Origin of the sequence: Bacillus sp. SRB_331 (assembly GCF_003264175.1) — a bacterium.
GTDB classification, from domain to species: Bacteria; Bacillota; Bacilli; order Bacillales; family Bacillaceae_G; genus Bacillus_A; species Bacillus_A mycoides.
On the sequence record NZ_NADV01000030.1, the window covers coordinates 115,343 to 173,013 of the forward strand.

A 57,671-nucleotide genomic window follows, 5' to 3' on the forward strand; every position below is an offset into this window, starting at 1 on the left:
GAGAATATACGTTTACATGCAGATCAAAAGGAAAATCCGATTGTTGAAGTATATGTGAAGAAGTAAAGAGTGCGCTAATTATAGCGTGCTCTTTATTTCTTGTATTGAAAAGAAAATCAAACTTTAATGGTGGAATTTATAGCGGGAAAAGTATGAAATCTATGTGTTATTTCAGATATATAATAAGGAAAAAATTCGAAATAAAATATGGGAGTAGTTCATTTTTGTTTACATAATGTAATTGCTGTGAACTGTTGTCCTAAAATACAAGTCATATATCTTGTTTCCTCTCATAAATTTAAACATAGGAATTTGTCTACAAAGGTGGCGAAGCCTCATCATGAAAATTCGAATTTGTGCCACGTTCATGCTGTTTCTATTTATATGTTTACCTTTTTCAGTTTTTGCAAAAGGAGAGGAGGCAAAGGAAAGGGTCGTTTCACTTGTATATGATGATTCGGGCAGCATGAGAAATAACGATCGCTGGAAGTATGCCAATTACGCCTTGCAAAGTTTAGTTGCGCTATTAGATGAGAAAGATAAATTTTCTTACGTTCCAATGAGTAAGCCGGATGCTCCATTAAACATTTCATTAACAAAGGATCAAAGGCAAACAGAAATTGAGGGGATTGGGGCGTGGAAAACATATTTAAATACTCCATTTAGCGCAGTAGAAACGGCGATGCAATCTATAAAAAAGGAAGCAGATATAGATGGGAAACGTGAATTTTGGCTTATTGTATTAACTGACGGGGCATTTAATGATTTGGAGAAAGATAAGATTGGCGGAAAAGAACAAATTACACAGAAGTTAGCGCAGTTTAAGAAAGAAATGGATTCGAAAAAGATCTCTTTACATCCAGTCTTAATCACGATGGAAGAGGATTTAGGGCAGCAAGAGAAGCTGCAGTTAAATACGTTTAAAGAGATTTGGAAAAAAGAAATGAATGGAGTTGTCATGCCGTCTAGCGGTGAGGATGGTATTGTACAAAGTGTGAATCAAGTGGCAGCATTAGTTGCAAATCGTGATCCATTTTCTTCTGTTGAGTCGATTGTCAAAACGAAAATAGTAGGGAAAAAAGTAGAGATTACAACACCGTTTCCATTAAAGCGTATGACGCTTGTACGACAATCACCTTCTTTGTCTAATTATAAAGTTATGCAACTTTCCAAACCGTTACAATTGCAGTCTTCTTTTTCTATACATGCACCAGGAGAAGCTAAATTATTCGGAAATATAGTGCATGTAAGTACAGCGAACCAGGAAGTGATTAAGCCAGGGACATATACGATAGAAGTGGATCAGGACATTGAGAAAGAGGGATTACAAGTACTTGTTGAACCAGCGCTTAATTATACTGTTTCTACGTACGACAAAGATGATAAAGATAGAAAAAATGTTGAGAAAATGTATGAAGGTGTGACAGCTGTTATTGAAGCGAAACCTACTGAATTACCAATTCAAACTTCTTATTTCGAAGCAGAAGTAGAAATAGATGGAAAGCAGTATCCGATGAAGTGGGATGATAAAAGACATGTGTTTTATTACGAGACACAGGTTGGTAAAGCGTTAGTACGCGGGAAAGTCCATATGAATATAAAGGGATTTTATAGACAGACGAAAGAATTCAAGATTGAACCAGCTGAAAAACCAAAATTAACACTTCAAGCTGTTACGAAAGATTATGAAGAAAAGGTAACAAATTTAGAAAATAGTAAACCATTTATTTTACAGCCCCAGTTAAATGGTAAACCGATGACAGAAGAGGCTGTAAAGAAACTATTAAAATCTACTGGTGTCACATCGAATCAATCGATCAACTATGAATTAAAACAGCATGGTAGTCAAGTTTATGTTTATCCTCGCCCTTATTACTCCGACACATTCAATTTTACAGATACCGGCACCGTAGAGGCTACCATCACGATCAATGATTCAACATTACAAGAAGTAAAGGAAAAGATCGTACTGCACATTGAAAATGCGCCGTTTTTTGAGAAGTATGCGCTCATTTTTAAATTTGTAATTCCTATCACTTTATTACTTTTAATAGTAGGAATTATTATTTTAGGATGGATTGTTCGTCCGAGATTTCATAGGAAAGCATTACTATATTACGAATGGGATCAAGAAGTAGCGAAAGATTGGCTTTATCAATCTGAACCAGAGTTACTTAAAAATAAATGGTGGAAGCACTATTTTGGCATTCCATTCCGAGCAGAAAGAAAGACTGTGCAATCTGTAACATTAATAGCGAAAAAAGGATCGAAATCTATATTTGTAGCGAAAGAATCGCAAGTGGTTGGGATGATTATTGATGGGATGTTTATAACAGAGGAAGAGGTAGGAATGGAGCATAAGACGTTGTATCCAAATGAACTTTTAGTAATTGATAGAGGATATGGTAAGGAGATTTACCGGTACGAATGTGAATAGTAGATAGGGTGTAAGAGGGGCGGAGGAGGCCCGGCTCTCTTTATTCTTCTTTTCAAACAAGCAAGAATAGGAAGGTGGTTCACATGACATTACAAGTTCCAACAATTTTAATTGGCTTAGGTGGAATCGGTAGTACTGTCACACATCAAATATATGAAAGATTACCTGAGGAGCGTCGTAAAAAGGTAGCGATGCATGTATTTGATACAGATGTGAATACATTGAGTAAATTTGATCATATTCGGAAGTTTAAGACGCAAACGAGCTCGAGTAAAACACCGAGAGAGTATATTGCGGGAGATCCAACGATTCCAGAGTGGTTTCCGATGGACCCGACTATACTTGATAAACCGTTAACAGAAGGGGCTGGACAGTTACGCGTCATTTCACGGTTAGCGTTACGTGCAGCGATGAAAGAAGATAAACTCACATCGTTTTGGCAAGAAATCGAGAAGATTTTTCCAGTTACAAGTGATCAGACGGAATATGGTGTACGTGTCATTATTGTAACATCACTAGCCGGCGGAACAGGCTCAGGGATGTTTTTACAAATCGCATTATATTTGCGTGAGATGCTCCGGAAGAAATTGCAGCATCATAACATTTTAATTCGCGGTGCGTTTTTAATGCCAGATGTTTTAGTTAAGACGAGAACGGTTAGTGCGAAAGAGTTTGAAACTGTGCAAGCGAATGGTTATGCATCGTTAAAAGAGTTGCACGCTATTACGCTTGGGTCGACTGGTGAATTATCAAAACGAGGCGGCGTAACGATTGAATTAGAATATCGTCCTGATCAAGTGGATGAGGACGGAAGAACAAATCATACGATAAAGCAGCATCATTTACCGTACAATTATTGCTTCTTATATGATTATGAAAATTTACATGGGCACCATTTGCACAATTTATCGGATTATATGGAGCAAATGGCAAATACGATTTATTTACAGTTATTCAGTCCAATGTCTGCAAATCATTTTGCGCAAGAAGATAATCAAATTCAGCAATTGGCAGAATCGAGTGGGAAAGGGAGATATTGCGGAGCAGGAACGGCGAAGCTCATTTATCCGTATGAGCACGTTTTGAAATACTGTGCTTTAAAATGGGCGGTGCAAGGTTTAGATGAATCTTGGCTTCATTTAGATCAACTGTTTCAAGAGAAGAAGCAAAGATATGATCAAGATGTAAAGCGCGGTATGCAGCGTGAAAAGCCTGAGCGCGGGAAAAGTTATTTAGAAGACTTAGAGCATCTTGCTACTCGGCCAGAACAAGCTCATATTTTTTATAGACAAATGTACCATGAAACACGTGAAGGGGCAGAGGGTGGTAAGCTCGGTGTTGCAAAATCAAAATTGTTTTTAGATGCTGTAGAGAGTTACGTACACCGTACAGTGCAAAAAGATGAGGAATTAAACCGCCTGCAGCATGAGTGCAAAATATCGGCTGCGAAGCTTAAAATGATGGAACAAATGAAGGGGGAAGTAGCGAGAGTTGATCATGCGGTTCGTTTATATGCTTATGCCATTCCGAGCCGTGTACATGAGCATGTTACTACCCTTTTATATGACATGATCGAATCAGACCGCTTTACACCGAGTGGCTCAGAAGGACAGTCTTATCAATTAAATACATGGTTTTTAAAGAAAACGGATCCAGTTCATCCAGTTGCAGCACGTTTTATGCTGTATGAAATTCGTAAGCAGTTAGTAGAGAAGATGAATCGACTACATGAAAATAATGAACAAAAGCGTAATTTAATTCAAAACTACGATAAGAAATTTAATGTGAGTAATATTGATGGAACTGTAACGGCTGTTCGCCGCGTTGAAATTGCGCAGCAACAAGGCTGGTTTGGAAAAATGATTAATAATCAGCAGCGTTTGTTTAAAAAAGAATTTGAAGATATTGTAACGCAGTACGTACACAAATTAAGTGAGTATCGTAAAGAAATGTTGTTAGAACTCGTGTATCAATCGCTATACCAAGCAGTTGATAAAATGATTCAATATTGGGAAAGATTCTTTGATAATTTATACGAAACACGTGAAAATTTATTGTTTGAAATCCAAAAGCGAAGCAAGGAATTTGAGGGGAAAACGAACCCGACGAATGTATACGTATTAGCTGAAGAGAAATTGCAAGAAAAGATTTGGCAAGATATGCAGCAACATTTAAATTTAGGTGTATTACCGAAAGATATATCGTCCGAAATTTATATGAGCTTGTACGGGGAATATTGTCGTGATGCGAAAGCCGAAGAAATTCAGTCGAAAAAGGTGGAAGACTTCTATCGTGAACATATATTGAGTTATTGTTATGACGAACTTCAAGTGCGCTATCGTGACAAATTAGAGCTTAATATCGTTGAAGCATTGCGAAAAGAAGCAGATTTCAAGAAGCGTGATCGTGATGAATACGTTCGTGAAAAAATTGAAGATCTTTTCCATTTAGCAAGTCCGTTCGTTCCGAAAGTTTCTCATCATAGAGAATTACAATATTGGGGCGTACATCCATCTTTAAAACAAGAATTGCAAGAAGAGTTATTGCAAGAAATGTTTAAAGAAAAAGATACGGTAAACGAGGCGTTTTCACCATTTGAAGTGATTTGTTATCGTGCTCATTACGGATTATCGCTACAAGATTTTCCTAAGCTTTCATCTGGACATATTGCGAATGGTTTTATGAACGATAAAGGTGATTATTTTCAATCGTATTATCGCCGCGTGAACAAATTAAATAGTAAAAAATCTAGTTTGACGCCGCATTTAGATAAATATTGGCACTTACCAGCCTTTATGCCAGACTTGAATGCAACGCAAACGAAGTTAGATTACGACAAATGTAATCGTGCTCTTCTATACGCGTATATGTATCGCTGGATTAGCTTAGTTGCTGTTGATGGACAATTCGTGTATCAATATAATGGTGTTGGCCGTAGCTTTTTAATTCAGTCGATGGGGAAAAATATTTCAAGTGAAAGTTATAAGTTGCACAGAGCATTGCTTCATAATCCGTTTATTTATGAAAACATCTTGTCACGATTTGAAGAAGAACAAGAAAAGGCAATGATACAAGGTGGACATTTATATACACATGCATTTGTATTAGGCGCTCAAGATATAAGATGGCTCCGTAAAGAGCATGTTCATAATATTTTAGATATGATTTTAATGTATGACCGTGAGGCAAAATATGACCCGACGTTAGAAGAAACATCTGACGATTTGTTAAGGCTATTCCTTGATGAAATTGAGCTGTATTTCCAAAACTATTACGGAACAGGTGCAGATATGGTTGCGAAGAAAGAGAAAGAGATGTTTATGAAACAATTGTGGGATCGTTCGTATGCGAAAGGGTATGTGGACCCAAATAGTGCGCCTTATAAAAAATGGCAAAATATATTACATGTTCCCGATGAAGAAGAAGTGCCAAAAACGAATGTATAATGAGTGAAAAGGGAATCCTTAAGAATGACAATACAACTTTAGAAATGAGGGATTCCGATGCCATTTTTAGGAAGTGTATATCAAATATTTGGATTATATCCAGAAATTTATTATGGAATGATTTCAGCGGAAATCGCTGAACAACAAATGGAAGAACAGAAAGAACAAGAAAATCAAGAGACTGAATTATAAAACCATGCAGGCTACTCGCCTGCGTGGTTTTTTCGTGTTACAATAAAGCGAATTTTTTAAGGGAGAGAATAAGATGAAATGGATATATTTTATTATTATTAACGTTATAGCATTTAGTATGATGGGGCTTGATAAGCGAAAAGCAAAGAAAAAGCAGTGGAGAACGCCAGAAAGTACGTTGTTTTTATCAGCTGCAGCTGGAGGAGCGGTTGGAGCTTGGATTGGTATGTATATGTTTCATCATAAGACACATAAAAGTAAATTTGTCTTCGGTATTCCAGTGCTCGTTATTATAACAGTAGGAGTGTTTTTATACATATAAAGGATTTGCAAGAGGAATGTCGAAAGAAATGCAGATTGAATATTGGTAAAGTAAGCATGTGAGACTTTATAATGAAGAAAAAAAGAGAAGAGGAGAAAAAGGAAGATGGGGAGTCAAACAGCAGAGCAAAAGCAGGGGATTATATATGCAGCAGGTGCGTATACGATGTGGGGAGTCCTTCCGATTTATTGGAAATGGGTGGAGGAAGTACCGGCAGATGAAATATTAGCGCATCGCATCGTTTGGGCATTTGTTTTTATGTTGTTAGTTTTAGGAGTAACGAAGAGGTTTCGTCAGTTTGGTGGGGAGTTAGTGGCCCTTTTTAAACGACCTAAATTATTAATGTCATTAACAATTGCTTCGGTACTTATTAGTGGAAACTGGTTTGTATACATATGGGCCGTAAATCATAACCATGTAATCGAAGCAAGTCTTGGGTATTATATTAATCCACTTATAAGTATTTTACTTGGTACAGTTGTTTTAAAAGAGAAGCTTAATTTTTGGCAATATGTTGCGGTTGGTTTAGCTGGATTGGGCGTTGTTATTTTAACGATACGTTTCGGATCAATTCCATGGGTTTCTCTTTCACTTGCTTTTTCATTTGGATTATATGGATTAACAAAAAAATTATTAAATTATGATGCAACAATTGGGCTTACGATGGAAACGATGTTAGTGACGCCATTTGCACTTATATATTTGTTTATGACAGGAGTTCATGGCTTTGGTTCGTTCGGTTCTATTTCGGCAATATCAACGTTTCTTTTAATAGGGGCAGGTATTGTTACAGCGTTACCACTCTTTTATTTTGCTAAAGGAGCACAACTTATTCCGCTCTATATGATAGGATTTTTACAATACATCGCGCCGACTATTAGTTTAATTTTAGGTGTGTTCGTTTTTGGTGAACATTTCACATCTACTCATATGATTGCGTTTTTCTGTATATGGATTGCTTTATTTGTCTTTTCAATGGCGAAAACAAAGTTTCTACTACAGAAGCAACCAAAATTTATTAAAAATAAATCAGCAAAAGTATCATAATGCGTAGTATTTTCTACGCATTTTTCTTTATACTTATATTATATAGAAATTCCATTATAGTCAGTGAGGAGCTGAAAAACATGGAAACAATTTTACATAATGATCCACTTATAGCAGCTATAATTTCTTGGTTTTTAGCACAGTTAACGAAAGTCGTTTTTAAATTAATAAAAACAGGCGAGTTTGATTTTGCTAAGTTCTTTGCTTCAGGTGGAATGCCAAGTTCGCATGCTTCGACTGTTACTGCACTTGCTACAGGTGTCGGAGTGGTGGAAGGTGTGGAGAGTCCAATATTTGCGGTTGCCGCTATTTTTGCCATTATTGTTATGTACGATGCTTCAGGAGTAAGGCTTGCGGTAAGTAAGCAAGCGAAAATATTGAATGATTTTTTTCATGGTAGACAAACAGAATATAAAAAGTTAAATGAGCTCGTTGGACATACACCGTATCAAGTTGTTGTTGGTGCACTATTAGGAATTGTTGTCGGGGTTGGGTATTGTTTGTAAGCAGAATGTGTGTAATGCACGTTCTGCTTTTCTTTGTTTTCATACATATTTAGATGAGTTTTCGAATATCGTATACGGACTTAGAAAGGGTGGGTGAGCGGTGTGCTACTATATGACAAAGTGCATGAGGAGATAGAGCGGAGAACGACTGCACTTCAAACGATGCAAAAGCAAGACGGAACGTGGCAATTTTGTTTTGAAGGAGCTTTGCTAACGGATTGTCACATGATTTTTTTACTCAAATTATTAGGGCGAAATGACGAAATAGAACCGTTTGTGAAAAGGTTAGTATCTCTTCAAACAAATGAAGGGACTTGGAAATTATACGAAGATGAAAAGGGAGGGAATTTATCCGCGACGATTCAAGCATATGCTGCTTTACTTGCTTCGGAAAAATATTCGAAAGAAGATATGAATATGAGGCGAGCTGAAATGTTTATTAAGGAACACGGGGGAGTTTCTCGTGCTCATTTTATGACGAAATTTTTATTAGCGATTCATGGAGAATATGAATTTCCTGCGCTTTTTCACTTTCCAACGCCAATCTTATTTTTACAAGATGACTCCCCCCTCAGTATATTTGGGCTAAGCAGCTCAGCGCGTATACATTTAATTCCGATGATGATTTGTATGAATAAGAGATTCCGTGTAGAGAAAAAGTTATTGCCAAATTTAAATCATATTGCAGGCGGGGGTGGGCAATGGTTTCGAGAGGAGCGGTCTCCGCTGTTTCAATCGTTTTTAGGTGATGTGAAAAAGGTAATATCTTATCCATTATCGTTACATCATAAAGGATACGAAGAAGTAGAGCGCTTTATGAAGGAGCGTATAGATGAAAATGGAACATTATATAGTTACGCCAGTGCTACGTTTTATATGATTTATGCTTTGCTTGCATTAGGGCACTCTATTCAGTCTCCAATTATTGAGAAAGCTGTGACAGGATTAAAATCTTATATATGGAAGATGGACAGAGGAAGTCATTTGCAAAATTCTCCTTCTACCGTATGGGATACCGCTTTACTTAGCTATTCATTGCAAGAAGCTAAAGTTACAAGTGAAAATAAGATGATTCAAAGGGCGACGGAGTATTTATTGCAAAAACAACAAACTAAAAAGGTAGATTGGAGCGTACATGCATCATCACTTGTAGCTGGCGGTTGGGGATTTTCAGATGTTAATACGACGATCCCTGATATAGACGATACTACAGCTGCCCTTAGAGCGTTAGCGCGAAGTAGAGGGAATGATAGAGTAGATGATGCGTGGGGAAGAGGTGTGGAATGGGTAAAAGGATTGCAAAACAATGATGGAGGCTGGGGAGCTTTTGAACGAGGGGTAACGAGCAAGTTACTATCGAATTTGCCGATTGAAAATGCGAGTGATATGATAACCGATCCGTCCACACCAGATATTACAGGTAGGGTGTTAGAATTATTCGGAACGTATGCACCGAATGAATTGCTTGAAGAGCAAAAAAAGAAAGCTATCAAATGGTTAATGGATGTACAGGAACAGAATGGATCATGGTATGGAAAATGGGGGATATGTTATATATATGGGACATGGGCAACGATGACAGGCTTACGTGCATTAGGAGTGCCTTCTACTCATCCATCGTTGAAAAAAGCAGCTTCATGGCTCGAACATTTGCAGCATGAAGACGGAGGGTGGGGAGAATCCTGTCAAAGTAGTGTAGAGAAAAAATTTATTTCTTTACCTTTTAGTACGCCGTCACAAACAGCGTGGGCACTTGATGCACTCATTTCTTACTACGATCAAGAAACACCGATTATTCGAAAAGGAATTACATATTTGCTCGCGCAGTCTACTATGAATGAAAAATATCCTACTGGTACAGGGTTACCGGGGGGCTTTTATATTCGCTATCATAGTTATGGGCATATATATCCGTTACTTGCTTTAGCGCACTACGTAAAGAAATATAGAAAATAAACCGAGAGATACTCTCGGTTTATTTTGATGGGTAGTAGGTCCCTGTTGAAAAGAATAAGGAACGTTGTAGTTCCTTATTTTTCTGTTGATTGGCGTTTTTGACGTGCATCAGCGGCATTTGCACGTGCGTTTGCTTCTAAGTCATTGTGGTCAGCGAGTTCGCGAGCGAACTCAACATCAATGCCATCGGCAGCTTTGTTTCGATTTACATTCTTTTTTTTCATTCGACACAATCTCCTTGTGTTTTATGCGGCGTTGCAAAGTTAGTTTGACACAAATAGACTTTTTTATACAAAGAGGATTTGGAAAGCATAGAGCCGAAATATACAATATAACTAATAGAAATGGGGGATAGAGATGGAATTGTTGAATGGGAAAACAGCTGTTGTAACGGGTGCTGCACAGGGGATTGGAAAAGAAATTGCACGAGTTTTTGCAAAACTAGGGGCCAAAGTATTAATTAGTGATGTAAATGAAGAGAAGCTACAAGAAACGACACGTGAATTATCAGATGAAGGGTATGATGTGAGTTTATATCGATGTGATGTGAGTAATCAAAATGAAGCGAAGTCGTTAATTGAATATGCGGTGCAAAAATTTGGTACATTACATATTTTAGTGAATAACGCTGGGATTACAAAAGATGCAATGTTACATAAGATGGAGAAGTCTGCTTGGGAACAAGTATTACAAGTGAACTTAACTGGCGTTTTTTATTGTATGCAGCCAGCACTTCTTTATATGAGACAACAACAGTATGGACGGATTATTAATATTTCTTCTATTAGTAGGGAAGGAAACATTGGACAAGCAAATTATGCGGCTACAAAAGCAGGGGTTGTAGGCTTAACAAAAACAGCAGCGAAAGAGGTTGGAAGTTTTGGTATTACGTGTAATGCGATTTGTCCAGGGTTTATGGATACTGATATGACAAAAACAATACCGGATAAAGTAAAAGAGAAAATGGTTGGAGCGATTCCAGTTGGAAGAATTGGAACGCCGGAAGATATTGCAAACGCTGCTGCCTTTTTAGCATCAGAGTATGCGTCTTACATTACAGGAGAGGTATTAAATGTGAGCGGTGGGTTGCAAGTGTAAATGAATACATAATGAAAAGAACCTGACCGAGTAGGTCAGGTTCTTTCTCGTTAATTTAAGTTAATCCAAACGCTCTTCACTTCTGTATAGTTGTTCAGCGCGTAAGATCCCATTTCGCGGCCAAGACCGGATTGTTTAAATCCTCCAAATGGAGATGCTGCATCAAAGACGTTATAACAGTTTACCCATACAGTACCAGCACGTACTTTACTTGCAACATAGTGTGCTGTTTTAACATTTTCTGTCCACACACCAGCCGCTAAGCCGAATTGTGATTTATTTGCACGTTCAATTACTTCATCAATATCGTTAAAAGGTATTGCAGAAATAACTGGACCGAAAATTTCTTCTTTTGCGATCGTCATTTCGTCATTTACGTCAGCGAATACTGTAGGAGAAACGAAGTAGCCTTGATCGAATGGATTATTTCCTCCGCAAAGTACTTCAGCGCCTTCTTCAATCCCTTTTTCAATGTAGCTCATTACACGTTTTTGTTGTTCTTCGGAAACGAGAGGACCGATTGTTGTTTCAGGGTTAAGACCGACACCTTGATTTAGTTTTTTAGAATAGAGGACGAGATCAGCCATGACATTATCATACATTTTCTTTGGAATAAATAAGCGTGATCCAGCAGAGCATACTTGTCCTTGGTTAAACATAACACCAGAAAGTGCACCAGGAATCGCGCGAGATAAGTCGGCGTCTGGTAAAATAATGTTCGGTGATTTACCGCCAAGCTCTAAAGTAACACGTTTCAATGATTCAGATGCTTGTCGCATAATTTGTTTACCGACTGGAGTAGAACCAGTAAATGCAATTTTATCAACGAGTGGATGATTAACAAGTGCTTGTCCAGCTGATTCACCGAATCCAGGAACGATATTAATAACACCTTTCGGGAATCCAGCTTCTTCAATTAATTCAGCTAAGTATAGAGCGGATAGTGGAGTTTGTTCTGCAGGTTTTAAAACGATTGTACATCCTGTAGCAAGCGCAGCTCCCATTTTCCACATTGCCATAAGAAGTGGGAAGTTCCAAGGGATAATTTGACCGACGACACCAACAGCTTCATGGCGTGTATAGTTAAAGTAATCACCGGAAACAGGAATTGTTTGACCAACAATTTTCGTCGCCCAGCCAGCATAATAGCGCATATGCTCAATTGCAAGTGGTATGTCTGCCGCCATTGTTTCACGGATTGGCTTTCCGTTATCTAACGTTTCGAGCTGTGCCAGCTCTTCTTTATGTTCTTCCATTAAATCAGCGAGCTTGTACATAAGACGGCTGCGTTCAGCAGTGCTCATGCGTGACCAAGGACCTTCATCGAAAGCCATTCGAGCAGCTACCACAGCTTTATGAATGTCTTCGCGACCAGCTTCAGCAACGATAGCGAGTGTTTCACCAGTTGCTGGGTTAGGAGTTTTAAATGTTTTTCCGGAAGCGCTTTCAATGAACGATCCGTTCACATATAGTTTCTTTGTGCCCTGAAGAAATTTCTCTACCTTTTCATGAAGATTTACAGCTAGTTGACTCATTGTATAACCCCCTTGAAAATATAATTTAAACGCAGTACGAGACGGCGTTTATTCCGAAATCAAGGATGTGGGAACTAGATGAAAAGCCTCTACTTAAAATCATAAATAAAAAATACTGAAAATTCAAATTTCATTTTCGTTACAATTGTAAAAAATATGTAATGAAACATTGTATTCTATATAATTACAAAAAATCCTGCGCGTTTTTGTTTTCTAGTAGGAAAAACTAGAAAAACAGTGGTACAATTATACATCGTGAGAGGAGGGGGAAAATGAAGAATTATCATGATGATCCGCGCTTTCGAGTTGCCCATAGAGAAGCGTTAATTGGTCTTGGATTAGCTATTATTAATTTTATAATATGGTATGGATTTGCTTATGGGCTTGGAAGTAAGGATCCGAGTGAATATACATATGTATTAGGTTTTCCAGCATGGTTTTTTTATAGCTGTATCGTTGGATTTATCGTAATGGTTATTTTGCTTATTTTAGTTGTTCGTTTTTTATTTCAAGATATTTCACTCGATGAGGAAGAAAAAAGTGAGGAATGATAGATGAATTGGTATGTAATAATCCCAATGATAATTTCTTTTATCGTTGTGTTTTTAATTGGTGTATATGCATCAAGACGTGTACAAGCAACCGCTAATAATAAATTTTTACAAGAATATTTTCTTGGTGGGCGTGAACTTGGTGGCTTATTATTAGCTATGACGATGATTGCTACGTACGGTAGTGCAAGTAGCTTTATCGGCGGGCCTGGTATTGCTTACAATATGGGTCTTGGATGGGTGCTGTTATCAGCGATTCAAGTTGTAACAGGATATATCGTTTTAACGGTTATTGGTAAAAAGTTTGCTATTATCGCTAGAAAGATGGAAGCAATTACGCTTATTGATTATTTAAAGGGCAGATACAATAATAAAGCGGTAGTTGTTCTTTCTGCGTTATGTATTATAATCTTTTTGTTCTCAGCAACAGTAGCCCAGTGGGTTGGCGGCGGACGATTAATTGAGTCGCTAACAGGACTTTCCTACACAACGGCACTATTTTTATTTACATTTTCTGTACTTGTGTATGTGTTAATTGGTGGATTTCGTGCAGTCGCTTTATCAGATACGTTATTAGGAATCATTATGTTAGTCGGAACAACAATCATTTTAATTGCTACTGTCATTGCTGGTGGCGGAGTTGAAAAGATTATGCAGGAACTTATTCAAATTAATCCGAATCTAATAACACCGTTCGGAGCGGATGGAAGTTTAACGAAATCATATGTCACATCATTTTGGATTTTAATTGGAATTGGTGTCGTTGGATTACCGCAAATTAGTGTGCGTGCTATGTCTTATAAAAATTCAAAAGCTATGCACCAAGCATTAATCATTGGAACGGTTGTCGTCGGTACAATTATGATTGGTATGCATTTAACAGGTGTGTTTGCAAGAGTAGTCCTTCCAGGCATAACGGTACCAGATAAAGTAATGCCGCTACTCGCGATGGAAGTGTTGCCACCTTGGTTAGCTGGAGTTTTCTTAGCTGCACCAATGGCAGCGATAATGTCTACTGTGAACTCATTATTATTACTTGTAAGTTCGTCAATTATTAAAGATATATATGTGAACTACATAAATAAAGATGCCGCGGATAGTACGATAAAGAAAGGTAGCCTATTGATTACTGGTATCGTAGGATTACTCGTATATGCTGCCGCTATTAAGCCACCAGACTTTTTAATTTGGTTAAATTTATTTTCTTTCGGTGGTTTAGAAGCAGCGTTCATTTGGCCGATTGTGTTAGGTTTATATTGGAAAAAAGGAAATGCAACTGGAGCTCTCGCATCTATTTTAGTTGGAGTAGGTTCCTATATGTTTATTCACCTTTGCTACCCTAATCCATTCGGTATACATACAGTTGTTTTCCCGATTTGCTTTGCATTTATCTCTTATATAATTGGTAGTATGGTTACGATGAAAAAAGTAGCATAAAAATATAGAAAAACGTAGGAACTTCTAATATGAAGTTCCAACGTTTTTTGTTTATACAAAATTTATCTTTTTCATTCTGTATTCCGTCATGTATTCATAAAGTAATAACAATTGATGGGATGGAGTTGAGGTCTATGAAAAAAATATTATTTTTAGGAGACCCAGGAATTGATGACTCTTTAGCAATTATGTATGGATTATTGCATCCTGATATTGATATTGTTGGAGTCGTAACTGGATATGGGAATGTAACGCAGGAAAAGGCGACGAGTAATGCGGCGTATTTATTGCAAATGGCGGGCCGGGAAGATATACCTGTTATTAATGGAGCGAAAATTCCTTTATCTGGGGAGTTTGTAACATATTATCCGGAAATTCATGGGGTAGACGGTTTGGGACCTATTAAGCCTCCTAAAACTTTTTCTCCCAATATTAAACCTTTTTGTGCATTTTTCGATATCATTGAAAAATATAAAGGAGAACTAATCATTGTTGATGCCGGCAGATCAACAACATTAGCGACGGCATTTATTTTAGAAAAACCGATGATGAAGTATGTGAAAGAATATTATATAATGGGCGGTGCGTTCTTAATGCCTGGAAATGTTACACCAGTCGCAGAGGCGAATTTTCATGGTGATCCTATTGCGTCACAATTAGTTATGCAAAATGCAAAAAATGTGACAGTGGTGCCGCTTAACGTTACATCCGAAGCAATTATTACACCAGAGATGGTAAAATATATTACGAAAAACTCTAAAACAAGTTTTAATAAGTTAATCGAACCGATATTTACGTATTATTATAAAGCTTATAAAAAGTTAAATCCCAAAATAACAGGCAGTCCAGTACATGACGTTGTTACAATGATGGTAGCGGCAAATCCATCTCTTTTAGATTACGTGTATCGCCGTGTTGATGTCGATACGGTTGGAGTTGCAAAAGGAGAAAGTATCGCTGATTTTCGCCCGCAACCTGAAGCAAAAGCGTTGAAAAATTGGGTTAAAATTGGCTGGTCTTTACATTATAAAAAGTTTCTAGAGGATTTTGTGAAAATTATGACGTAGACATAATAGTAGCATACAAGTTAAAATAATGGAGATGATTGTTTAAATAATCATCTCCATTATTTTGTTTTTAAGAGATAAATAGAGAAGAGTTACACAATAGGAGAGGAATTTTACTTGAAAAAAACTATAGTATGCGCAGTGATTGTGGGTATTTTCGTTTTGCTAATATCAGGTAACTTTTTAGTGAAAAAAGTTTGGAGTTCAAATAATGATGATGCGGAATATATAGCATCCTTTATTGAAGAACATAAAGATGAAAAAAATAGCGCGCTTCTAGTAAAGAGAAATGATAAAGTTGTTTATTCTGTAAATCCAAATGTTGTATTGCCAGTTGCTAGTACGATGAAATTAATTGTGGCGCTTGAATATACGAAACAAGTTACCGAAGGGAAAATTGATCCGTCTAGTTTCGTCTCAATTAATGATGTGAATCGTTATTATGTACCAAATACAGATGGTGGTGCACAAGACAGGTGGCAAAATTATTTGCAAAAAACAGGGAAGATAACTGAAGGAGCGGTTTCTTTAGAAGAAGTTGCAAAAGGAATGGTTAAGTTCAGTTCAAATGCAAATACTGAATATTTAATGGAAGTGTTAGGGCTAGATAACATTAATCGAAATTTACAAAGCTTATCGCTCCCTGCACACCAACCACTATTTCCGATTGTTTCATCATTATATATTCCAGGATATTTGCATAAAGAATTACATGTTCCAAAATATAAAATAGAGAAAAAGTTAAAAGAAATGTCTCAAGAGCAATATCGTGAATATGCTATGATTATTCATGAACGCTTAAAAAAGAAGGGACCATTATTACAGAAGGAAATTCCTCTGTATTTAGAGGAACGTTACGACAAAATTTGGTCGGATAGATTGCCGGCTGCTTCCGCTAACGATTATATGGTACTGCTTCAAAAGGCAAATCATAAGGGTGGTCTTACAGAAGCTGAAGAAAAAGTGTGGGCGAATATCGTTGAAACAGATATGAGCGCAAAGAAATATCGTAAAACATTCAGGCATGCTGGACAAAAGAATGGTTATACACCATGGACGGTAACTAAAGCAGTTTATGCAATGGATAAACGCGGAAACTGTACAGAAATTGTTTTCTTAGCAAATAATTTAAATGAAGATGACAGTGCTGAAATACGTAAACACTTAGCAAATTTACATTTCCAAGTGTTACAAAGTGATAAGTATGATGCGACTTTTATTAAATAAACTCGGTGCTATAAGCACCGAGTTTATTTTTACGTACAAGCACTTTTTTGCCATCCCTGGGTATGATGGGTAGTAATACTTAGGTGAGAGGGGAAAAGGTGATGAAACAGAGTAAAGAAGAGTTTATAAAGAGTGAAGGCGCTGATTTCCCTGGGGAAACATATGTGGATTGTGTATTACAGCATGTATTTGATTTTCAACGCAATTATTTATTGAAAGATATGTTTCAAGTGCATAGGGCGCATATTATTATGTTAACTGAAGAAAAGTTGATGAAAAGAGAAGAAGCTAAAGTTATACTAACAGCACTTAAAAAGGTAGAGGCAATTCCCAAGGATAGATTATTATATACGGAGCAGCATGAAGATCTTTTTTTCTTAGTTGAACATTTGCTTTCTCAAGAAGCAAAGTGTGAATTTGTAAGTAATATGCATATCGGTAGAAGTAGAAATGATATGGGTGTAACGATGTATCGCATGAGTTTACGGCAATTTGTATTGCGGTTAATGGAACATCATTTATTGCTGCAAGAAAGTATGCTCGAGCTCGCCGGTGAACATATGGAAACAATTATGCCCGCGTATACACATACACAACCGGCGCAACCGACAACATTTGGTCATTATGTTTTGGCAATTTATGATACGATGCAACGAGACTTAGAAAGAATGAAAAAAGCGTATCATCTTTTAAATCATTCTCCAATGGGGGCAGCTGCGCTTTCTACAACAAGCTTCCCAATTAAGAGAAAACGAGTGGCACAGTTACTTGGGTTTATAAATGTAATTGAGAACTCATATGATGCTGTTGCTGGAGCAGATTATTTATTAGAAGTTAGCTCGTTACTTATGGTCATTATGACGAATACGAGTAGATGGATTCATGATTTTTTACTATTAGCGACGAAAGAATATGATGGGATTACTGTAGCGAAGCCATATGTGCAAATAAGTAGTATTATGCCGCAAAAACGAAATCCTGTTTCAATAGAACATGCTCGTGCTATTACGAGTAGTGCTTTAGGGGAAGCATTTACTGTATTTCAAATGATTCATAATACACCATTTGGCGATATTGTCGATACGGAGGATGACTTGCAGCCGTATTTATATAAAGGGATCGAAAAGGCGATTCGTGTTTTTTGTATGATGAACGCAGTTATTCGAACGATGAAAGTAGAAGAGGAAACGTTAAAAAGTCGTTCATATAAACACGCGATTACGATTACAGATTTCGCAGATGTTTTAACAAAAAACTATGAAATACCATTTCGGCATGCACATCATGCAGCAAGTGCGATTGCGAATATGTCATTGGAGCAGAAAAAGGAGTTACATGAATTAAATTTCAAAGACATAAATGTATACTTACAAGAAAATTTGAAAGTAAATTTATTAGAAGAAGAGTGGAAAGAAATTATATCACCAGAAGCTTTTATTCAAAAAAGAAATGTATATGGTGGACCGAGTAAAAAAGAGATGGAGCGTATGATTAAAAATCGAAAAGAGTCATTTCAAAAAGAAGAAGAGGTATTTGAAAAGGAAAAACAAAGAATTTTACAAGCTGAAAATGATTTGAATACGTTAGCTTCGGACATTATTAAATCGTAAAAGAAGGATTTAATGAATTAATCGCCAATACTTAATGAAACTATAAATAGAGAGAAGAGATTGTCGATGATTCAATTACATGTATATGAAGAGATTCTTAATTTTACAGAAGAGGTTACACCATTTTTAGAGAAGAATGAGCAGGAAAATAATCTCATATTAGGTGTATTACAAGTTGTTCAAGAACCGATATTTATAGGAGTAGCAAAACAAGAGGAAGAAATTGCAGCTGTATTTCTTCAAACAGAAGAAAAGAAACAAATAATTGTTGCTACGTCTGAGATTTCGGCAGTAGCTATTAAGGAACTTGCAAAAGAGTTAACGAAAGTATATCCACATATTCCTGGATTGATTGGTAATAAAAAAATCGTACAGAAATTAGCGGAAGAGATTGCAGTGTTAGAGAATAAGAAGACTAATGTTGCAATGGAGCAAGGTATATATGAATTAAAACAAGTAAAGAAAAAGTGGAACGGAGATGGAATCTTTCGAGAAGTAAGTAGTGATGAGCTAACATTAATAGAGCAGTGGATATATCAATTTTGCGAAGATGTGAAGCTTCCTACTACGAAAGAAGAAGCGAAACAAACTGCTCATACATTAATTACTAATCATCGTCTATTTGGTTTGGAAGTAGACGGGAAGATTGTTTCTGTAGCTGCAAAAACGAGACCGACTACAAACAATATAACAGTTAATTTCGTATATACACCGAAAGAAGCTCGGAAAAAAGGGTACGCATCTAGTTGTGTCGCTGCACTTAGTCAACGTATGTTAGATGAAGGCTACAAAACAACGACATTATATACGGACCTGGCAAATCCGACATCAAATAAAATTTATCAAGAAATTGGTTATGAGAAGATTATGGAGTCTGTACTTATATTTTTAGAGAAATAGAATGAAAAGGCACGCTATTATAGCGTGCCTCTTTGTTATTCATCAATTCGAATTACTTCACCCTGCGGGAAATTCTCAGTTTCTAGTAAGTTACGAATAGCTTTCGCAACATATTCAGGTGACAGCAGCTTTCCTTCTTCTTTTAATGCGGTGAATCGATCTAAGTTAATAAAGTCTTCCTTATTTGTTTCACGAATTTGTGCTTGCATATTTGTATCAACAACACCGGGTGCGAAAGCGACAGTTTTTACAGGATATTCTTTCTCCACTTCTTCAGTAGCTACGCACTGTGTAAACATATTTACACCGGCTTTCGTTGTACAATAAGCTCCCCATCCGAAATAAGGATTTTTTCCTGCTCCAGATGAAATATTTATAATGCGTTTTTCTACTTTCCAGTCTTTCGTATGTTTCATGAAAGTGGAAGTAAGAATCATTGGTGCGATTAAATTAATATGAACGTTCGTAATGAATTGTTCACTTTCTGACTTTTCAATAGGTTTCATTGGTGCAAGTGTTCCTGCATTATTAATTAAATGAATCGATGAGACATTGTCTTTTTGAATAGATGAAAAGACTTCGTTAAAATGAGTTTCTAAATTATGTACATCTTGAAGATCTATGGAATGGAAAATATAATTGCTGTCGTTTTGCTCTGCGAGTTTTGCAAGCTGTTTATTTTCTCTCCTAGAAATAGAGATAACGGTTGTATTTTCTTCTAACAATTGCACGGCGATTGCCTCACCTAAACCTTGTGAAGTTCCTGTTACGATAACGTAGCGCATAGTATAGTAAACTCCTCTCCATATATGTGGAATTTTGTTGGACAACGTACATTATATAGTTTGTCTACATTTTATAGTATAGAGCACTTTTTACTATAAATGAAATGAGATGATTGTGTGCCTTTTATGAATCGTTTTACAACAACAGTAACTGGTGCTGTCACGTTCACTGGGAACACGTTGGGACTAAGTCCTACATCACCTGCACCAAACAATAACTTCGGCACGATTGATATGTTTACAACGATAAATACATCGCTTCAAGTACCTGGATTCCCGGCAGGAACAACGAATGACTGGCCATTAAATTCTTCAAGTGCAATTTTGAACCTTCCAGCAGGGAGTAGTGTTTTATACGCAGAACTAGTATGGGCCGGCACATACCGGACCGATACAGAGGATGTTACAGCATTTTTAAATGATAATATTTCATTTACAACACCAGCAGGAACATTTTCTGTTGCACCAGATCCTGCAACTGCGCAGCAAGGTTCAGTTGGGAACCAGTTTTATTATGTTCGCTCTGCTAATGTAACGAATCTTGTTAATACAGGTGGGGCAGGCACATATACAACAGGTGCCGTGCCAGCTGCAAGAACTTCAGCTGATCCAACAATCAGTCGTTCAGCTGGCTGGACGCTTGAGGTAGTTTATCAAAATGCAAGTTTACCACTTCGGAATTTGTCAGTATATGCAGGTCAAGAAATTATCGATGCTTCATCCCCGCCAGTTGATGCTACTATTTCAGGGTTTGCTACTCCGGCAACAGGAGCTGTTACAGGAAGAGTGCTCGTAACTGCTCAAGAAGGTGATTCTAACATTGTTGGAGATCAGCTTCGCTTTGGACCGAATACAAATGCTACAGTCGCATTATTCGGTCCGAGAAACCCCGCGAATAATTTCTTTCAATCACAAATTTGTAATGATAGTGGCAATCTAGATACGAGCGGCACATTTGGAGATTTGAATCAGCCGTTAGGAATCGCTTTAGCGGTCCGAAGACAAGGGTGGGATATTACGAATGTAGATGCCTCATCTTCTTTAGTAAACAATCAAACGTCAGCAACTGTTCGCTTTGTCACAAATGGAGATGGATACGCTGCAGCTGGTTTTGGTGTTCAAATTGATGCGACAGGTCCAATCATTAATCCTGTTAAATCGGTTAATAGAACAGTTGCAGGGGTAGGGGATACTCTCACCTATACGATTACGGTCCCGAACACAGGAACAGGAAGTGCAGAAAACGTTGTATTACAAGATAGTATTCCGAACGGAACGACATTTGTAGCAGGTAGTGTAACGGTAGGTGGAGTAACACAACCGAGTGCGAATCCAGCGAATGGAATTAATTTAGGTACAATCCCAAATAACACGCAAAGAATTGTTACATTTCAAGTTCGAATAACATCGTTCCCGAACCCAAACCCTATTCCAAATCGTGCAATGGTGTCATACCAATTCCGTCCTTTTGTTGGAAGTCCTCCTATCACAAGTACAGCTTCTTCAAATACAGTACAGACGACGGTAAATCGCGCAAATATAAGTTTGCAAAAATCTGTAGATTTACAGACGGCAACACTTAATGATGTATTAACGTACACAGTTAATGTGACGAATAATGGGAATGTCGTTGCAAATAATGTGATTTTTGTTGATAGTATACCTGCTGGAACAACGTTTGTAACAAATAGTGTTACGGTAAATGGAGTAGCTCGACCAGGAGCGAATCCAGCAAGTAGTATTAATCTTGGAAGTATTAATGCTTCGCAAACGACTGTAGTACGCTTTCAAGTTCGAGTGACATCTAATCCTCTTGTAAATCCAATCCCGAACCGTGCAAGTGCAACGTTTAACTTTATTCCGGTTCCTGGTCAACAACCGGTTTCAGGCCAAGCGACAAGTAATACAGTATTTACTACAATAAATATAGCCGATATAAGAACGAGAAAAACAGTAGATAGAGCTTTTGCGACGGTTAACGACGTTCTTACGTATACCGTTACAATTGAAAATACAGGAAATGTACTGGCGACGAACGTTATTTTTCAAGATCCAACCCCAATTGGAACGACTTTTATACCAAATAGTGTAACTGTTGATGGAGTTTCGCAACCTGGGGCAAATCCAGCGACTGGGTTTACGGTAGCGAATATATCTCCAGGTGGAAGTAGAACGGTGACTTTTCAAGTACGAGTTACATCTACCCCATCAGGAGGCACGATTGCGAATCGCGGTAATGTAGCTGCTAATTTCGTCGTTATTCCGAATCAACCGCCAGTAACGATTAATAGGCAAACGAATACCGTTGTAACACAAGTTAATACAGGTGGTTTAAATGTAATAAAAGAAGTAAATACAGCTCAAGCGGCAGTAGGTGATACTTTAACATACACGATTACCGTCCAAAATACAGGTAACGTTCCGTTAACAAATGTATTTTTCCAAGACACTACTTCTTCAGCGGTTTCTTTCGTTGCAAACTCTGTAACAATTAATGGAACACCACAAAGTGGACTAAATCCAAATTCAGGATTTTCTCTTCCGAATATCCCTGCGGCTCAGACAGTTGCAGTTACATTTGAAGTATTAATTGAGCAGGATCCGCCAAATGAAGATATTTTAAATCAAGCAAATGTAACAGCAAGTTTTCAAGTGAATCCGAGCGAACCACCAGTAACAATTAATGTTCCTAGTAACATTGTTAACACAACTGTACAATCGGGGGATTTTGAAGTTGTGAAATCAGTCAATACGGATGTTGCAACGGTAGGGGATGTTTTAGTATATACAATCGAAATCATAAATGCAGGTAGTGTACCAGCGACAAATGTATTTTTCCAAGATTCAATTCCGCAAGGGACATTATTTATTGAAAACAGTGTATTAGTTAATGGTGTTTTACAAGAAGGAGCAGATCCAGAACTTGGATTTCCACTAAATAATTTGCCTACTGGCGCAAGTGTAATTGTTTCGTTTGAAGTATTAATTGATGAAATTCCCCAAGGAAATAATGTCGTAAATAATGCGAATGTAACTGGAGATTTCCTTGTAAATCCAACAGAGCCACCAATTACTGTAACAGTACCAAGTAATACTGTTATGACAGTTGTGAATTCTTCAGGGCTAAATGTAATGAAGAGCGTAAGTGCTAGTGAAGCCGGTGTAGGAGATACGTTAACGTATACAGTTCGTATACAAAATAGTGGAACAGTAGCAGCGACAAATGTATCATTCCTTGATCCGATTCCATCTGGAACAACGTTTGTTGCGAATAGTGTAACAATAAACGGGATATCTCAACCTGGTTTAGATCCGACAACTGGATTTCCGCTTGCTAATATTCCAGTAGGAGGGATGGTAACTGTCACTTTCCAAGTGTTAATCACAAGTGTGCCAGCGAACAGGGTACTTCCGAATAATGCGAATGTCACTGCTGATTTCCAAGTAAGTCCTTTGCAGCCACCAATTACAATTGTAACGATTAGTAATATTGTTGTGACGCGAGTGAATGTAGGATCACTTAATGTAATGAAGAGTGTAAATACACCACAAGCAGGTATAGGAGATACGTTAACGTATACGATTCTTATTCAAAATACAGGAACTGTTCCTGCAACAAATATCATTTTTCAAGATCCAATCCCAACTGGAGCTACATTTGTAGCGAATAGTGTAACGATAAATGGAGTTGTTCAGCAAGGCGCGAATCCTATGACAGGTTTTCCAGTACCAAATATTCCAGTCGGGCAAACCGCTACAATTACGTTTCAAGTTACAGTGACGAGTGTTCCAAGTGGAGGGAATATAAGAAATCAATCGAATGTTACTGCCAGTTTCCTTATAAATCCGGCAGGACCTCCTATAACGACTGTTACGAATAGTAATTTTGTAGTGACACAGGTAAATACGGCACAGTTAAATATACAAAAATCTTCATCTGTACAACAAGCAGCACTTGGAGAGACTTACACGTATTCTGTTGTCATTCGAAATAATGGCACAGTACTAGCGACGAATGTTTCTTTCATTGATCCGATTGCAACAGAAACAACATTTGTCGCAAATAGTGTAGCGATAAATGGAACGCCTCAACCTGGCTTTGACCCAAATGTTGGTTTCCCGCTCCCTAATATCGCAGCTGGAACATCATTGACAGTAACGTTCCAAGTTACGGTAGTTGCACCGTCTACACGTGGAGCAGTATTAAACACAGCAGCTGCTACAGCCACTTTTTTATTAAATCCTTTACAACCGCCTGTAACAACGACAAATTCAAGTAATACGACAGTAGTTACAATACCGTTACCTCCTCCTGGTGAAGTAACAGCAACAAAAACAGTTGACGTTGCAACTGGAGCGGTTGGGGATGTATTAACGTATACCGTGCTAATTTCAAACGTAGGAATTATACCTGTTACAGATGTGTTCTTCCAAGATGTCATACCAGAAGGAACGACATTTGTAGAAGATAGTGTAACGATAGGTGGGGTGCAGCAACTTGGTTTAAATCCAGAAATAGGATTTACAGTTACCCCATTATTAATTAATGGTGGAAGTATTGAGGTAACGTTCCAAGTGACGATTACAGAAATTCCAGATAATGAAGTCATATTAAATGATGCAGACGTTACATTTACTTCACAACCAAATCCTCAGGAACCACCGATTACGGAAACGATATTAACGAATTTAGTCGTTACGACAATTAATATAGCTTCGATTTTTCCATTAAAATTAGTAGATAAAGAAGTAGCCACTGTAGGAGAAATTTTAACGTATGATGTATTAATCTTTAATTTCGGCACAGTGGCAGCGACCAATGTTGAATTTATCGATACTACTTCCGCCGGTGTAGCATTTGTACCGGGAAGTGTGAGCATAAACGGGGTGCCGGCACCAGGATTAGATCCGTTCATAGGCTTTACAGTTCCAGATATACCTGTAGATGATTTTGTACTTGTCACATACCAAGAGATGGTAACGAGCATACCTCAAGGTGGAACAGTAGTTAACTTTGTGGATGTTACGGCTACATTTGCTGTAAGTGAAACAGAGCCGCCTATAACTGAAACAACGACAAGTAACACGACATTAACGAAAATAAATGAATCTGGTTTGAATGTTTTAAAATCAGTAAGTCAGCCGGTTGTTGCAGTAGGGGATACAATCACATATACAACAGTAGTTCAAAATACGGGAACGGTGACAGCGACGAATGTTCAATATAGTGATGTATTACCTTCCTCTATAACATTCATACCGAACAGTGTAACGATAGACGGTGTGTTACAACCTGGATTCAATCCTAATAATGGATTCTCGCTTCCAGATATAAATCCAGGGGAAAGTGTAGAAGTCACATTCCAAGTAAAAGTTGTCAGTGTTCCATCAAATGGAACGATTGCCAATACGGCAAATGTGACTGGAAGCTTTATATTAGTACCAGGAGAACCACCAGTTATAGTAAACCAACCAAGCAATACAACACTCACAACTGTAAATAGAGGACGATTTAATGTTATAAAACAGGTGAACAGGGCTGCGACTCTCGTTGGCGATGTATTAACGTATACAGTGCAAATAACGAATACGGGAACAGTAACAGCTAACAATGTTCAGTTTATTGATACGATTTCAGCAGGAGCGTCACTTGTCCCAAATAGTGTAACGGTAAATGGAACTCCGCAACCTGGTTTGAATCCGATTACTGGGTTTGGAATTGGCGATATACTTGTTGGCAATACGACTATAGTGACGTTCCAAGCGACAGTGACAAATATTCCATCTTCAGGAACGATAACGAATGTTGCAAATATAACAGGAAGTTTTACTTTAGTACCAGGAGAACCACCAGTTGTAGTAACAGAGCCGAGTAATACGACAATAACAAGGGTAAATAGAGGGCGATTCAATGTTATAAAAACTGTCAACAAACAGGCGACACGATTAGGAGATACGTTAACGTATAGTGTGCAAGTTACAAATACAGGAACGGTAACAGCGACAAATGTGCAATTTATTGACGTTCCATCACCTAGTTTAGAATTCGTTCCAGGGAGTGTACAGATAAATGGGATTCCGCAAGTAGGTTTAGATCCTTTTGTAGGCTTTTCATTACCGGATCTCCCAGTAGGAGCTAGTGTACTCATAACGTTTGAAGTAACTGTAATCTCAATCCCGCCTTCTAATAGCATTATGAATTCGGCGAGTGTAACGGGTAGTTTTGAACTTATTCCAGGAGAACCACCGTTTACAATTACGAGTTCGAGTAATACGACAGTAACTCCAGTAAATAGAGGTAGTTTAGATATGCTAAAAGAAGTAGATCATCCAATTGTTGGAGTAGGAGAAACGGTAACGTATACTGTTCGTATATTAAATACTGGTACGGCTGATGCGATGAATGTTCAATTTATAGACGTGTTATCTCAGGAAGCTGATTTTGTCCCAAATAGTGTAACGATAAATGGAATACCACAGCCGGGGTTAAATCCACAGATTGGATTTACGATACCAGATATCCCAGTCGGTGAAACGGCGATTGTAACATATGAAGCTACAATTACAAGTTTTCCTGATGGTAGTACGGTAGTGAACGTTGCTGGAGCGTTAGCTGAGTATATTTTAGTACCAGGAGAGCCGCCAGTTACAGTAATGGACACGAGTAATACTGTGATTGTAACGGTAAATACTGCAATTTTATTTGTTGCAAAAGGAGCAAACTTTGAAGTAGCGATGGTAGGAGATGTTGTCACTTACGGAATTGCTGTTATAAATGATAGTACAGTTCCTGTGACGAATATTGCTTTAACGGATATCATTGATCCGAATACGTTATTTATAAATGGCACGGTAACAGTAAATGATGTACCTTTTCCATTTGCTAATCCGAATACTGGTATTCCGTTAGGTGATTTTCAACCAAATGATGCAGCAATTATTAATTTCCAAGTTGTAATAACAGGAGGGCAAATAAATAACTTAGTTACAAATACAGCGACAGCGAGTGGGTTTGCAACTGTGAATCCAAATGAACCGCCTGTAGTAGTTGAAGGCGATAGCAATACAGTTGTTATCCCGTTTATTCCTCAGAATGTTTCAACGACTGTTGTAAAAGTGGCAGATCATCAAACAGCAACAATTGGAGATGTTATTACGTTTACGACAGTTATTACAAATACGGGAGATACAGCGATACAAAATATTCGTTTTCAAGATATGTTAGATAGTAGTGTTCAATTTGTTCCTGGAAGTGTAACTGTTGATAATACGCGAGTGCCAAATGTAAGCCCAGTATCAGGGTTTCTTATAGGAAGTTTAAATCCAGGTGAAGCAAGGACAGTTTCGTTCCAAGTAACAGTTCAGAGTGCACCAAGTGGTTCAGGAAATTATATTAATCAAGCGAGTATTCGCTTCGAACATCAAGTAGGCACAGTATTGCCACCTGTTACACAAATAATAGATAGTAACATAGTTGTCATTCCATTCGTTCCAACGATAGAACAAATTTGTGAAACAAACTTTAATTGTTTAGACAAAATTCCATTTCACTGTTCTCCGTGTAATCAGTTGCGAATAAATAAAAAATAAACACAAAAAGAGCATCCTGAAAGAATAGGATGCTCTTTTTGTTTAGATCAAGTAGCTTCTTCTTCGGGAGAAGTGAAAAATTCGTTGACTTTGTTGGAGAGTAGAAATGGAATAGCTCCTTTTATAACGGAAATGTCCCAGTCCCACCATGCAAGGTTTTCTAGTTTTTCAATGATTTCTTGCGGGAAACGATATCGAACTAGTTTGGCAGGATTACCAGCGACGATTGCATATGGAGGTACGTCTTTTGTAACAACACTCTTGGCCCCGATAATGGCCCCGTTACCAATTGTAACACCAGATAAAATGCAGGATTGATAACCAATCCATACATCATTGCCGACTACGATATCACCTTTTGAAGAAGGATGACCAGTAATGTGTGCTCCTTCTTCGAAGAGGACATTAAATGGATAAGTTGTTATCCAATCAGCACGATGTTCACCGCCAAGTACGAAAACGACTTCTTCTCCTAATGAACAAAACTTACCTATTTTTAATTTTGTTTCATCATTCCAAGAAAAAATAATAGGGCCTACTTTACTGTAAGTATAATCACCGATATCATATTTATTATATTCAGGTTTTTGATTTAAATATAACATACCAATTTTAGCATCCTCTCTAAAGAAAGTAATGGATATGGAACATTATATGCAAGGTGAAGTAAGGCGAACTATGTTGTATGAAATGGTAATGTGCAAAAATGTTAGTAGGCAAGATGAATAAAAGGGAGTGAAATGTATGAGATACGGAATGGGATTATATAATAAACCTTTTCAGTCGATTCAATTAGGAAAAAAAGTATATGAAGTACGCTTATACGATAAAAAACGTCAACTTATAAAACAAGACGATGAAATTGTATTTACGAACCTTACGACAGCAGAAACGATGGCTGTAAAAGTAACGGAGATAAAACGATACGAAAGCTTTAAAGCAATGTACGAACAAATTGATAAAAAATTATTTGATTGTGAAGAACTTAGTGTAAAAGAAATGTTAGAAAGTACATACGGAATATATACGAAAGAACAAGAAAAAGAATGGGGAACAGTTGCGATTGGTGTTGAGGTAATAAAGTGAGAAGAAATCGCGGTGCAGCTATAATTATACAAGGTGGTAAAATCGCTCTTATAAAACGTGTTCGAGAAGGTGAGATGTATTTTGTTTTTCCAGGCGGGGGAATTGAAGAAGGAGAAACGCCTGAAGAAGCAACGAAGCGAGAGGTTTATGAAGAATTAGGGGTACATATACAAGTGGAGCATCTGATTACAAAGGTGGAGTATAAAGGTACGGAGTATTATTATAATGCCCATATTATAGGTGGAGTTTTCGGAAGTGGTAAAGGCGAGGAGTTCGAGCTGAAAGATAGAGGGAGTTATATTCCTTTATGGATGCCGGTAAATGAGTTGCCAAATTTAAATGTAAAACCTTATGATGTGGCCAAATGTGTATTTGATTATTATGGAATATAAGGTCTGACAACATACAAAAAAAACCATTGACATAGCCTTCTGATTTAAGTATTGTATTCGAGTATGTTTATAATCAGGAGGTTTATATGAGCAATCAAACTACTACACATCATGTGAAAATGACAACAGCAGATCCATCTGGAATCGGTCTATTTGGATTAGCGATGGTAACACTTGTAGCATCATCTCAAAAGTTAGGCTTAACAGATGGCGTTTCACTTGTATTACCATGGGCAATCTTTTTAGGAGGATTTGCACAAATCTTTGCATGCATTCACGATGCAAAGCATAACAATACGTTCGGTACAACAGCATTTGGTGCGTACGGCCTATTTTGGTTAGGTGTTGGAATGACTTGGTTAATTCAACTTGGAGTATTTGGCGAAAAATTAGCCCAAACTGCAGATTCAAAACAGCTCGGTGTAGCCTTTATCGGATACTTGATTTTCACGATCTTTATGACAATTGGTGCAATGGAAACACATAAAGTATTATTTATGATTTTCGTCCTTATTGATTTCTTATTTATCGGTCTTTCATTAAGTACTTTAGGTGTTATGCCGCACGCAATGCATAATTTAGCAGCGTATTCTGAACTATGTATTTCATTATTATCTTTCTATGGTTCAGCAGCAGCTGTGTTAAATACACACTTCGGAAAAGTTGTATTACCAGTTGGAAAACCCTTTGGTATTTTTAAAAAGTAATAAAAAAGAACAGATGATTGTATAGTCATCTGTTCTTTTTTTTATGGAATAAAATAAAATAGCAAAAAATATAATTGAAATTGATTCTCATTATTAATATAATGATAATGAGAATCATTTATTGTAAGAGGGGGATGCCAAAGTGGCGAAAATTTTAATAGCGTATGCAAGTATGTCAGGGAATACAGAGAGTATTGCTGATTTAATTAAAGTAAGTTTAGATGCCTTTGATCATGAAGTAGTATTACAAGAGATGGAAGGTATGGATGCTGAAGAATTATTAGCTTATGATGGAATCATTTTAGGATCTTATACGTGGGGTGATGGTGAATTACCATTTGAAGCGGAAGATTTCCATGATGAGTTAGAAAATATAGATTTGACGGGTAAAAAAGTGGCTGTTTTTGGATCAGGTGATACGGCGTATGAACTGTTTTGTGAAGCGGTAACGATATTTGAAGAACGTCTTGTAAAATGCGGGGCAGAACTTGTACAAGAAGGATTGAAAATTGAATTAGCTCCAGAAGATAAAGAAGACGTTGAAAAATGCAGTGATTTTGCAATTGCTTTTGCCGAGAAGTTCTAGGAACGGGAGTGTCAACGTGGAAACAATGTTAAGTGCAACTGCTATTACAAAGTTAAGAGATGGAAAGCTTTTGTTAGCTACTACATATAATGGTTTATTCATTGAAAAAGATGGAGAATGGAAACAGGCTTTAACTGGTTTCCAAAAACGAATTCGAGATTTACATAGTGAAGGTAACGTAGTTTACGGAGTAGGAGACGAAGGAGTTTTTATTCGTAGTATGAATGGTGGAGAAACGTGGACGATCCAGCGCTTTCCAACGAAAGCAACGAGCTGGAATGTATGTAGTAATGAGAATGGAACAGTAATTGCTCATGGAGATAAAACACTGTATCATTCTAATAATTTTGGTTCCACATGGGAGACTATTCAGCCATTTCTTAATTACGGTAGTGAGGCACCATCTATTCGATCATTATTTTTATATAAACATTACTTATTTATCGGTACGAAAATACATACTAAATATGGTGGTGTTTGGCTTTTTGATTTAGAGACACGTAAATTAAAAAGGATTAAAATAGCGATGAATCAGATGATTTCTGCGTTGACTATACATAATTCCTATTTAGTAGCGGCAAGTGGATCGTGCAAGGGGATTAGCGGAAATATTTCTTTTTGCAGAATAAATGAGAGTATCGAAAGTGATAAAATAGGTTGGCATACATGTCAAAGTGAACAAAAAGCGAGTAGTTATTTAGATTTAAGTGTGGATCAACATGTGTTATATACAACGTCAACGCAAAATAAGGCGGGAATTAGCACTGTTTGCCGTGTGCTTCTTGAAGAAGGAATTGTTACAGTATGTGATTCGGTTAAAGGGCATGGTTGGCGCATTGTTAATGAAAAAGAAGGCTATGTTGTAGCTGGATCAGGTGAATTAAAAACGATGCAGTGGAAAAAAAAAGCTGTATAACTTTAAAAAACTTTACTTTTATTATATTGGTATGATATAGTTACTTTAAACCATTTTACTTTTAATAATATAGAGATTTAAATGAGCTGTAACTTCCGAGGAGGATAGCAATGTTAAATCTCCTCTGGGGTTGCAGTTTTTTAATATATGATGTATTATTGTAAAGTGGTTGAAAATGAATATGTACATATAGGTACATTGTAGGAGGATTTTTTAAATGCAAAACGGTAAAGTAAAATGGTTTAACGCAGAAAAAGGTTTCGGTTTCATCGAGGTTGAAGGCGGAGAAGACGTATTCGTTCATTTCTCAGCTATCCAAGGCGACGGCTTCAAATCTTTAGAAGAAGGTCAAGAAGTTACTTTCGAAGTAGAACAAGGTAACCGTGGACCTCAAGCTACAAACGTAAACAAGAAGTAATTATGAAAAAAAGAAGGGCTTGCCCTTCTTTTTTTTTGCGTTTTTATTGAATATCCTCCTATGTACATGTAATAATAAGACTGAATTTTTGATTTTTATGCGAAGTTTTTCATGCATAAAGTGCATTAATATATAAATACTGAAAATAAAGTATGTGTGTGAAAAGGAATTTAGAAAGAGGTAAATAAATTGAAAAACGCTACACACTTCATTGTGTTTGATATTGAAAGGAATTTTAGGCCGTATAAATCAGAAGATCCGTCAGAAATAGTTGATATTGGAGCTGTAAAAATAGATGTGAGTACAATGAAGGTTATTGGAGAATTTTCAGAGTTAGTAAAACCAAGTGCCCCATTAACTCGTCATACAACAAAATTAACTGGAATTACAAAGAAAGATTTAATAGGTGTAGGGAATTTCCCTCAAATTATAGAGAAATTTATTCAGTTCATCGGAGAAGATTCTATATTTGTTTCATGGGGAAAAGAAGATTACCGTTTTCTATCTCAAGATTGTACATTATACGGTGTAGAATGCCCATGTATGGAAAAAGAGAGCAGATTTGATGTGCAAAAATTTGTTTTTCAGGCGTATGAAGAATTATTTGAGCATACACCAAGTTTACAATTTGCAGTGGATCAGCTCGGCTTAACGTGGGAAGGGAAGCAGCACCGGGCTTTAGCAGATGCTGAGAATACAGCAAATATCTTTCTGAAAGTATATGGCGAGAGAGATATTAACAAGCGATACAAGAGACATGGTGAGCTTGAACTTGTAAAGAACGGAAAACTAACAGAAAAAGCGAAAAAAAGGATGCGGAAATGGGTGTTTAAAGAACTGAGAAAAAATACAGAGCGTCCTTTTGTATGGAGTGAATTCGAAAGTAGTGACACGTGGGAAAGTATAACGGAAAGGTATTATATAAGTGATAATGCAGTAGAACTTCTGAAGAAACACTTTCCTACGGCGGTGAGAAAAGCGGAGCGGCAGCTTAGGTATTTGGCTGTGATGGAGAAAGTAGTAGAAGAAAGTTAGTAATAAAATTTATTTTATTCATATGTACAACTAGACTTCAGGATTAAGTTGCTGAAGTTTAGTTGGAAAATTCACGGCTTGTCCTGTATTGTTAATGGAATATTTTGTTGTTTTTAGTACGGATATACATAGAAAAGAGTGTAGTTTAATGGAAGCAATCTTTAACATTTTAACCGTTTTAGTTTTTTTGATAATATTTACCACACTATTTGCACTAATTACACTTCCTTTCATAGCAAAGAAGAAGAATTGGAAAAATCTTAATATATCTTTAGCTCGTGGTGTATTAAAGATTAAAATCGAAGAGTAAGGTAAGAGTCTTATACAAGGGAGGTGTGATAGTGATAGACTTGGAAATCAAAGATGTCACCGTACAGATGGAATTAAATGGTGTCTTTTGGAATGAGGATGGAATTGCTGAAATGATGGTGACTACAAAAGCGGAGCATTCTCTTATTCTTCGTCTAGTAGTTGACTTAGAAAGTAAAACGATTCGTGCGATGAATGCCGAGATAGTGGGTGGGTTCTGTCCTCTATGTAAACAGAAAAGGAACGAATGTAGTGAACTTAATGACGTGCAAAATAAAATGGATATTTTAGAAGAAGCCTACGATTGGGTGAGAGAGCATCCGGAATATCGTTTTCAATTATCTTTTTACGAGTACAATAAATTTGAGGTAGTAAAGTGAAATTTTCATTTTAACAACATACATAATGACTAAAAGGAAAAACACCAAAAACTTATAGAAGGACTTGGTCAACTAGAAATATTGAAGTAGATGTCTCTCATGGAAATACGCTTGTACAACAAGGAAGGAATCTGCTTGATTCTACAAGAAATGTCATCTTGGAGCAAAAATATTTTTAAAAATAAGCATATTTGTTATAAAGAAGAAAAACCGATTCTTAGTAGAATCAGTTTTTAATATAAATGTCAACTATGTCCCAAATAAAAGAGCGCTTGTTAATAGAGTTCAGTAAAAATAGGTATATGGAAGCATTTATTCGATCCCATTCGGATCATAAGAATACTGCTGTTTATTCTCAATCCGCTCAATTACGTCTTGTAATTCATCCGGCTTCAAAAACTCAATTGGAGAGAAGCCTTTCTCAAACGTAAGTGTATCAGCCTCAATCATTAATACATATCGGTCGTTTACCTTTGCAATATGTATTAGGTCTCCGAAATCAGCAAGCAAAGCCTTCACAGAGATATGATCTGCTTTTAGCTTTAATTCCACTTCAGGGGCGTGCTCGACGATTTGAGCGGTAGCTTCCATTACTTCTTCTGTTGAAAATTGTTCCATAATTTCGCGTTTCGGACTGGCAGCCCATACTTCCATCGCTTGGTCGAACTGTTCACGTTCTTCAGTACCTTCTTCAAATACATCTTCAATTTGGTCGTATACCATGTCCATTACTTGTGTTTTCATAATTTCAGGCATAGAGCGTTCGTATTCGACGAATTTTAAGAAGTCTTCAAAGTAGCGGGCGTGTGATGCTTGGTGTATTTTTAGTTCGCCAGGCTCCACCATACCTTCTTCAGGCATGTATGGGTACTGGATAGATTTCATATTCTTTGTTGTGATGGCCATTTCAACGTTACGAATAAGTGTTGATTCATCAGAAATGGAAGCAACCTTTGGTTCGAAGTCACATTTCATTACGAATACGAATGGATCATCAAAGTATTTGCGTAGTTTTGCTTGAGCGATTAAAAACACTCCACCACGTACAGCGCTTGTGTCAAGGTATGTATAAACGAGAGGTTCGCTCATATCTTTGAAGTTTTCTTTTGTTTCTGCAAAGCGAATACGATTAAATAAGTTGTAATGAGGGTTTGAATCGAGTTCATGCCCTTCTTCTACAATAAAGCGACCGATCTTCGTTGGGGCTTGTTCTGTTTTTGCGTGACGTTCTACTTTTCGCTTTGAAATTTTTAATAATTCACCATTCAAAAATTCTTTTAAAGAGCTATCTTCATACTCTTCAGCGTCTAATGTTTGAAAATGTTTATAGCGCTTATCAACTGCTTCACCTTTTCCTTCTACTTGTACTACATAAAAAGAAAGAAAATTTATTTCAAAATCCATATTTATCACCTTGTTTCATTTCATTAACTCTTATCAGTATAGAGATGGAAAAAACTTTCGTCAATTTATATAAGGAAGGGGGAGCCCCTTCCTTATATATTTGTTATTTTCGAAATTAAAATCCGTCTTCTAATGCTGAAAATGGAATATTTAGCCTATTTTCTACTGTACGTAAACGCTGATTTAAGCGGTTTAATCTACGCGTATGACGCTCAACTGTGTTTTCTAGTTGACGTACTCTTTGCTCAAGCTCATTTACTCGTCTTTCTAATTGACGGTTTCCAGTACCAGGGAAAGAGATTGGAAGTTGAAATTGTCGATTTTGATCATATGGATTAACTTGTTCTGTTTGATCTATATATTGTTGGTATTGTGCCTGTAAATCATACTGAGGTTGGTAACCATATTGGTTATATGGATCATAAGGATTGTAGGGATACATAAAAACTCCTCCGTTTCTTAAAGGTGGGTTGAATTCATCATAATGTATGTGCAAAAGCGGAGTAGTGGCACGGCAAATACCTATATGTGCTGAAATGAGGGGTGATTTTTCACTTTAATTTAACAATGACCAGATATGAGAGCTCAGCATTATGGTTTCTGAAGTATGTAGGTGCATAAAGAGCTGAAATAAAAATTTTTTACATTTGTATTTCATTTATTGAATGGTATATACTGGATAGAAATAGGTTACATAAAAGTTACAATCTTATCAAACTCAAAAATTTATATAAATATGTATAGACATTTACAAAAGAAAAGAGTAATTTAAATAGAGTAAAAAACTTGTAACATTTTCTAAACATATTGTAAAATGATTGTAACAAAACACACATAAAAATGAAATAATACATAAGAAATGATGTTGGGGAAAAGGAGAGAGTATATTGTTCCGAAAAATAAAGGGTATATTAGTAGGGGTACTATGCGTAGCTGTAGTAAGTGGTTGTGGAACAAAAGTAAGTGATGTGGCATTAGTAAGTGATTTTGGTGGGAACGTTGTAGAGGCTAAGGCTGATGTACAGGATTCAATTAGCTTAGTGGATGGGCGTACTGGTACTGAAGTGAAAAAAATAGACTTATCGAGTTTAGGTTATTTTGAAGATGAGGCGAAATTCAAAAAATCGGTAACGAAGGTTGCTAGTGAAGTTGGGAAAAGCGTAGATAAAAAGATGGTTCCATCACGTTTAGCACCAGATGGAACGTGGCAAGAGGGAAAACCTTCGTATGAATTAATGGAAAAAGAGTTAGTAGACAAATTATTAAATGTAGGTATGTGGGATTCTACTTATCAGTTACCAATTGTGGAGAAAAAACCTGTCGCAACATTAGGTGATGCGCAAGGCAGTGGTACTGTAATTGGTAGATATGAAACGAATTTAGGTGGTTCAACAGGTGGTCGAATTGAAAATATTCGTTTATCTGCTCAGAGCGTAAGTGGAGTTGTTTTAGCGAAAGGAGACCGTTTCTCTTTTAATGCACTAATTGGAGATACAACACCAGATAAAGGGTACCAATTAGGAAAAGAAATTGTAGATGGTAAATTAGTAGATGGTTATGGTGGTGGCGTTTGTCAAACATCATCTACTTTATTCAATGCAGCAGATCAAGCTGGTTTGAAAATGGTAGAGAGAACTACACATTCTAAAACAGTAGGTTATGTCCCTCAGGGAAGAGATGCTACAATTGCTTATCCATATTTAGACTTAGTATTTGAAAATACGAATGATGCTCCTGTTAAGCTTTATATGGGCATTCAAGGCGGAAAGTTAGTTGCTGAAGTACATAAGATGAAATAAATATGTAGTTAAAGGATAATAAAGTAAAATATTTATAGTTTCTATAATTGAAGCCATCTCTTCTGGATTTCAGAGGAGATGGCTTTTGTGTACAGTTTATTAAGAATAGTAAATTGATGTATTACTAGTATGTTCGAAAAAGGGTTGAGTTTAATTCTTAGTTTTCCTATTGACATCGTTTGATTTTAACTATATTCTTCATAATAACAACTAAATAAATGGAAAAATTTATTAGTTTTCTTATCAAGAGAGATGGAGGGACTGGCCCGGTGAAATCTCAGCAACAGGCTAAAAAAGCACTGTGCTAATTCCGGCAAACGTAAAAGGCGTTTGGAAGATGAAGGGAAATGGATTAACATTCAACTCTTCTTATATGTGTAAGAAGAGTTTTTTGTTTAGAGAGGGGGGATAGAGTGAAATTTGATGTAGCGTATTTTTTAGAAAGTTTTCCGCAATTATTTAAGTATGTATACATAACTTTAGGGATTACTGTAGTTTCAATGATTATTTCTTTCTTTATAGGGATTGGCTTGGCGATCATTACAAAAAACAAAACGAAATTTTTATATCCAATTGCAAGGGTGTATATCTCTTTCTTTAGAGGGACACCGTTATTAGTTCAATTGTTTGTGTTATATTTCGGATTGCCACAAATATCTCCGGCTTTTACAGTACTTACAGCTATGCAAGCAACTTTAATTGGCCTCAGTTTAAATAATGCTGCTTATTTGTCAGAAATCATTCGAGGTTCATTAAATGCTGTGGAATCAGGGCAAATGGATGCTTGTTTATCAGTTGGAATGACAAAAGCACAAGCGATGCGACAAATTATCTTTCCGCAGGCTATTCGTGTAGCAGTGCCGTCACTTGGAAATAATTTTGTTGGATTGTTAAAAGAATCTTCGTTATCTTTTGCACTTGGAGTGGCTGAAATATTGGCACAAGCGAAAATGCTGGCGGCACAATCGTATCGTTATATGGAAAGCTATTTAGCGGTAGCGATTGTGTATTGGATTATTACAATCGTAATCAGCTCGGGACAGAAAAGGTTGGAGAAGAAACTTGATGCACCGTATTTATAAGAGAAGTGAGGTGATATATGTGATTGAGTTAAAAAAATTGTATAAATATTACAAACATAATGAAGTGCTGAAAGGAATCTCACTTACTGTAAAAAAAGGGGAAGTGGTAGTAATTATTGGACCTTCTGGTTCAGGGAAATCGACATTACTACGATGTTTAAATTTATTAGAACAACCGGATGATGGCAGTATTAGAATTGAAGATTTAGAGATTCATACAAAGAAACTTTATCAAAAAGAAATCATAAAATTACGTCAAAAAACAGCTATGGTTTTTCAAAACTATAATTTATTTAAAAATAAAACAGCATTGCAAAATATTACAACAGCATTAACGGTTGTACAGAAAAAAAGTGAAGAAGAGGCAAATGGAATAGCGAGAGAAATATTAAAACAAGTAGGCTTAGCTGATAAAGAAGATTTTTATCCGACGATGTTATCAGGTGGACAACAGCAAAGGGTAGGGATTGCTAGGGCAATGGCTTTAAATCCAGCTGTATTATTGTTTGATGAACCGACTTCAGCACTTGATCCAGAATTAGTTAATGAGGTATTACAAGTTATTAAAGACTTGGCAAGACAACATATAACGATGGTTATTGTTACACATGAAATGAATTTTGCAAAAGAGGTGGCTGATCGCGTTATTTTTATGGCTGATGGAATTATCGTAGAGCAGGGAACGCCAGAAGAGATTTTTCGAAACCCACAAAATGAACGTACGAAAAAGTTTTTACGGCAATTAAATGCATCTGAAGAAGGAAATCATTTCGTTATTTAGGAGGAAGAGTTATGAGAAAATCGTCATTATTACTAACATTAGCATTAACACTATCAGTTGGAGCTTTGTCTGCATGTGGTTCTAATGCAGCAAGTAAAAAGACAGATGAAAAAGTAGTGAAAGTTGGGACTTCTGCAGGTCGTAGCCCATTTATATTTAAAGAAGGTGAGAAAGTAAAAGGTTTTGATGCTGAAATTATTGAAGCGGCTGCTAAAAAAGCTGGATATAAAGTAGAATGGAATGTTTCTGATTTTGAAGGATTATTCGGTTTATTAGATTCAGGCCGTATTGATACGATTGCAAATGAATTATCCGTTTCTCCGGAAAGAAAAAAGAAATATGACTTTTCGATACCGTATGTGTATTCAGGTTCTGTTTTTGCGGTGAAGAAAAATAATAATACAATTAAATCGCTAGAGGATCTAAAAGGAAAGACTGTAGGTGTTGGACTTGGTACAGCAGGAGAGCAAGAGTTAAAAGCTTTAAATAAAAATAATGCTTTTACGATTAAAACGTACTCAGAGGACCCAACGGCGGAATTGAACGAAGTAGGGTTTGGACGCGTCGATGCTTATTATAATGATAAAGTTCAAGTGGAAACAACAATAACAAAGGCGAAACTAGATAATGTCAAAGTTGGATTTGGCCCACTTGAATGGGGAGAGATTGCATTTCCATTTGCAAAAAAGAGTGAAAAGTTAGAAGATATAAACAAGGCGTTAAAAGAATTAGAGCAAGATGGAACATTAAGTGACATATCGAAAAAATGGCTGAAAGTTGATGCTACAAAAAAACAAAATTAAGGTGTATTCGTTGAATGCGGCTATTGCCTATCAACTTACATAAAAAACTAAAGGGGAACTGGAGAGGAAGTTATTCATGGTACAAATTCATCCGAAAACACGTATTGGTCATGTCGAATTTAAAGTAAAAGATTTAGAGCGTCAAATTGCTTTTTATGAGAATGTAGTAGGGTTAGAGGTAAGTAAGGAAGAGGGGAATAAAGCATATTTAACAGGAAAAGGTGGTAAGAATACGTTACTTGTTCTTGAGCAGTTGGAAGATGCAGCGCTACAAGAACCGCGTACGACGGGTATATATCACGTAGCCTTTTTAGTTCCGACTCGTGAAGCTTTTGCTTCGGCACTATTTGGTGTTATTCGCAATAAAAAGGTAATTGATAGTCCGGCTGAGCAAGAAGGACGTTATACATATTCAAATGAAATTTTGCCAATTTCAAGATTTAATAGTGCAAGTGATCATACGTATAGTGAGGCGTTTTATTTACAAGATTTAGAGGGGAATGGTATCGAGATTTATGCAGATCGCCCTCGAGGTCAATGGGGAGAAGGGCCAGGAGGAAGTACGCCACTAGATTTAAAAGAACTTGCAACGCTCGTTAATTATGAGTTTAATGGATTACCTGCTGACACTGTCGTTGGACACGTCCATTTACGAATAGCTGATGTAGAAAAGTCACATGAGTTTTATGTAGAAACAGTAGGCTTTGAAGTGCAGCAGCGTGAAGATGATTGCTTATTTATTTCGGCAGGAGGGTATCATCACCATATCGGTGCAAATACGTGGAACGGAGTAAATAATCCGTATCCACCAGAACATGCAACTGGACTAAAAGTGTATACGATTGTACTACCGCATAAAGAAGCGTTAGATGAAGTGAAAGAAAGATTAATAGAAAAACAACATGAAATAAATGAAACTACAAATGGATTTACTGTAGTAGACCCAAGTGGTATTACAGTCCAGTTTGAAATAGAAGCAGTATAAAGTGAAACTTTAATCAGTGGGGGTTTTGTTCATCCCCCACTGATTATTAGCCTTCACCAATCGGGCGTTTATGGGCAGTTAATCTCCCACCTAACTTCTTTGTTCCAGCTGAATTTTGAGGTGGGAGTTGTACTGCCCGTTAACGCGGGATAAAAGGAGTCAGAAAGTGTTTAATCACTTTCTGGCTTGTTTTTGATTATTTAGAGCTCAATCCAATACCTTCTCACAACATTCCCATCTTCTTCAGTGAAATCATCATCACGGAGACCACTGTTATGTAAAATCGTTTTCTCTGAAGCAGTATTCACTTCGTCGCAAACGACAAGTGCTTTCGTGATGTTTAATTCTTTCGTTTTTTCTAATGATAACTCTAGTAACTTTGTAGCATAACCTTTTCTTCTTTCAGAAGGGCGAATACCATAACCGATATGACCACCAGCATTAAATAGATGATCAGTTAAACTATGACGTATATTAACAACTCCTACAACTCTATTTTCATCTGTCACGAGCCAATAAGTAGAATCTGGTACCCAAGTTTCAGGAACATTTATTCCGTTATGTGCGTCGTGTAATTCTTGAATCATTGCCGTGAAATTAGAAGGATTTTTTGAAATAACCCATGGAATCATCGTTTCACCGCTATCTTTCCATTCGTTATAAAAATCTAAATATTCTTCTTGTAAATCGGTAGTAGGTGTAAGTAAAGAGAGGTTCATTGTTAGTAAGCTCCTTTTATTTATGTTTTATTTCACAAAAATTATGATATAAAATGAAAGCGTTTCCTTGATTTCTCAACCTCATTTCACGCAACTCATATGCCATTTTTAACTGAAAATAAGTTAGACGTTGAACTTTAAAGTTTTTTTGTATGAGAAGTAGGTTGTTTTATTTATGTTAATATTTAAAATATTAACATAAAATCACTGGGATATTAAATGTATTTTAATAAAATGCTTTTATATCGATGGGTAGATGCATGTGATAATTTTTGTTTTATCTCTCTATAATGAATAAAAGGGGGAAGTGCTCGTGAGCTTACATATTGATTTTATTATACGAATCGGTGTTGCTGGTTTGTTAGGGGCGATAATCGGTATTGAAAGGGAAATTCGCTCAAAAGAAGCTGGATTAAAAACACATTTCCTAGTAGCCGTAGGGAGTGCTTTAATAATGGTCGTTTCGAAATATGCTTTTTCGGATATTGTGTTTGAAGAACATATGGCTCTTGATCCGAGCCGGATTGCAGCGCAAGTTGTTAGTGGAGTTGGATTTTTAGGTGCAGGTACAATCATTATTCAAAAGCAGGCAGTGAAAGGATTAACGACAGCGGCTGGTTTATGGGCTACAGCAGGAATAGGGCTAGCAATTGGAGCAGGTATGTATGTTGTAGGGATTGGAGCGATGATTCTCGTTTTGATTGGTTTAGAGATTGTAAGTCGTATTTTTAAGGTGCAATTTTTATTTCCGCAAAATATAACGGTGCAAATGTGTATAAATAAACATGAGGCGGTACAGCAAATATTAGAAATGCTTCAAGTGAAAGGCATTCCAATACTTTCATATGAAGTGGAAACTTCACAGCAAGAAACAGAAATAGTTTATAAGGTAGGGATGCAATTGAAAAATATATCGTCAGAAGAAAAGAATGCATTTATTCAGCATATGCAAACATTGCCGGAAATTACGTTTATAAAGTTAAAATCATAGTGTTGAAATAGAGGATAGATGTAGCAGGAATTTCGCTATTATCTATCCTTTTTTGACATAAATCACATGTGAAGTCAAGTGTTAATTTCGCTTTGAATGGATACATGTGTGAACGTTACCTTCTTTTTTCTCAATACAGAATAAATAGTCAGAATAGTAAAATAATGGAGCGAGACACTAAAAAATGTAAGGTAGGGGAGAGCATGAAAGGCTATTCAAAAAAAGTTTTAGTAGGGGTAAGTTTTGCTAGTTTAATGTTAGGGAGTTTTCAAGGAAGCATATTGGCGGAAGATACTAAGGGAGAGCAAGTTTCATATCGAAATGTGCTAAAAATGGAGCCGGTTGGTGTACAACTGCCCGTGGAAGAATTAGCTCATTCATCGAAAGTATTAGAGAGCAAGTCTTTTGAGAAAAGGCTACAATTTGCTGATTTATCGCAAAGACCGCCTGAAGTAAAAAAGGAAAGTAAGCAATTAGTTGTAGCGAAAACTTATACAATTGCTGAATTAAATCAATTAAGCAATCAACAATTAGTAGATTTACTTGTAACAATCGATTGGGAGCAAATTACGGGGCTATTTCAGTTTAATAAGGACAGTCTTGCATTCTATCAAAATGATAGTAGGATGCAGGCAATTATTGATAAATTGAAGCAGCAAGGACAGGTTTATACGCAAGACGATTCAAAAGGGATTGAGACATTAGTGGAAGTTTTGCGATCAGGGTTTTATTTAGGGTTTTATAATACAGAATTAAGTAAACTAAATGAACGTAGCTATCATGACAAGTGCTTACCTGCATTAAAAACGATTGCGAACAATCCAAATTTCAAACTCGGTACGTTAGAACAAAATAAAGTTGTATCATCATATGGAAAATTAATAGGAAATGCTTCGAGTGATGTGGAAACGATAACATCGGCTGCAAAGATTTTTAAGCAATATAATGATAATTTTTCTACATTGGTAGATAATCTTTCAGCTGGAAATGCGATTTACGATATTATGCAAGGTGTTGATTACGATATTCAATCGTATTTGTACGATACGAGAAAAGCACCGAAAGATACAGTATGGTATCAAAAAATAGATAGCTATATTAATGAATTAAGTAGATTCGCGTTAATGGGAACGATTACAGAGAAAAACGGATGGCTTATTAATAATGGCATTTATTATACAGGTAGACTCGGCACATTCCATAGTACAGGGACAAAAGGATTACAAGTTGTAACAGATGCGATGAAAATCTATCCTTATTTAGGTGAGCAATATTTCGTAGCAGCTGAGCAAATTACGACGAATTATGGCGGGAAAGATGCAAACGGTAACGTTGTTAATTTAGATCAAATACGAGAAGATGGGAAGAAAAAGTATTTGCCGAAAACGTATACGTTTGATGATGGTGCAATTGTTTTAAAAGCGGGAGATAAAGTGACTGAGGAGAAAGTTAAACGTTTATATTGGGCAGCAAAAGAAGTGAAGGCACAATTCCATCGTACGGTTGAAAGTGACCAACTGTTAGAAAAAGGAAATCCAGATGATGTATTAACGATGGTTATTTATAATAGCCCGGCTGAATATCAATTTAATCGTCAATTGTACGGGTATGAAACGAATAACGGCGGTCTTTATATAGAAGGAACAGGTACGTTCTTTACTTATGAACGTACGCCAGAAGAAAGTATTTATAGTTTAGAAGAATTGTTCCGACATGAATTCACGCATTATTTACAAGGTAGATATGAAGTGCCAGGACTTTGGGGACAAGGTAAGATGTATGAGAATGAGAGATTATCTTGGTTTGAAGAAGGGAATGCTGAGTTTTTTGCAGGTGCAACGAGAACGGACAACGTCGTTCCAAGAAAGAGCATTATAGGAGGACTATCTTCGAATCCAGCAGAACGTTATACGGCAGAGCGAACGTTAAATGCAAAGTATGGAACGTGGGATTTCTACAATTATTCCTTTGCTTTACAATCGTATATGTACAATAAGAGATACGATATGTTTGATAAAGTTCATGATCTTATTAGGAAAAATGATGTAACAGCATATGATGCATATCGCTCTGCTTTAAGTAAAGATGCGAATTTAAATAAAGAGTATCAAGACTATATGCAAATGTTAGTAGACAACCGTGAGAAATATAATGTTCCGTTAGTGTCAGATGATTATTTAGCAACTCATGCACCGAAACCAGTTTCAGATATTGCCGCAGAAATTACAGCGGAAGCAAAATTAAGTAATGTATCAGTAAAGAAAAATAAATCACAATTATTTAATACATTTACACTGCAAGGAACGTATACAGGTACTGCTGCAAAAGGAGAAAATGAAGACTGGAAAACAATTACGCAAAACGTTAATGATACGTTAAAACGTTTAAGTACAAAAGAATGGACAGGCTATAAAACTGTAACAGCATACTTTGTGAATTATCGTGTGAATGCATCAGGGAAATTTGAATATGATGTTGTGTTCCACGGTATTAATACAGAAGAAGGTGCAGTGAATAAAGCGCCGGTCGCGGTTATAAATGGTCCGTATAGCGGACATACGAATGAAGCGATCTCGTTTAAAAGCGATGGATCAAAAGATGAAGATGGGAAAATTATTTCTTATAAATGGGAGCTTGGTGATGGTACTGTAAGTAATGAACAAAATCCAACTCACGTTTATACAAAAGAAGGGACGTATACAGCGAAATTAACAGTAACAGACGATAAAGGGTTAACTAATACTGCTACAACAAGTGTAACGGTTCAAAAGAAAGAAGATAACAGTGTAGAAAAAGAGCCAAATAATTCATTCCAAACGGCAAATAAACTGCAGTTAAATCAAGTTTTACGTGCTAGTTTAGGAAACGGTGATACGAGTGATTACTTTGAAATAAATATAGAAACTGCGAAAAACCTTCAAATTAATGTAACGAAGGAAAATAATATCGGAGTAAACTGGGTTCTTTATTCAGAAGCAGATTTAAATAATTATGTTACGTATGCACAGCAACAAGGAAATAAATTAGTAGGTAGTTACTATACGTATCCAGGGAAGTACTATTTACATGTATACCAGTATGGTGGTGGAACAGGGAATTATACGGTAGAAGTGAAGTGAAAAAAAGGGTCGCCATGAATGGCGACCCTTTTTTGTTATGCGTTATACCCGAATAATTTTAGATCTTCTCCTGAGTCTGAAATTATTTTTTCGAATCGCAATCCTACTTTTTCTAACAGCGTGCCTGAAGCAACATTATCTATAGAAGTAATTGCTACAATTCGTTTCAGTCCGAGCTTTTGTACACCGTATTCGATTACTGCAGCAGCTGATTCATAGCCGTACCCTTTTGAACGGAATTTTTCTAAAAAAGCAAAGCCGATATCAACATCTTCTAATGAATCTCTTTTAATAAGGCCGCACATACCAAGTGGAGTGAGATCTTCTTTTCGTTCAACTAAGTAAAGACCAAAGCCCATTTTATTGTACATATCGACGGGTCCGTTTAAGATGTATTTTTTTGCATCTTCTAAGTTTTTAAGGCCTTTATCACCAATAAATTGAATCCATGCAGGATCATTTACTAATTCAAGAATAAACGGAGCATCTTTTACATCGAGCCAGCGAAGAGTGAGTCTTTCAGTTTCAAGAACTATCAATCTATTGCACCCCCTTTAAAAGTTATAACAATTAGTATGGATTGTGCGAAATAAAAGTGCAAGTTATTTTAATTGAGAGTTACTGTTCACATAAAGTTCGATTGTTTTGTATAAAAGGATATTTTATAATTAGGATTGATTGTAAAGAGTGAGATACTTATACAATGACTCCTAGGAAACTAGGAGTTTTTACTATATAACTATCATTATTACTAAATATGACATACTACACATTCTACTTAAGGAGGTACATAATGAAGAAATTATATAATGCATCGTTTACTTATTTGATTATCGGTTTATTGTCAGGAATATTTGCTAGGGAGTATGGAAAATATAAAGGGATTTTAGGCTCTACTTTATTAAATCTTTTGCATACGCATACGTTAGTACTTGGCTTTTTCTTCTTTTTAATTGCTTTAGGATTAGCGAAAGTATTCGCGTTTCATGAAGTGAAAGGATTTAATAACTGGTTTATTTTACATAATATCGCATTAACTTTAATGTTAGGTTCGCTAGCAGCGAGAGGACTTCTTCAACTAAATGGAGCGGACTTTAAAGGGTTAACTTATATTGTAGGGTTCTCTCATTCTCTGATGGCATTTACTTTAGTTTGGTTTATGATTTTATTGAAAAAATCGTCTAAAATATAGTTTTAAAAAAGAACTTGTAGGGAATACTGCAAGTTCTTTTTTTATATAAAACCTCAGGAATCTAACTATTCTGATTATTATGTATAAAAATGGTATAATTAATGCAGAGTAAATAATATAAAAGGAGAGTGCGTAATGGAAATAACAATTGAGCGATTAGTAAATGAATTAAAGGATGTACTTCCTGAAGATCAAGTAGTGGTTAATAAGACAGTAAGAGAGTTACATAGTAAAGATGAATCTTACCATACTAGTAGTTTACCTGATGTAGTTGTTTTTCCAAAAACGATGGAAGAGGTTAGAGCAATAATGAAAGTAGCGAGTGAGCATAAAAAACCTGTCATTCCATTTGGAGTAGGTTCTAGTTTAGAAGGTCATATAATTCCTTATGAAAAGGGGATTACAGTTGATTTTTCATTAATGAACAAAATACTTGAAATAAGAGAGAAAGATTTTCTTGTGAAAGTACAACCAGGAGTGACTCGTTCTCAGCTCAATAAAGAATTGAAAAAGTACGGTTTGTTTTTTAGTGTAGATCCAGGTGCAGATGCAACGTTAGGTGGAATGGCTGCTACGAATGCAAGCGGAACGACAGCGGTGAGATATGGGGTTATGCGTGATCAAGTTCGTGATTTAGAGGTGGTACTTGCTGATGGACAAGTGATACATACTGGAAATTTAGCGGCGAAGTCATCATCAGGTTATCATTTAAATGGTATTTTCGTAGGGTCAGAGGGCACGCTTGGATGCTTTACAGAGCTAACATTAAAAGTATACGGCATACCAGAACATGTTATGGCTGCGAGAGCATCGTTTCCAACTATAAATGATGCGGTAGAAGCTGTTATTAATATACTGCAAGCTGGTATTCCAATTGCGAGAATAGAGCTTGTTGATGAACTATCTATGAAACAAGTAAATCATTATAACGAAACGAATTACAGAGAAGAACCAACACTGTTTTTAGAGTTTCACGGAAATGAAGCGGGATTAACGCAAGATATCGAGTTTACGAAGGAAATTGTTTTTGATCATAAATGTAAAGAAGTTGCTTTTGAAACTGAAACTGCGGCAAGAAATAAATTATGGGATGCAAGACATAACTTAGCTTATTCTTACGTTCATAGTTACCCTGGTAAAAAGCTAATGAGTACAGATGTATGTGTGCCAATTTCAGAGTTAGCTGGCGCGATTCAAAATGCGAAAGAGACGTTAGATAAGGTGGGCCTTGTTGGTGGTATTCTTGGCCATGTAGGAGACGGGAATTTCCACGTGCTATTAATGATTGATCCAAATGATAAAGATGAAGTGAGAAAAGGGGACGAAATAAACGAAAGTATCGTACTGTATGCTCTTAAACGTGGTGGAACGTGCACAGGAGAGCATGGCGTTGGAATAGGGAAGCGGAAGTATCAAGAAGAAGAACATGGTGCGGCATTATTGGTAATGGAGAAAATAAAGAAAGCTCTTGATCCGCAAAATATTTTGAATCCGAATAAAATTTTCAAGCTAACAGATAAGGAATGATGAAGTTTGGAGAAACGAATTATACACTTTGAAGGATTGGTCGTCTTATTAGCTGCGATTTATATATATGCATTATGTGGATTTAGTTGGTTATTATTTATCGTATTACTTTTTGCACCTGATTTAGCAATGGTGGCGTACGCTATTAACAAACGTGTTGGTGCACAAATTTATAATCTATTTCACACATATATCATATCAATATTACTTGTTTTAATAGGGGTCTATTTAAAGATGGATACGATTTTAATGATTGGTTTAATATGGACAGCACATATTGGAATGGATCGAATGCTTGGGTATGGATTGAAGTATGAAACTGATTTTAAGGATACGCATATTCAGAGGTTATAAAAGTGATTTGAGAAGGGTGGTCAATTGAAACAATTTATTACTGTTGAGAAATATAATACACAATGGGAATGTGAATTTTGTAAATTACAGACGTTGATTAATAACGTAATGGGAGAACTCATTTTTTCTATAGAGCACGTTGGGAGTACATCTGTTAAAGGCCTTGCTTCCAAACCGATATTAGATGTCGATGTTGTAATAGAAGATTATGATGTTTTTCCAAAAGTAATAAAGAGACTTGAACAGGTAGGTTATTTTCATCAAGAAGAGTGGAGTTTTAAGGGGAGAGAGGCTTTTGGGAGAAAGGGTCAATATGTTCCGAGGGACGGGAAGAATACAATTTGGATGGAACATCATTTATATGTATGCGATAAGAATAGTGAAGAGTTAAGAAGACATGTAGCGTTTCGTGAGTATCTTCGTGGAAATCCAAACGTTGTTATTGAATATGGAAAGCTAAAGAAAGAATTAGCAGAAACGGCGGAAAATCGCTTGAATTATAGCTTAGGTAAAACGGAATTTATTGAATATGTATTAGAAAAAGCTATGAAGGATAGTTAAATAGAGGAGTTTGTGTCAATAAGAAGATAGACTAAGGTGGCAGAAATCATATAATGCAACCTATTATTTTTGAAGAAGAGGTTTTACTATATGAACTGACCTTATAAAACTATTACAATCTGCCCCTGCCAAATAATAAATCTCGTAAATATAATGGGAAATAAGAAGATAAGAAAAGAGGGAGTTTATGTACATACCAAAATATTTCGCTATACAAGATGAAGAGAAGAAATACGAAATTATTGAACAAAATGGATTTGCAACTTTATTTTCTCAACATAACGGAGATCCATACGCAACGCATTTGCCGTTATTGTTAAATAGGGAAACACTTACTTTATATGGTCATTTTGCACGTCCAAATGAGCAGTGGGCAGATAGTGGAAATCAACAAGTGTTAGCTGTTTTTCAAGGACCACATAGTTACATCTCTCCGTCATGGTATGAAACAAATAAAGCAGTACCAACATGGAACTATGTTGCGGTGCATGTATATGGAGAGTTAGAAATTGTTGAAGATGAACAGGAATTAATAGATTCTCTTCAAGATTTAGTACATAAATATGAAAATCCAAAGAGCACCTACTCACTGAATGATGTAGATCCGAATTATATGGAAGGATTAAGTAGGGGAATAGTTGGGTTCAGAATAAAGATAAATAAAATAGAAGGAAAAGCGAAGTTAAGTCAAAATCATTCTGTGGAGAGACGGAAATTAGTTGTAGAAGAACTTGAGAAAGTTGGGAGTGAAGGGAGCAGGGGGATTGCAGAATTGATGAAGGAAATAGAGTGAGAGAGAGAATTCATGTGAAATAAAGGGATGGTTCTATTTTTGTAGAAATATATTTTACTTGAAAAAACTGCCTCCGTAGCTCTAGAAGGGAAGAGCGCCGGAAAACAGTGTAGAACCGGGTCGCAAGGCGAAGGTTTCAGAAGCACCGAAAAACAAATAAGCTGAGACAGGTGAAACTCCGTAGGGAAGTGTGTTCCCCTTAGCCTATGCTTACGAAAGGAGTGCGGGTTCGAATCCCGTCGGAGGCATAGCGTATTAGAGGAATGGGATATCAATTCGGAATTGTAGTACTTTATTAAGTGTTGTAATAATAGGTGGTTTAGTATCTCTTGCGCTACCATTTGTTTATTAAAAAGTACTCGACACATCAACAAAATAAGCGCATTTAAAACGACCTTCTTAATCGAAGGTCGTTCATTTTTTTGGTATTAAAATGTTTTTTCAGCAGTTGTTGGATTGTAGTCTTTACTAACGTCAACTGATTGAACAAAATCAGGTCTTTGTGGTGCAGGAAGATCGGCATGACTTGCTTGATATGTAAATGAACTATTTATTCCAATAGACACAATACCAATAACAGATAATCCTAAAACGAGAGAACTAATTTTTTTAATCATTTTAGAGCTCCTTTCTCAAATGTTTTTTCTTTTGCTTGTAACGCTTTATGAAAATATTCACTCGCCTTTATATGATTATTTTCATCATAAAATTTAACAGCTAGTTTCTCTGAATACTCTTGAGTGTAGTTATATAAAGATTCTTTGTCGAAATAAGTAATTCCTTCAAGAATAATTTTTTCTAGATCTTCAGTTGACTCATTATCGTTAAATGAATTTAAATTTTTAAAATGAAGTATATATTCTTCATTATTTAGTTCCGTACAAACTTTTAATCCTTTTTTAATAAGTTCTTCAGCAATATTTATTTCGCCAAGTTTAGAATGTTCTCTAGCTTGTAAAAAGGTCGCTTTAAAATGTGTAGGTATTTTTGTTGTAACTTCTGATAAATGTCGAATTGCTAGAGGAGAAAGGTTTTGACTTGCATAGAGCCAACCTAGATTATTGCGAACACTTAAAACTAAAGCATTTTCGTTGGATTTTTGTAAAATAGAAAGAGCAGAATTGAATTTTTCCTCTGCTTGTTCATATTGTTTTAAAAAGACACATGAAGAACCAATTATGTTGTCACAAAGGGCTAATTTTATTTCAAATCCTTTTTCAGTAATGAAAATTTCTCTGGCTTTTGTTGCTTGCTGAATTGCTTCAATAGGTTTATAAAAATGTTGATTAAAGATAGCGAATCGATAATTGAATTCTGCTTCCTCTAATTTATCTGAAATATTGACTAATAGTTTCTCTGCCTTTTCATAATGTTTACTCGCTAAGTTATAATTTGTTGTTAAAGTAGCATAAATCGCTTTAAACAAATTATAGTAATAAGAAAGTGGATGATTAGATGAGATGGTATAAGAATCTATCTTATCAAAACTATCTTTTGTAATACTTAAACTAGCTGTTAAAATTTTATAGCGAAAATCTAGTAAGGAATAGTATAATGCTAAATTTTCGTCTTCTTTAAAATGTAGTTCCTTTTCCTCAATTTCATGCTTTAAATTCGTCGCCTTTGAAACATCTTGCTTTAGCATAGCTAAATACCAATCATTAAATAGTTTTGTAATTTGTTCATTACCTTGTAGTTGAACGTTCATGAAATCCCCTCACTTTTTGAATATTCTTATAAAATATATTATCAAAAATAATAATATTTAGAAATGGGGTTTTATATTTCTCAATATTTGTTTAGTGGATTTATTATTAAACAAATTGGAATAAAGATAGTTTTGATATTTAGTTTAAGGAGGGAGTGGAATATAGTAAGGATAGCTAAAGGGTGCTTAAGTCCGCTTTTTTGAAAGGGAAATGTATAAAAAGGTGCGTTCACACAATTTGTATGAACACACCTTAAACAATCACGTCCCGCAAAAAGTCCTATAAGGGCGATTCGACGGCGCTGGAGGCGTGCAGTAGTCCGCTTGTTCTTGAGAATATTCATAAGGATTTGCTAAAGCTTGAAGAAGTTTCTCCATCACGCTATAGTCTCCATCTTTAACAGCTGCTTCTAGTGCTTCTTCTACTCGGTGGTTCCTGGGGATGATTACTGGGTTGTTATTTTTCATTAATTTGTATGCATCATCTTTCGATTTTTTTTGTCTTTCTAACCGAGATTGCCATAGCTCGTACCATTCTTTAAATTCGGGACTTTCAAATAAAGGTGCATTTTCTAATGTAGTGTCAGTTAATGAACGGAATGTATTTGTGTAATCTGCTTTATATTTTTCCATTGCTTTTAAAAGTTTCTCAATAAGTGATTGATCTTGCTCTTCGTTGCTAAATAGTCCTAATTTCTTCTTCATTCCGAGGAACCAATTGTTTTCGTACTGCACGCTAAATTTTGAAATTTCATCTTGGGCAATTTTTAGCGCTGCTTCTTCATCTTCGTGTAGAATCGGCATTAAAGATTCAGCTAATCGTGCAAGGTCCCATGCAGCCATATACGGCTGATTTCCATATGCGTAGCGGCCCTTTACATCAATAGAGCTAAATACTGTTCCTTGGTCATAATTATCCATAAAGGCACAGGGACCGTAATCAATCGTTTCACCGCTAATCGTTATATTGTCAGTGTTCATTACGCCGTGAATGAAGCCGACGAGTTGCCATTTTGCGATAAGGCTTGCTTGTCTCTTAATGACTTCTTGTAGTAGTGCGACATATGGATTTTCAGTAGATTCAACCTCTGGATAATGTCTCTTTATCGTATAATCAGCTAAAGCTATGAGATCCTCGATTGATCCGCGAGCTGCAGCATATTGGAATGTTCCAACGCGTATATGACTGCTTGCAACTCTAGTTAAAATAGCTCCAGGTAACTTCGTTTCGCGATATATTGGTTCGCCAGTTGAGACTACTGCTAAACTGCGAGTAGTCGGAATATCAAGTGCGTACATCGCTTCACTAAGAATATACTCACGTAGCATCGGGCCGAGCGCAGCACGGCCATCACCGCGGCGTGAATATGGAGTAGGGCCAGAACCTTTCAATTGAATATCAAAGCGTTCGCTTGAAGGAGTAATTTGTTCTCCAATTAAAAGGGCACGACCATCTCCTAACATGTTGAAATGACCAAATTGGTGCCCAGCATACGCTTGAGCTAGTGGATGAGCTCCTTCTGGAATAGTATTACCAGCTAAAATGGCGATTTCAGCGTCCTTTTTTAGTTCCTCAGGATTAAAGCCAAGAGATATTGCTAAAGAATTATTTAGTTTAATTAACTCCGGTGAGTGTACAGGAGTTGGGGGGATTTCTGTATAAAATGATTGTGGTAAAGTCGTATAACTATTATCTAAATTCCAACCTGCTTCATTATTTTTAGTCATTTTATCTCCTCCTTGTTTATTTTTTTATTATGTATTTGTACGTATGTATTCTTTGTAAAATTAGCTAAAAGTATAATATGATATTTCCCCTTGAAATCTATTGTAAGGACTTCATTGCACTATGTCTATTTAACAGCAAATAATAAAACTCCATTTTAAAAAAATGGAGTTTTATTATTATTTGATTTTTACAATTATCTTTCCTTTTGCTCTTCCAGACTCTGAATATTCCATTGCTTTTTGAGTATCTTCAAAAGGGAAAATGCGATCGATTATAGGTTTGATTTGTCCAGATTCAATATACTTTGCAATTATACGTAATTGATCTCCGCTTGGTTTCATAAACAAAAACGAATATTGAGCATTATGCTTTTTTTCAAGTGCAGTAAGTTTTTTGCTTGCTAATGAAAATAAGAGTGTTTTGAAAAATCCTGAACCAAATTCTTTACCGAAGCGAGCATTCGGCATTCCTGAAACGGAAACAATGTTCCCTTCGCTTTTTATAATATCGAATGATTTTTCAAGTGCTGTACCGCCAAGTGCATCAAATACCGCATCATAATTTTTCAGTATATCTTCAAACTTTTCTTTTTTGTAATTAATAATTTCATCTGCGCCAAGAGACTTTACTAAATTTTCACCAGCTTCACTAGCAGTCGTTGCAACAGTGGCACCCATTATTTTTGCTAACTGAATTGCGAAAGTACCAACACCGCCGGATCCAGCGTGAATCAAAATCTTTTGTCCTTTTTGTAATTGCATGATGTCATGTAATGCTTGATATGATGTTAAGCCAACGAGTGGAATCGACGCCGCTTCCTCAAAAGTTAAATTTTTCGGTTTTAAGGCTATATCATCTTCATGAATGGCTATATATTCCGCAAAAGTACCGATCTTATCTTTTCTTGGACGTGCATATATTTCATCACCAACTTTAAATTGAGTCACCTTTGCTCCAGTTTTTACAATGACACCAGAAAAGTCATTACCAAGAATAAGGGGCATTTCATATTTAAGTAACATCTTTACTTTTCCATCGCGTATTTTAAAATCAATTGGGTTAATACTAGCTGCATGAATTTCCGCGAGCACCTCATACTCATTTATTTCAGGAGTAGGTACCTCTGTCATACGCATTGGGACTTTCCCATACTTATCAATTATCATTGCTTTCATTTCTTATACCTCCAAATACCGTATCTTTTTTCAATAAAAGTCTTGCAATAACTTCTCAATATCTAATACAAGGTTTTTTAATAAACTTAATTTTGTACGTATATCAATATAATAAAAATTCTTTGTACCTTCTTTTCGCATTAAAATAATGCCAGCTTCTCTTAAAATTTTAAGGTGATGTGATACTGCTGGTCGAGAAAGGTGTGTTTGTTTAGTGATTTCTCCTACACGTAATCCTGTTTGACGTTCCGTTTTCATTAGAACTAACAAAATAGCTTGACGTGTTTCATCACCAATTGCTACTAATACTTTTTGACAATCAATAAAATCTTCTTTAATGACATTTAATTGTTCTTGTTTATTCATTTCAATCACTGTACCTCCAATAATTAGTCGAAAGGTTTAAGATGATGAACCATTGTATCGATACGGTAATGCAACATGATTGTTGTATTCGATGCAATATTGAGAAAGAAAATCGAGACGAATCAATTTTTACGTATTGAAAATCGTGGAGCATTTATTATGGGGAATAGAAAAGAAATTGGAAGATTTAAATACGACAATGGATGAAGTTTAAGAAATAGAAAAAGATCTAACAATGCGTTTTCTATAGATGATAAAGGTTATAAAGGAGAAGGTATTTCAAAAAAATAAGCGGTCATAACCCTCTATAATCTATAGGGTTACGACCGCTTATAATGTTTTTATTATTTTTGATGCCTTCGTCAGAAAAGAGTTCAACGTAAAGTAGGATCTTCTATTTTATCCTTTAATACACACACAATTTAGGTGAATTGTAGATGTATTAAAGGATAAAAGTAATTTGGGGCGTAATCTATCTATATGATAATTCAAAATGAAATATAAGTCTATATTTTTGTTGTTTTTTTGATTATATTTATGTCACTGAGCTCAGAAGAATATATGTGGAGGGAAAATGTATGAAATCGAAACATGTACCAGTTTTAATTGTTGGAGGGGGATTATCAGGATTATCGTCTGCATTATTTCTTGCAAAACATAACATTGATTATGTGCTTATAGAAAGGCATCCATCTACTGCGATTCATCCGAAAGCAGGCGGGATTACTTTTCGTACGATGGAATTATTTCGAGAATTAGGTCTAGAAAAAGGAATTAGATTAGCTGGTAAAGCATTAGAGAATTGTCATGGGAGAATTGCGGTTCAAACAATAGCTGAGGTAAAGCATGAAGAGTTGGAACAAATAAGGGCGGCGCAGTATGAAAATAACGAAAAGTTAGTTCGTAAAGTGGAAGAGATTAGCCCATCAAAACAAACTGCTTGTTATCAAATTACTTTAGAAGAGATGATGCTACAATACGCGCAAAAGTTAGGCGGAAATCTATCTTTTTATCATGAACTAGTTTCTTATGAGCAAAATGAAAACGGAGTAATAGCAATGATTCAAAATCGTGACACGAAAGAAGAGAGTACTATTTATTGTGATTATGTAATTGCAGCAGATGGAGCGAAAAGTAAAATACGTGAAGAGTTAGGGATTTTAACCGAGGGCCGTGGTACGATCGGTGGTTATTATATGAACATATATTTTGAAGCGGATTTGAGTGGATTTATAAAAGGAGACGCATTTGGTTTTACTATGATACGACATCCAGAAGTTCTTGGTGCACTTATTCCGGTCGATAACGTAAGGAAATGGATATACCATGTGGCTTATGATCCAATACAAGGAGAGAGACCAGAGGATTTCACTCTAGAACGCTGTAAACAAATTATTCAAACTGCAATTGGAAGTATGGATATTAAGCCAGAAATATTAAGTGTTTTGCCGTGGGAAGCGAGTGAAAGTACAGCGGTAAAATTTCAGGACAATCGCATCTTTTTAGTTGGCGACTCGGCACATATTATGCCGCCAACAGGAGGATTCGGTTCCAATACAGGAATACAAGATGCACATAATTTAGCTTGGAAATTGGCTGCGGTTATAAAAGGTAAAGCAAATCCAAAATTGTTAGAAACGTATCATGACGAGAGATATCCTGTTGCGAAATTAACGACGGACCATGCGAGTAGTATGTTATTTCGTGCTGCGGGCAGAGAGGTAGGTAATTTGAGTAATATGGATAGTTTAGCTGTTACTGCTGGTTATCAGTATTGCTCAGAAGCAATTATAGACGAATGTAACACTCCGCATAGAATGGATATAGTTGATTTGAATGGACGCCCAGGAACGCGTGCGCCACATTTTTGGGGAACTTATGAAGGAAAAGAAGTTTCTATACTTGATCTATTTGGTAGCAACTTTGTGCTACTTACTGGAGCTGAGCCTAGTGCTTGGACTGAAGCTGCACGTGACGTTTCATCTGAATTAGGAGTAAATATAAAAGTACTTCGGGTTGGTTTAAGTGGAGACTTTGTTGCTCAAGAAAATGTTTTTAGTGAATTATATGGGATAGGGCATGGAGGTGCTGTATTGATTAGACCTGATGGGTTTATAGGATGGGGTACGGAAAAAGCGGTAGTAAATCCAGATGTAGTACTTAAAGAGGTAATGAACAATATGCGAATGGCTTAACTTTGCTTAGTATAGAAAAACAAATGAGGCATTATGTTGCCGAGGGACAAACTGTGGATTTTCCTGTTTTATGGGTAAAGATGATGCATAATAACGGAAGTTTTAACTGGGTCACAATTGATGGTGACGGACAAATCATCGAATTTGAGCGTGAAGTATGTTGGGATTATATGATGAGTCGCCGTCAAACGGAAATGTGGTATTACGATGATTGGGTATTAGCGCGTATGGGGAAAGGCACACAATTATGACCGCCAGCTGTTTTAGCTTAATATGTGTACAATAGGTAGGACTCTATGATAATATACCGCTCGCAATATTGTATCTATATAATAAACTGCACATAAAGGACTGAGAAATATGAGAAGAAAAGGTTATTTTATAGACAATGAGAGTAAGCGGTTATACAACAATGACATCGTAGTCTCAAATAAAATATATCCTAATAATCCTACGTTGGCAGAACTGAAACAAATGATTTATAACGGTGGAATAGAAGAAGTGTTTATATCCAATTATTTTGACGATCGAAAAAGTAATTTAGAGCGTGAATCAATAGATGATGTGAGAGCAGAATGGGATATAAAATATCACTATAATATTTGTCTTGCTGAAGAACCAGTATCTTTAGAAGATTTCCCAGATGAATATCTATTCTTTGTTGAAATGTGGGGGAATGAAAAAGGAAAAGTAATTTTAGTGTTATTTATGTATCATTAGAATGTTCGGGAAGCCTTTATATTGGCTTCCCGATATTTTTTATGTTGAAAAAATATTATGCAAGATGTTGGTAATATGATACGTATTTTTCTAACCCTTCAACTTCTTTCTCAGGAGGCTCAATTCCACCTTT

At 36.3% G+C, this 57,671-nt stretch carries 53 protein-coding genes, 1 pseudogene and 1 riboswitch (2 of these 55 running past the window's edge); of the genes and pseudogenes, 40 read left to right on the forward strand and 14 right to left on the reverse strand.

The features are described from left to right. The 8 genes from B5P42_RS20945 to B5P42_RS20980 all read left to right on the forward strand — a co-directional run. Positions 1-66: the end of a hypothetical protein gene (locus tag B5P42_RS20945; protein WP_002033583.1), read on the forward strand. It extends 270 nt beyond the left edge of the window; 66 of the gene's 336 nt are visible here — the last part of the coding sequence; the start codon falls outside the window, past its left edge; it ends in the stop codon at positions 64-66. A 274-nt stretch (positions 67-340) separates the two neighbouring features. Further along, the gene (locus B5P42_RS20950; RefSeq protein ID WP_002128472.1) at positions 341-2,437 is read left to right on the forward strand and encodes a vWA domain-containing protein; all 2,097 of its coding nucleotides are present in this window, start codon (positions 341-343) and stop codon (positions 2,435-2,437) included. 83 nt (positions 2,438-2,520) lie between these two features. After that, positions 2,521-5,883: a tubulin-like doman-containing protein gene (locus tag B5P42_RS20955; protein WP_002087746.1), complete on the forward strand. Its 3,363-nt coding sequence runs from the start codon at positions 2,521-2,523 to the stop codon at positions 5,881-5,883. A gap of 57 nt (positions 5,884-5,940) precedes the next feature. After that, a complete protein-coding gene (locus tag B5P42_RS20960; RefSeq protein ID WP_002014348.1) occupies positions 5,941-6,075 on the forward strand; it encodes a hypothetical protein in 135 nt (44 codons plus the stop codon). Positions 6,076-6,148: 73 nt separating this feature from the next. Then, positions 6,149-6,397, forward strand: coding sequence for a DUF1294 domain-containing protein (locus B5P42_RS20965; RefSeq protein ID WP_000871335.1), 249 nt, complete (start codon positions 6,149-6,151; stop codon positions 6,395-6,397). Positions 6,398-6,502: 105 nt separating this feature from the next. After that, the gene (gene rarD / locus B5P42_RS20970) at positions 6,503-7,444 is read left to right on the forward strand and encodes an EamA family transporter RarD (RefSeq protein WP_002014350.1); all 942 of its coding nucleotides are present in this window, start codon (positions 6,503-6,505) and stop codon (positions 7,442-7,444) included. An 80-nt stretch (positions 7,445-7,524) separates the two neighbouring features. Next, the gene (locus B5P42_RS20975; protein ID WP_000447809.1) at positions 7,525-7,950 is read left to right on the forward strand and encodes a divergent PAP2 family protein; all 426 of its coding nucleotides are present in this window, start codon (positions 7,525-7,527) and stop codon (positions 7,948-7,950) included. Positions 7,951-8,052: 102 nt separating this feature from the next. Continuing rightward, a complete protein-coding gene (locus B5P42_RS20980) occupies positions 8,053-9,906 on the forward strand; it encodes a terpene cyclase/mutase family protein (protein ID WP_113735103.1) in 1,854 nt (617 codons plus the stop codon). 74 nt (positions 9,907-9,980) lie between these two features. Here the strand turns inward: B5P42_RS20980 and B5P42_RS20985 are convergent, their stop codons facing one another. Continuing rightward, positions 9,981-10,130: a YfhD family protein gene (locus tag B5P42_RS20985; RefSeq protein WP_002066466.1), complete on the reverse strand. Its 150-nt coding sequence runs from the start codon at positions 10,128-10,130 to the stop codon at positions 9,981-9,983. Between the two features lie 133 nt (positions 10,131-10,263). Here B5P42_RS20985 and fabG point away from each other — a divergent pair, with 133 nt between their 5' ends. Further along, entirely contained in the window at positions 10,264-11,004 is a 741-nt protein-coding gene (gene fabG / locus B5P42_RS20990) for a 3-oxoacyl-ACP reductase FabG (protein WP_002014354.1), read from the forward strand. Between the two features lie 50 nt (positions 11,005-11,054). Here the strand turns inward: fabG and dhaS are convergent, their stop codons facing one another. Further along, positions 11,055-12,539 (reverse strand): aldehyde dehydrogenase DhaS, encoded by a 1,485-nt coding sequence (gene dhaS / locus B5P42_RS20995; RefSeq protein ID WP_113735104.1) that lies wholly within the window; start codon positions 12,537-12,539, stop codon positions 11,055-11,057. Positions 12,540-12,811: 272 nt separating this feature from the next. Between dhaS and B5P42_RS21000 the strand changes: the two genes are divergently transcribed. The 6 genes from B5P42_RS21000 to B5P42_RS21025 all read left to right on the forward strand — a co-directional run bounded on the left by B5P42_RS21000 (position 12,812) and on the right by B5P42_RS21025 (position 19,331). Further along, entirely contained in the window at positions 12,812-13,090 is a 279-nt protein-coding gene (locus B5P42_RS21000; RefSeq protein WP_002014357.1) for a YhdT family protein, read from the forward strand. A gap of 3 nt (positions 13,091-13,093) precedes the next feature. Beyond that, complete coding sequence (gene panF / locus B5P42_RS21005; protein WP_002087740.1) at positions 13,094-14,527, forward strand: sodium/pantothenate symporter; 1,434 nt, start codon at positions 13,094-13,096, stop codon at positions 14,525-14,527. Between the two features lie 134 nt (positions 14,528-14,661). Next, positions 14,662-15,594 (forward strand): nucleoside hydrolase, encoded by a 933-nt coding sequence (locus B5P42_RS21010; RefSeq protein WP_113735105.1) that lies wholly within the window; start codon positions 14,662-14,664, stop codon positions 15,592-15,594. A gap of 117 nt (positions 15,595-15,711) precedes the next feature. After that, a complete protein-coding gene (locus B5P42_RS21015) occupies positions 15,712-16,821 on the forward strand; it encodes a serine hydrolase (protein ID WP_113735106.1) in 1,110 nt (369 codons plus the stop codon). A 101-nt stretch (positions 16,822-16,922) separates the two neighbouring features. Beyond that, a complete protein-coding gene (gene argH / locus B5P42_RS21020) occupies positions 16,923-18,431 on the forward strand; it encodes an argininosuccinate lyase (protein WP_113735107.1) in 1,509 nt (502 codons plus the stop codon). Positions 18,432-18,497: 66 nt separating this feature from the next. Further along, positions 18,498-19,331 (forward strand): GNAT family N-acetyltransferase, encoded by an 834-nt coding sequence (locus B5P42_RS21025; RefSeq protein ID WP_113735108.1) that lies wholly within the window; start codon positions 18,498-18,500, stop codon positions 19,329-19,331. Positions 19,332-19,366: 35 nt separating this feature from the next. On the opposite strand, the gene B5P42_RS21030 is transcribed toward B5P42_RS21025, so the two are convergent. Further along, on the reverse strand, positions 19,367-20,116 hold the full coding sequence (locus B5P42_RS21030) for a (S)-benzoin forming benzil reductase (RefSeq protein WP_002128461.1): 750 nt from the start codon (positions 20,114-20,116) through the stop codon (positions 19,367-19,369). A 117-nt stretch (positions 20,117-20,233) separates the two neighbouring features. Between B5P42_RS21030 and B5P42_RS21035 the strand changes: the two genes are divergently transcribed. Continuing rightward, positions 20,234-27,706: a DUF7507 domain-containing protein gene (locus B5P42_RS21035; RefSeq protein WP_113735109.1), complete on the forward strand. Its 7,473-nt coding sequence runs from the start codon at positions 20,234-20,236 to the stop codon at positions 27,704-27,706. A gap of 47 nt (positions 27,707-27,753) precedes the next feature. Here the strand turns inward: B5P42_RS21035 and B5P42_RS21040 are convergent, their stop codons facing one another. Next, positions 27,754-28,311 (reverse strand): CatB-related O-acetyltransferase, encoded by a 558-nt coding sequence (locus tag B5P42_RS21040; RefSeq protein ID WP_002128459.1) that lies wholly within the window; start codon positions 28,309-28,311, stop codon positions 27,754-27,756. Positions 28,312-28,450: 139 nt separating this feature from the next. On the opposite strand from B5P42_RS21040, the gene B5P42_RS21045 reads away from it, so the two are divergent. The 8 genes from B5P42_RS21045 (at position 28,451) to B5P42_RS21080 (ending at position 33,535) form a co-directional block, all read left to right on the forward strand. Further along, complete coding sequence (locus B5P42_RS21045; RefSeq protein ID WP_113735110.1) at positions 28,451-28,792, forward strand: ASCH domain-containing protein; 342 nt, start codon at positions 28,451-28,453, stop codon at positions 28,790-28,792. After that, positions 28,789-29,184 carry an NUDIX hydrolase gene (locus B5P42_RS21050; protein ID WP_044439968.1) on the forward strand — a complete coding sequence of 132 codons (396 nt, stop codon included), beginning with the start codon at positions 28,789-28,791 and terminating at the stop codon, positions 29,182-29,184. Before B5P42_RS21045 ends, B5P42_RS21050 begins: the two co-directional genes overlap by 4 nt. Before the next feature lie 86 nt (positions 29,185-29,270). Further along, positions 29,271-29,891, forward strand: a complete 621-nt coding sequence (locus B5P42_RS21055) for an acetate uptake transporter (RefSeq protein ID WP_000070943.1) — start codon at positions 29,271-29,273, stop codon at positions 29,889-29,891. Positions 29,892-30,033: 142 nt separating this feature from the next. Then, a complete protein-coding gene (locus B5P42_RS21060; protein WP_001062757.1) occupies positions 30,034-30,477 on the forward strand; it encodes a flavodoxin in 444 nt (147 codons plus the stop codon). 16 nt (positions 30,478-30,493) lie between these two features. Continuing rightward, the gene (locus tag B5P42_RS21065; protein WP_002087724.1) at positions 30,494-31,393 is read left to right on the forward strand and encodes a WD40/YVTN/BNR-like repeat-containing protein; all 900 of its coding nucleotides are present in this window, start codon (positions 30,494-30,496) and stop codon (positions 31,391-31,393) included. 217 nt (positions 31,394-31,610) lie between these two features. Continuing rightward, positions 31,611-31,811, forward strand: a complete 201-nt coding sequence (cspB, locus tag B5P42_RS21070) for a cold shock-like protein CspB (RefSeq protein ID WP_001179147.1) — start codon at positions 31,611-31,613, stop codon at positions 31,809-31,811. 189 nt (positions 31,812-32,000) lie between these two features. After that, the gene (locus tag B5P42_RS21075) at positions 32,001-32,846 is read left to right on the forward strand and encodes an exonuclease (protein ID WP_113735111.1); all 846 of its coding nucleotides are present in this window, start codon (positions 32,001-32,003) and stop codon (positions 32,844-32,846) included. A gap of 341 nt (positions 32,847-33,187) precedes the next feature. Continuing rightward, entirely contained in the window at positions 33,188-33,535 is a 348-nt protein-coding gene (locus tag B5P42_RS21080; RefSeq protein ID WP_002087722.1) for a hypothetical protein, read from the forward strand. 312 nt (positions 33,536-33,847) lie between these two features. On the opposite strand, the gene B5P42_RS21085 is transcribed toward B5P42_RS21080, so the two are convergent. Together B5P42_RS21085 and B5P42_RS21090 are read right to left on the reverse strand one after the other, a co-directional pair. Next, positions 33,848-34,939 (reverse strand): DUF3900 domain-containing protein, encoded by a 1,092-nt coding sequence (locus B5P42_RS21085; protein WP_002014380.1) that lies wholly within the window; start codon positions 34,937-34,939, stop codon positions 33,848-33,850. 115 nt (positions 34,940-35,054) lie between these two features. Next, positions 35,055-35,381: a hypothetical protein gene (locus tag B5P42_RS21090; protein WP_002087720.1), complete on the reverse strand. Its 327-nt coding sequence runs from the start codon at positions 35,379-35,381 to the stop codon at positions 35,055-35,057. 445 nt (positions 35,382-35,826) lie between these two features. Here B5P42_RS21090 and B5P42_RS21095 point away from each other — a divergent pair, with 445 nt between their 5' ends. From B5P42_RS21095 to B5P42_RS21115, 5 genes are all read left to right on the forward strand, one after another. Then, positions 35,827-36,738, forward strand: coding sequence for a VanW family protein (locus B5P42_RS21095; protein ID WP_113735112.1), 912 nt, complete (start codon positions 35,827-35,829; stop codon positions 36,736-36,738). Positions 36,739-36,975: 237 nt separating this feature from the next. Further along, positions 36,976-37,082: riboswitch (SAM riboswitch) on the forward strand. Positions 37,083-37,151: 69 nt separating this feature from the next. Further along, entirely contained in the window at positions 37,152-37,820 is a 669-nt protein-coding gene (locus B5P42_RS21100) for an amino acid ABC transporter permease (RefSeq protein ID WP_113735113.1), read from the forward strand. 19 nt (positions 37,821-37,839) lie between these two features. Beyond that, positions 37,840-38,601, forward strand: a complete 762-nt coding sequence (locus tag B5P42_RS21105) for an amino acid ABC transporter ATP-binding protein (protein ID WP_181458818.1) — start codon at positions 37,840-37,842, stop codon at positions 38,599-38,601. A gap of 11 nt (positions 38,602-38,612) precedes the next feature. Beyond that, positions 38,613-39,404 (forward strand): amino acid ABC transporter substrate-binding protein, encoded by a 792-nt coding sequence (locus tag B5P42_RS21110; RefSeq protein ID WP_002066495.1) that lies wholly within the window; start codon positions 38,613-38,615, stop codon positions 39,402-39,404. 76 nt (positions 39,405-39,480) lie between these two features. Beyond that, entirely contained in the window at positions 39,481-40,389 is a 909-nt protein-coding gene (locus tag B5P42_RS21115) for a VOC family protein (protein ID WP_113735115.1), read from the forward strand. Between the two features lie 200 nt (positions 40,390-40,589). Here B5P42_RS21115 and B5P42_RS21125 read toward each other — a convergent pair whose 3' ends face one another. After that, complete coding sequence (locus tag B5P42_RS21125) at positions 40,590-41,108, reverse strand: GNAT family N-acetyltransferase (protein WP_113735116.1); 519 nt, start codon at positions 41,106-41,108, stop codon at positions 40,590-40,592. Positions 41,109-41,421: 313 nt separating this feature from the next. Between B5P42_RS21125 and B5P42_RS21130 the strand changes: the two genes are divergently transcribed. Both B5P42_RS21130 and colA read left to right on the forward strand, forming a co-directional pair. Beyond that, the gene (locus B5P42_RS21130) at positions 41,422-42,099 is read left to right on the forward strand and encodes an MgtC/SapB family protein (protein ID WP_113735117.1); all 678 of its coding nucleotides are present in this window, start codon (positions 41,422-41,424) and stop codon (positions 42,097-42,099) included. 203 nt (positions 42,100-42,302) lie between these two features. Further along, positions 42,303-45,218 (forward strand): collagenase ColA, encoded by a 2,916-nt coding sequence (gene colA / locus B5P42_RS21135; protein WP_113735118.1) that lies wholly within the window; start codon positions 42,303-42,305, stop codon positions 45,216-45,218. Positions 45,219-45,253: 35 nt separating this feature from the next. On the opposite strand, the gene B5P42_RS21140 is transcribed toward colA, so the two are convergent. Continuing rightward, entirely contained in the window at positions 45,254-45,757 is a 504-nt protein-coding gene (locus B5P42_RS21140) for a GNAT family N-acetyltransferase (protein WP_113735119.1), read from the reverse strand. Positions 45,758-46,011: 254 nt separating this feature from the next. Here B5P42_RS21140 and B5P42_RS21145 point away from each other — a divergent pair, with 254 nt between their 5' ends. The 5 genes from B5P42_RS21145 to B5P42_RS21165 all read left to right on the forward strand — a co-directional run bounded on the left by B5P42_RS21145 (position 46,012) and on the right by B5P42_RS21165 (position 49,645). Next, complete coding sequence (locus B5P42_RS21145; RefSeq protein WP_044439983.1) at positions 46,012-46,410, forward strand: DUF2871 family protein; 399 nt, start codon at positions 46,012-46,014, stop codon at positions 46,408-46,410. Positions 46,411-46,545: 135 nt separating this feature from the next. Beyond that, a complete protein-coding gene (locus B5P42_RS21150) occupies positions 46,546-47,937 on the forward strand; it encodes an FAD-binding oxidoreductase (RefSeq protein WP_113735120.1) in 1,392 nt (463 codons plus the stop codon). Between the two features lie 6 nt (positions 47,938-47,943). Beyond that, positions 47,944-48,291 (forward strand): DUF4260 domain-containing protein, encoded by a 348-nt coding sequence (locus B5P42_RS21155; RefSeq protein WP_002111060.1) that lies wholly within the window; start codon positions 47,944-47,946, stop codon positions 48,289-48,291. A 24-nt stretch (positions 48,292-48,315) separates the two neighbouring features. Then, positions 48,316-48,852: a GrpB family protein gene (locus tag B5P42_RS21160; RefSeq protein WP_113735121.1), complete on the forward strand. Its 537-nt coding sequence runs from the start codon at positions 48,316-48,318 to the stop codon at positions 48,850-48,852. A 187-nt stretch (positions 48,853-49,039) separates the two neighbouring features. After that, complete coding sequence (locus B5P42_RS21165) at positions 49,040-49,645, forward strand: FMN-binding negative transcriptional regulator (RefSeq protein ID WP_113735122.1); 606 nt, start codon at positions 49,040-49,042, stop codon at positions 49,643-49,645. Positions 49,646-50,073: 428 nt separating this feature from the next. Here B5P42_RS21165 and B5P42_RS21170 read toward each other — a convergent pair whose 3' ends face one another. The 5 genes from B5P42_RS21170 to B5P42_RS21190 all read right to left on the reverse strand — a co-directional run bounded on the left by B5P42_RS21170 (position 50,074) and on the right by B5P42_RS21190 (position 54,632). Beyond that, the gene (locus B5P42_RS21170; RefSeq protein ID WP_016091949.1) at positions 50,074-50,262 is read right to left on the reverse strand and encodes a Phr family secreted Rap phosphatase inhibitor; all 189 of its coding nucleotides are present in this window, start codon (positions 50,260-50,262) and stop codon (positions 50,074-50,076) included. Further along, positions 50,259-51,353 (reverse strand): response regulator aspartate phosphatase, encoded by a 1,095-nt coding sequence (locus B5P42_RS21175; RefSeq protein ID WP_113735123.1) that lies wholly within the window; start codon positions 51,351-51,353, stop codon positions 50,259-50,261. Before B5P42_RS21175 ends, B5P42_RS21170 begins: the two co-directional genes overlap by 4 nt. Before the next feature lie 261 nt (positions 51,354-51,614). Further along, positions 51,615-53,081, reverse strand: a complete 1,467-nt coding sequence (locus B5P42_RS21180) for a protein adenylyltransferase SelO (RefSeq protein ID WP_113735124.1) — start codon at positions 53,079-53,081, stop codon at positions 51,615-51,617. Positions 53,082-53,258: 177 nt separating this feature from the next. Further along, the gene (locus tag B5P42_RS21185) at positions 53,259-54,257 is read right to left on the reverse strand and encodes an NADP-dependent oxidoreductase (RefSeq protein ID WP_113735125.1); all 999 of its coding nucleotides are present in this window, start codon (positions 54,255-54,257) and stop codon (positions 53,259-53,261) included. Positions 54,258-54,287: 30 nt separating this feature from the next. Beyond that, positions 54,288-54,632 carry an ArsR/SmtB family transcription factor gene (locus B5P42_RS21190; RefSeq protein WP_113735126.1) on the reverse strand — a complete coding sequence of 115 codons (345 nt, stop codon included), beginning with the start codon at positions 54,630-54,632 and terminating at the stop codon, positions 54,288-54,290. 66 nt (positions 54,633-54,698) lie between these two features. Between B5P42_RS21190 and B5P42_RS32855 the strand changes: the two genes are divergently transcribed. The 4 genes and pseudogenes from B5P42_RS32855 (at position 54,699) to B5P42_RS21205 (ending at position 57,538) form a co-directional block, all read left to right on the forward strand. Beyond that, positions 54,699-54,830: a hypothetical protein gene (locus B5P42_RS32855; protein ID WP_258397518.1), complete on the forward strand. Its 132-nt coding sequence runs from the start codon at positions 54,699-54,701 to the stop codon at positions 54,828-54,830. Between the two features lie 371 nt (positions 54,831-55,201). Continuing rightward, entirely contained in the window at positions 55,202-56,818 is a 1,617-nt protein-coding gene (locus B5P42_RS21195; RefSeq protein WP_113735127.1) for an FAD-dependent oxidoreductase, read from the forward strand. Further along, positions 56,794-57,069, forward strand: a pseudogene (locus B5P42_RS21200) (hypothetical protein); the annotation flags it as partial. The gene B5P42_RS21195 and the pseudogene B5P42_RS21200, both read left to right, overlap by 25 nt. Before the next feature lie 109 nt (positions 57,070-57,178). Beyond that, positions 57,179-57,538, forward strand: a complete 360-nt coding sequence (locus B5P42_RS21205; RefSeq protein ID WP_113735128.1) for a hypothetical protein — start codon at positions 57,179-57,181, stop codon at positions 57,536-57,538. A 55-nt stretch (positions 57,539-57,593) separates the two neighbouring features. Here the strand turns inward: B5P42_RS21205 and B5P42_RS21210 are convergent, their stop codons facing one another. Continuing rightward, a protein-coding gene (locus B5P42_RS21210; protein WP_113735129.1) for a YdcF family protein crosses the window boundary here: on the reverse strand, positions 57,594-57,671 show its final stretch. The gene runs 603 nt beyond the window's last position; 78 of the gene's 681 nt are visible here — the last part of the coding sequence; its start codon lies beyond the right edge, outside the window — the gene reads right to left on this strand; it ends in the stop codon at positions 57,594-57,596.

Excerpts from the sequence above, each read along its gene's own strand:
- cspB (WP_001179147.1), top strand. The coding sequence starts at position 31,611 with ATGCAAAACGGTAAAGTAAAATGGTTTAACGCAGAAAAAGGTTTCGGT.
- argH (WP_113735107.1), top strand. The coding sequence starts at position 16,923 with ATGAAACAGAGTAAAGAAGAGTTTATAAAGAGTGAAGGCGCTGATTTC.
- B5P42_RS20950 (WP_002128472.1), top strand. The coding sequence starts at position 341 with ATGAAAATTCGAATTTGTGCCACGTTCATGCTGTTTCTATTTATATGT.
- B5P42_RS21040 (WP_002128459.1), bottom strand. The coding sequence starts at position 28,311 with ATGTTATATTTAAATCAAAAACCTGAATATAATAAATATGATATCGGT.
- B5P42_RS21170 (WP_016091949.1), bottom strand. The coding sequence starts at position 50,262 with ATGATTAAAAAAATTAGTTCTCTCGTTTTAGGATTATCTGTTATTGGT.
- B5P42_RS21010 (WP_113735105.1), top strand. The coding sequence starts at position 14,662 with ATGAAAAAAATATTATTTTTAGGAGACCCAGGAATTGATGACTCTTTA.
- B5P42_RS21115 (WP_113735115.1), top strand. The coding sequence starts at position 39,481 with ATGGTACAAATTCATCCGAAAACACGTATTGGTCATGTCGAATTTAAA.
- B5P42_RS21030 (WP_002128461.1), bottom strand. The coding sequence starts at position 20,116 with ATGCGCTACGTTATCGTAACAGGAACTTCACAAGGTTTAGGTGAGGCA.
- B5P42_RS21180 (WP_113735124.1), bottom strand. The coding sequence starts at position 53,081 with ATGACTAAAAATAATGAAGCAGGTTGGAATTTAGATAATAGTTATACG.
- B5P42_RS21045 (WP_113735110.1), top strand. The coding sequence starts at position 28,451 with ATGAGATACGGAATGGGATTATATAATAAACCTTTTCAGTCGATTCAA.
- B5P42_RS20975 (WP_000447809.1), top strand. The coding sequence starts at position 7,525 with ATGGAAACAATTTTACATAATGATCCACTTATAGCAGCTATAATTTCT.
- B5P42_RS21090 (WP_002087720.1), bottom strand. The coding sequence starts at position 35,381 with ATGTATCCCTACAATCCTTATGATCCATATAACCAATATGGTTACCAA.
- B5P42_RS21085 (WP_002014380.1), bottom strand. The coding sequence starts at position 34,939 with ATGGATTTTGAAATAAATTTTCTTTCTTTTTATGTAGTACAAGTAGAA.
- rarD (WP_002014350.1), top strand. The coding sequence starts at position 6,503 with ATGGGGAGTCAAACAGCAGAGCAAAAGCAGGGGATTATATATGCAGCA.
- B5P42_RS21165 (WP_113735122.1), top strand. The coding sequence starts at position 49,040 with ATGTACATACCAAAATATTTCGCTATACAAGATGAAGAGAAGAAATAC.
- B5P42_RS20955 (WP_002087746.1), top strand. The coding sequence starts at position 2,521 with ATGACATTACAAGTTCCAACAATTTTAATTGGCTTAGGTGGAATCGGT.
- B5P42_RS21185 (WP_113735125.1), bottom strand. The coding sequence starts at position 54,257 with ATGAAAGCAATGATAATTGATAAGTATGGGAAAGTCCCAATGCGTATG.
- panF (WP_002087740.1), top strand. The coding sequence starts at position 13,094 with ATGAATTGGTATGTAATAATCCCAATGATAATTTCTTTTATCGTTGTG.
- B5P42_RS21205 (WP_113735128.1), top strand. The coding sequence starts at position 57,179 with ATGAGAAGAAAAGGTTATTTTATAGACAATGAGAGTAAGCGGTTATAC.
- dhaS (WP_113735104.1), bottom strand. The coding sequence starts at position 12,539 with ATGAGTCAACTAGCTGTAAATCTTCATGAAAAGGTAGAGAAATTTCTT.
- B5P42_RS21125 (WP_113735116.1), bottom strand. The coding sequence starts at position 41,108 with ATGAACCTCTCTTTACTTACACCTACTACCGATTTACAAGAAGAATAT.
- B5P42_RS21055 (WP_000070943.1), top strand. The coding sequence starts at position 29,271 with ATGAGCAATCAAACTACTACACATCATGTGAAAATGACAACAGCAGAT.
- B5P42_RS21150 (WP_113735120.1), top strand. The coding sequence starts at position 46,546 with ATGGAAATAACAATTGAGCGATTAGTAAATGAATTAAAGGATGTACTT.
- B5P42_RS21195 (WP_113735127.1), top strand. The coding sequence starts at position 55,202 with ATGAAATCGAAACATGTACCAGTTTTAATTGTTGGAGGGGGATTATCA.
- B5P42_RS20985 (WP_002066466.1), bottom strand. The coding sequence starts at position 10,130 with ATGAAAAAAAAGAATGTAAATCGAAACAAAGCTGCCGATGGCATTGAT.
- fabG (WP_002014354.1), top strand. The coding sequence starts at position 10,264 with ATGGAATTGTTGAATGGGAAAACAGCTGTTGTAACGGGTGCTGCACAG.
- colA (WP_113735118.1), top strand. The coding sequence starts at position 42,303 with ATGAAAGGCTATTCAAAAAAAGTTTTAGTAGGGGTAAGTTTTGCTAGT.
- B5P42_RS21145 (WP_044439983.1), top strand. The coding sequence starts at position 46,012 with ATGAAGAAATTATATAATGCATCGTTTACTTATTTGATTATCGGTTTA.
- B5P42_RS20965 (WP_000871335.1), top strand. The coding sequence starts at position 6,149 with ATGAAATGGATATATTTTATTATTATTAACGTTATAGCATTTAGTATG.
- B5P42_RS21025 (WP_113735108.1), top strand. The coding sequence starts at position 18,498 with ATGATTCAATTACATGTATATGAAGAGATTCTTAATTTTACAGAAGAG.
- B5P42_RS21175 (WP_113735123.1), bottom strand. The coding sequence starts at position 51,353 with ATGAACGTTCAACTACAAGGTAATGAACAAATTACAAAACTATTTAAT.
- B5P42_RS32855 (WP_258397518.1), top strand. The coding sequence starts at position 54,699 with ATGATTGTTGTATTCGATGCAATATTGAGAAAGAAAATCGAGACGAAT.
- B5P42_RS21000 (WP_002014357.1), top strand. The coding sequence starts at position 12,812 with ATGAAGAATTATCATGATGATCCGCGCTTTCGAGTTGCCCATAGAGAA.
- B5P42_RS21110 (WP_002066495.1), top strand. The coding sequence starts at position 38,613 with ATGAGAAAATCGTCATTATTACTAACATTAGCATTAACACTATCAGTT.
- B5P42_RS20960 (WP_002014348.1), top strand. The coding sequence starts at position 5,941 with ATGCCATTTTTAGGAAGTGTATATCAAATATTTGGATTATATCCAGAA.